The following is a 57,671-nucleotide window of genomic DNA, read 5'->3' as shown; positions in this document are numbered from 1 at the left end:
ACGGAGCCCGGGCCCTGGTGCTGGGCACAGGCGGCGCTGCTAAAGCTGTATGGGCCGCCCTGGATGCGCTGGCTATACCTTATACCTCTGCTTCTCGTAATCCTACTGAAAATCAGTTGCATTACGAGTTCATAACACCAGAAGTACTGCAGGCCTATACCTTGGTAATCAACACAACGCCGCTCGGCATGGCTCCTGACACTGAGAGTGCCCCGGCTATACCTTATAAGGCTCTTACTGCTAGGCATTATCTCTACGACCTGGTCTACAACCCTGCAGAAACCCTATTCCTGCAAAAAGGCCGTCAGGCTGGAGCAAGCATCATCAATGGCCTGCCCATGCTCTATGCACAGGCCGATGCCGCCTGGAAAATCTGGACGAACGAAAATTCTGACTAAAATATTGCGTTTATTTCATGTTATCGTGAAACTTTCAGGTAGGGCTGCTGCGTAAGGAGAACTAAATCACCCCTTACCCTTACACCCATGATGCAGTTGACTTACCTTCGCCAGAAAGCGCACGAGATGAATGCGGAGATATACGCCTTATACCTGTCTGCCCGTCACCCGGAGGTAAGATGGTATGTACCGCTTCTGCTGGCAGTAGTTATTGGCTACGCTGTATCCCCCATCGATCTGATTCCTGACCTTGTGCCTGTGTTTGGTTTTCTGGACGATGTCGTGCTGGTTGTGTTGGGTATGCATACAGCTTACCAGTTAGTGTCGAAGAGCATACTGGGGCAGGCGAGGCTACAAGCTTACGAGGTACTGAGCCAGGAAGGCGAAGGTGTTTCAGCAGCCTATCAAATCATAGGCTATGCCTGGACGCTGATCGCGGCACTGGTATCCATTATCCTGTACAAGCTTTTATTTCTGACAATACTCTAAACTTCTCTCACCTTAAACAAACCTGGCGAAGGCCTTTCCATTTCGGAGAGGCCTTCGCTGTTTATACACAGTTTTTATACTGTTGGAATAATTAATTTCAATATATTTACCATACAATTGTTCTTAGTGCGCTTTGATGCTGCCTCCTTGGGGTAAAAATATTTTTTTGTGCTTGCAACCATTGTCTGTCTATGGGAATCATAGGAGTGAAGCTAAAAGAAGAGGCGTTTGAAGCTTTTTACAAAACCTAAATCAGAAGAGGATAAACTCATAGAGGGGTGCATTGCCGGCAAGCGGGAAATGCAACGACTACTCTATGACCTTTATTCCCGCAAGATGATGGTGGTTTGTTTGCGCTACGCCCCTACTAGCTTTGAGGCAGAGGATATGATGCAGGAAGGGTTTGTGAAGGTATTTGCCAATATTCAGAATTTCAAGCGGGATTGTCCTTTGGAGTTTTGGGTACGCCGCATCATGATCAACACAGCCCTGAAACAGCTGCGTCAGAAATCGCTTATGACCGTTTCACATGAAACGGAAGAAGCAAGCAATATCGCATCAGCGGATGTCAACCTGACGGGTTACTCCATGGATGAATTGCTCAGTATGATCCAAAGCCTCGCTCCACGTTACCGCATGGTGTTCAACCTGTACGCCATTGAGGGTTACAATCACAAAGAGATAGGGGAGATGCTCGGCATTTCCGAAGGTACATCAAAATCACAGTATTCACGTGCACGGGCCATACTGCAAGGTATGCTCGAGCGCCAGGATAAAACATATCAAGAGCATGTCATCAGCCAATAACCAAAAGCGAAACAGACTGGAAGACGAATTCCAGCGCCGCCTGTTCGATGCTGAGGCCAGGCCTGCCCCGGACCTATGGGCCCGTATCGACCATGACCTGACAGTGCAGGAAAACAAGGATTATAAGAAACGGGTGCTATTTTACCGGCAGCTTGCCGCCGCCTGCTTCGTGCTGTTTGCACTAACCGGTGCCCTGCTGGCCTACCACTACAGCGGTAGCCTGAACCAGGGAGGTACGCAGCCAGGTATAGCCGCCCTGCCAGCAACCAAGCCCGCTACTGCACCTGTAACCGTGGAAGAGGCGATGAAAGCCTACGCCATGCAGCAGGAGGAAGCCGCCACTATGGCCTATACCTCAGAAGAGACAACAGTCAATCAGAAAGAGGCCAATACTCCTCAGATGCGTCAGCGCCAAGAACTTGTGGTAGCGAAGGCTTCCGAATCCAACGACGGACCACAGGCAGGAGACTATTTCAATGTGGCGCCGGGCTACAGCCCATACCTGGGTTATACGCCAATGCCGGGCCGTAGCAGAGGCTATGTGTCAGGTGGCTTTCCGGGCAACACTTCGGGCACTGCACAAGGCAATCTTTTTGCACCTGGCAATCGCTATACTCAGATCATTACGTGGGAGAGCGTGACGATCACCTTTGGAAACAACCAGCCGGCTACGGGTCAACAGTTTCCGTTAGGTGGCAACTCAATGGCTGCCAAGCCGCAGTCGTTTGCCGAAATGAGTGAGGCACATCAGGCAAGCCGTAAGCAGGCACAGCAGTCAGCCGAGGCTGCGCAGGGGACATTTGCCGGTCAGTCATCAAAATCTGCAGATGCGGGAGCTAAGACAAATAGTCGCTGGAGCCTGAATCTGGCTTATGCGCCGTCTGTGTTCGAACAGAACATTGGTCTGCCGGACCCGCTTACTTTGCCAAGCTCTAATAGCCGGAACATGTTCAGCATCGCATCATCAGGGCCGAGCGTCAATGCTTCGAAGGAGTCTTTCCAGAATATGACAGCTGCACGCGAAGAGTTTGAGGAGAGCACGCAACCAGCTTATTCCTATGCAGTAGAGGCGAAGGCTGGTTTCAAATTGAAAGAGAAACTAAAACTGCTGACAGGTATAGGGTACAGCGAGAGCCGCTCACGCTCTAAGTCAAACTATATTGTACGGCAGTTCTGGGTAAAGCCGCGCTCGAACGAGCGCTACGAACTTAGCCCTTCTACCTTCTTTGTATCATCCCTGAACGATGGCTTCTCCTCTGACTCTGTGAGTGTGGCCCGTACAGGCGATTCTTTTTCAACGGAGTACAAGTACCGCCACCTGACCGTGCCGGTAGGCTTGCAATACGAGCATGATATCAACAAAGACTGGTTTGTGTATGCAGCCGCTGGTATGGCCGCCAACTTCCTGCTCGAATCCAGCGTGACGGCTTCTAACCAGGAGGTGCAGTCGGTTAGTTATACTGCCAGCGACACGGAGTCTCCGTTCCGCAACGTGCAATTATCCGGCAATGCTTCGGTAGGAGTTGGCAAGCGCATCTCATCTAACCTGACGCTGGCGCTTGGGCCGGAAGTGCGCAACTACTTCAGCACCCTCGTTGCTGACCCTGACAAAGCCGCTGCGCCGCAGGGAAGACCCTATGCGATCGGTATGAACATGAGCCTGAACTACCAGTTGAGCAGCTCCCGAAAATAAATTCTGATTTTTTTTTAAAGGCTTGCAACCCTTTAGCGCCAATCGGAATCATATAAGAGTAAAGTGATTGGTTGATTTTTAGATAAAAGCGCTATGCAAATGATGCTATTCATGAGATCCATTCTTCAGACACTGGTAGCTCTAGTGGCCGCTGGCCGTGAAAATATATCTGGATGGTATGTATTGCTGGCGCTTTTATTCCTTTCGGTGCTGCTCTCGGGCTGCACAATGCAAGACAATTCCTTTTTGGGCAGCTATTAAACCACTGCCTTTCCACGCTATGAAAAAAATGTTGGGGCTCGCGGCCATGGCCACCGTCCTATTGGGGCTGGCAACAGGCTGCGCTAAATCAGATGAAGACATGCAACCGGTTTTAGAAGAGAACGGGCTGCGCCAATCCGTGCAAGGGAAGTGGCGCATAGAGCGGGTAAACAACAAGCTGTGCCGCAGTGGCAGCTGTACTTCTGTGATGTATATAGGCACTGCAGACGATTACTTTGAGTTCAAGGCTGACAGCGCTTTCCTGCAGCGGGCAAGCCGGCAAAGTGACAAGAGCGTGTACCGCGATAGCTTCAAGGCTGACTTCTCGCAGCCAAACACGTTTTTGTTAAGCAATTTTGGGTGGGCGGCCCGGTTTAGGGTCATGCACCGTGACGAGCGCATGCTGGTGTTGGAAGGCATCTACTATGGGTCTGACCCAAGTGCCATTTTTACAGATACTTATTACTTATATAGATAAAGGGGCTCCTAACACAGGGTAGAGGCGACGGAAGATGAAGAAGACTACTGTATAAACATTCCGGAAACCGATGCCGTTTTAGGTAGCCCTGCTCACCAGAAACCATTAGTACAACTTAAAACTATGAAGAGTGTCCTGTCCATTGTTGTTCTATACTTGCTGCTGGCAGTGCTGCTTGTGAGCTGCAACGAGCATGACGAGGCTGTGCCAGCCTGTCTGCAAGTGGAGGTCGTAGGACCAGATTGCGAAGCCGGATGGTATGTGCTGCAGATTATCGATGGCGACGGTACAGGCGAGCAGCGCAGCAATCAGTACATCGGGCAGTTGCAGAGCGGTTTTGTTACCACTGACAACCTGCCCGAGGCATTGAGACAGTCTGGTAAAACGGCATACCTGGCCCTTGAACGCAACACCGAGTACGGACCACGTTGCACCGCCATCTACATGATGTTTCCGCCGGTGCGGGTAAAGCAGGTATGTTCTGATGAGTAGAACAGTTTTTACAGTGCCTAATTTTTATTAATTGTTAGGAATAGTTAAACATGCAAAGGCCTGCTCATTAGAGCAGGTTTTTTGTTTCTGGAGAATTCCAGTCGTTCCCTCTATTATATTGACAAAAGCTAAACTTACAGCCCATTTTTCATGTTATAGTATATCTTTACAAGTTGTAAAACCAACGAATGGATTTTAAGCTAACATCAGAATTTCAACCAACTGGCGACCAGCCGAAAGCGATCGCCCAACTCACGAAGGGTATCAACAACGGAGAGCCTGTACAGGTGCTGTTGGGTGCCACAGGTACAGGTAAGACCTTTACCATGGCCAACGTGATTAAGAACACGGGAAAGCCGACGTTGGTCCTTTGCCATAACAAAACATTAGCTGCCCAGCTCTACGGTGAGTTCAAACAGTTCTTCCCGGATAATGCAGTAGAATACTTCATCTCATACTACGACTACTACCAGCCGGAAGCTTACATCGCTTCCTCGGATGTGTTCATCGAAAAGGACCTGCAAATCAACGAGGAAATTGAAAAGCTGCGTCTGCACACTACTTCAGCGTTGCTCTCTGGACGTCGCGATGTGATTGTGGTAGCGTCAGTATCTTGTATTTATGGTATCGGTAACCCGGAGGAGTTTGGTAAGAATGTAATATACCTGGCTCCAGGGCAGCGCTACAGCCGCAATAACCTGCTTTATACATTTGTACAGATTCTGTATAGCCGCACCGAAGCGGAGTTCACACGTGGAACATTCCGGGTGAAAGGCGATACTGTGGACATCTTTCCGGCTTACGCTGACTTTGCTTATCGCTTGTACTTTTTTGGCGACGAGCTGGAGCAGATCCACCGCATCGATCCTGTGTCTGGTAAGAAGATAGCTGATGAGAAAGCTGTAACGCTTTACCCAGCGAACCTGTTCGTGACGGGCAAGGATACGCTGCAGCAGGCCATCTCAGAGATACAGTACGACATGGTAGCGCAGCATGACTACTTCCTGAAAGAAGACAGGCCCATGGAAGCGAAGCGCATAAAGGAACGTACTGAGTTTGACCTGGAGATGATCCGCGAACTAGGCTACTGCTCAGGTATAGAAAACTATTCACGCTACTTCGACCGTCGTGCTCCAGGGGCGAGGCCTTTCTGTTTGCTCGACTACTTCCCGGATGACTTCCTGATGGTGATTGACGAGAGCCACGTGACCGTGCCGCAGGTACGGGCTATGTGGGGTGGTGACCGCTCCCGTAAGGTGGCCCTGGTAGAGTATGGCTTCCGTTTGCCAGCTGCTATGGATAACCGTCCGCTTACCTTCAACGAGTTTGAGAGCCTGATGCATCAGGTCGTGTTTGTGAGTGCCACACCGGGCGATTATGAGATTCAGAAATCCGAAGGTGTGATCGTTGAGCAGATCATTCGTCCGACTGGTCTGTTGGACCCGGAGATCGAGATACGACCAAGTGCGAACCAGGTCGATGATTTGCTGGATGAGGTAGACGAGCGGATCAAACGCAAGGAGCGTGTGCTGGTGACGACCCTGACCAAACGCATGTCGGAGGAGTTGACCAAGTACATGGACCGCCTCAACATCAAGGTGAAATACCTGCACTCGGAGGTAAAGACCCTGGATCGTGTAGAGATTCTGCGTGAACTGCGCCTCGGTGAGATCGACGTGCTGGTGGGGGTGAACCTCTTGCGTGAAGGTCTTGACTTGCCGGAGGTGAGTCTGGTGGCGATCCTCGACGCTGATAAAGAAGGCTTCCTTCGTGACCAGCGCTCTTTGATTCAGACGATGGGTCGTGCCGCCCGTAACGAGCGAGGCCGAGTGATCATGTATGCTGACCGCATCACGGGCTCTATGCAACGGGCCATCGACGAGACCACCCGTCGCCGTGAAACTCAGATTGCTTACAACTTAGAGCACGGCATTACACCACGCACCATCTTGAAAACGAAGGATGAGATATTTGAGCAGACATCTGTAGCCGATTCTAAGAAGAAGGAAGTGAAGATGTATGCTGGTCCGGATGAGGTGTCGCTGGCAGCAGAACCGGTGATTCAGATGATGAAGCGTGATGAGCTTGAAAAGCTGATCAAGAAGACCGAGAAGCAAATGGAAGCCGCTGCCAAAGATCTGGACTTCCTGCAAGCAGCCAAGTACCGCGACGAACTGGCCGAACTACGACAACTGCTCAAGTCGAAGAGAGACTGATAAGTTAGAAAGTTAAAAAGGCAGAAAGTTAAAAAGTTGAAAGGCACCCATGGCGTACAGTTGTGGGTGCTTTTTTTCTTAGGCAGGATTATGTACTTTAACACTTCTGTGGCTGCTATACCTTGGTAGTTTCAGTTGCATCGACAAATCTAAAACATCATTATGATAAAAAGAATCAAGCCTATTTTGATGCCTGCCCTTATGGCTGGGATGCTTGCCTCCTGCCAATCTTCCAACCCTGAGACAGGAGAGGCCAGTTCCGAAACCGTATCTGCGTTATCAACCGAGAGCTACAGCAACTACCTGACTGCCCTGGCTGCTGATGATATGGAAGGCCGCAAGCCGTTCACCTCCGGAGAGCAGAAAACACTGGATTATCTGGAGCGGGAATTCAAGGCGCTTGGTGTAGAACCCGGAAACGGCAACAGCTATTTCCAGGAGGTGCCGATGGTAGAGGTAAACACGACTGCTAGCCCAACCATGACCATCAAAGGCAAGCAGCAGGAACTGAAACTTGAAGGCCGCAATGACTATGTGATCTGGACCCGACGCACAGACGAGGCCATCAACATCGATCCTACAGAAATGGTGTTTGTGGGTTTTGGCGTTGTAGCACCTGAGTATAACTGGAACGACTATGCAGGTCTGGATGTAAAAGACAAAATTGTCGTGATGCTGGTGAACGATCCAGGTTTCTATACCCAAGACCCGGCTGTGTTCAAAGGCAAAGCCATGACCTACTATGGTCGTTGGACTTATAAATTTGAAGAGGCAGCTCGTCAGGGAGCCAAGGGTGCTTTGATCATCCACGATACGGAGCCAGCTGGCTATGGCTTTCAGGTAGTGCAGAATAACTGGAACACTTCTAAGATGTACCTTGACAGCCGCGGCCGCGAAACCTACAAGTGCGCTATGGAAGGTTGGATCACCACCCCGATAGCTGAGAAACTCTTTGCCGCTGCAGGTATGGATTATAAGTCTGTACTGAGCAAGGCGTCTAAGCTAGGCAATAAACCTTTCCCGCTGAACCTACAAGCGAGTACTTCGCTAAAAGTGAAGACCCGCTACGACAAAACCTCCAACTTCATTGCCAAGATCACCGGCAGCACACGCCCTGACGAGACCATCATCTATACCGGTCACTGGGACCACCTGGGTATAGGAAAAGCTGATGCGGCAGGCGATAGCATCTACAACGGTGCTGTAGATAATGCCAGTGGTGTGGCCGGCCTGTTGGAGATAGCCAAGGCATTTAAAGCCCAGCCAATACAGCCGGAGCGCACAGTTGTATTTCTGGCGGTAACGGCAGAGGAGCAAGGGCTATGGGGCTCGGCTTATTATGCTGAGAATCCGGTGTTCCCGAAAGAGAAGACGGTTGCCAACATCAACATGGATATGATGAACCCTTATGGTAAGACCAAGGATGTGGTGCTATACGGTTCAGGCCAGTCCGAGCTGGAAGATTACATCACCGCGGAGGCTGAAGCGGCAGGCCGTTACATCGCACCTGAGGAGAATCCGGAGGCAGGTCTGTACTATCGTTCCGATCACTTTAACTTTGCCAAAATAGGTATACCGGCGCTGTTCATCGGCCCGGGTGTCGACTTGGTGGACGGCGGTAAAGAGGCCGGGAAGAAGAAACTGGACGAGTACTACGCTAGTTACTACCACAAAGCATCTGACCAGATACATCCTGATTACAAAATGGATGGGGTTGTCGAGGATTTGAAGTTGCTATACCAGGTTGGCAGCCGTTTGGCTGGTTCTTCGGAGTGGCCGCAATGGAAAGCAGGCTCGGAATTTAAAGCTGTGCGAGACAAGTACATGAACAACTAACGCTGAAATTACTTTCATTGGGGAAGCCGCACGATTAGCAGTAGCCAATCGTGCGGATTTTTTGTTACCTGTTGGCCTGATTGAAATTCTTAAGTAGTTGTTGTAGTAGGATAAAGTATTTGATAAGGTATATATATTATAAAATTTGTGTAGCTTAGGTTGATAAACAAACTTGAAAATCTATGAAAACGCTCCTCTTTTATCTGTTGCTGGCTGGCAGCATAAGTACTGTTTCACTGGCACAATCTGCTGCTGAAGCAAATGTAAAATATGAGGCTAAAGACTACAAAGGCTCCGGGCAGTTATATGATCAGGTGTTGAAAGACGGGAAGGGGAGTACGACAGATTATTACAATGCTGCCTGTTCCTGGGCTTTGGCGGGCGATAAGAACAAAGCTTTTACCCATCTTGGCAAAGCCATCGACAAAGGTTATCTCAATATAGGCCACTTGAAGCAGGACACTGATCTCAATAGTCTTCACAGCGACAAACGCTGGGCTAAGCTCGTGCAACAGCTGCAAGCCAATGTGGATAAAGCAGAGGCTAACTACAACAAACCTCTGAAGGCGCAGCTGGAGCAGATCTATGAAAATGATCAGAAGTACAGACGCATGATCGGCAAGGTACAGCAGGAGCATGGTCCGCAGTCGGAGCAGTTTACGGAGTTGATAAAACAAATGCAGGCAGCTGATAAGGAGAATTTGAAGCAGGTTCTAGCCATTATTGAAGAACACGGCTGGCCTGGGAAAAGTATGGTAGGATCAACAGCAAGTGGAGCAGTCTGGTTGGTAATCCAGCATGCAGAACTGGATACTCAGTTGCGTTATCTACCTATAATGCGGGAGGCAGCAGAGAAGGGTGAGTTACCAAAGAGCAGCTTAGCACTTACAGAAGACCGGGTACTGATCGGACAAAATAAGCCACAGCTATACGGGAGTCAGCTGCGACAAAATTACGAGACAAATAAGATGGAGTTTTTCCCTATAGAAGATGAAGTAAATGTGGATAAGCGACGTGCCGAGGTTGGTCTAGAGCCCATGAAAGAGTATGCAAAACGATATGGGCTTGATTACACGCCACTTGTGAAATCTACTATAGTCAATTAATATCCAAGCAGACATAAAGCAGAAAAGGCGCCGATGAGGTGCCTTTTCTGCTTTATTAATCATTATCTCTTATCAAGGATATAAGCGGCAAAAGTCTATAAAGTAGGTATCGCATACCGTGTTTTCCAATTACAACAGCAACAATCCCTTCTCTCTTAATTCAAACCAAACCGGAGAGGCCAGAAACTCTGTGAAGTTCAAATGCGCATCCAACGGATAAGTCTCTTCCAGTTGCTTCAGCGTTGTGGCCGGTGCATCTTCTGCATTTAGCAGCGTAAGTTGCTCCAGCAGCCACTGCCCTATATTCGCGGTAGTTTTAATCTGGAAGTCTTCTGCTTTTTCATAGAAAGTCAGTACACAGCGCTCAATGGTTTGCCCCTTCTTAGCGTACATCATGAAGTCGATTTCAGGCACATTGCCCAGCCAAAACACACGGGCCAGCTTACGCTCACTGTCTGGTTTAGCCGGCTCCTGAATGGCCTTAGCAATCAGGTTGCGGTCAGTGGTGACACGTGGTACTTTAAAGTCGAACCAGAAAGAAAGCGGCTCTTCCAGTGCTACGCCGTGCATATAATTGTAAATGGCTTTCGCTAAGCCTTGGCCGAAAAGTTCGTGGTCAGTGCCCTGCGGGTCTTCGTGCCAGAGGTCATTGTTGGCGAAGTCTCCTTCTGGTGGACCTACTTTCACCACTCCAAATTTCTCAGGGTGTTTGCCTACCGGGCTATGGGCTGTCATACTAAAGCGGTGCCAGTAACCTGATTGGATCACGCCGTTCAGGAACAACTGCCGTACCACTTCCAGCGAGTCAATTGTCTCCTGAGCTGTTTGCGTTGGAAAGCCATACATGAGGTAAGCATGCACCATGATGCCAGCCTGTGTAAAACCATCGGTCACGCGGGCCACTTGCGCGATGCTCACACCTTTCTGCATGAGGCTAAGCAAACGATCGGACGCCACTTCCAATCCACCCGACACGGCTATACAGCCTGAAGCAGCCAGCAAACGGCAGAGGTCGGGCGTAAAAGTCTTTTCGAAGCGGATATTGCCCCACCAGGTAATCTTCACGCCACGGCGGATTAGCTCAATGGCTAGATCACGCAGCGCGGCAGGTGGCGCAGCTTCATCCACAAAATGGAAGCCGGTCTGACCGGTCTGGGCAATGATCTGCTCAATGCGATCCACGAGCAAGGTTGCCGGAGCTGTTTCGTAGCGGGAAATATAATCGAGGGTGATGTCGCAGAAAGAGCAGCGTTTCCAGTAGCAGCCATGTGCTACGGTTAGTTTGTTCCAACGGCCGTCGCTCCAGAGGCGGTGCATCGGGTTGATCACATCGATAACAGACAAATAGTCCTGTAAAGGCAGGTTGCTGTAATCGGGTGTACCTACTTCGGTGTGAGGTATATCTTTATCGAGACAGCCGTTGATGAACTCTACCTTGCCATCTTGCAGCATGAATGTGCGCTGCAGGAAATCCAGCTGACGCTCGCCCTGCAAGTATTCCAGCAGTTTCAGCCAGGGGCCTTCGCCATCATCCAGCGTCACGAAGTCGATGTATTTGAACAGGCGCGGCTCCCGCAGGCTTCGTAGCTCTGTATTCGGGTAGCCGCCGCCCATCAGGGTATGGATATGCGGATACTTCTGCTTAATATACTGTGCCAGCCTCAGGCCGCCATACAGGTTGCCGGGGAAAGGTATAGAGAAACCTACTACATCCGGCTGCACCTCTTGCAAGCGCTCCTCCAGCAATTCCAGTAGCATCTGATCTACCAGGTTCGGCTCTGTCTGCAGGGCTTCTTCCAGTGGGTCAAACGAGGTGGCAGACATGGCCAGTTTATCAGCGTAGCGACTGAAGGCAAAATAAGGGCAAATGGTCTCTTTGATCAGGTCACCCAGGTCTTCCAGGTATAGCGTGGCCAGGTAGCGGGCGCGGTCCGTGATGCCCATGCTTCCGAAAGCCCAGTCAATGTCCTCCACCTGATCAAAACGGGAAGCCTCGGGCAGGTAGCGGCTGTAGCTGATCTGTTGAGCCAAGGTGTTGTCCTTGTTTTGCAGAAAACGGATGATGGGCTCAATAGTGTTGAGGTACTCCCGCTTCAGACGCAGCATGCGCCGGCTGTTGTCCGACAGTTCAAAGTCGCCTGCTTCTACTGCCTCAAAAATGCGCGCTAAACCATCTCTGGAAAACATGCGCAACACCAGCTCAATGCCAAAGTCAGCCTGCGTAACAGAGTAACCCTGACCACCGAGAAAGCCTTTGATGTAAGCCGTGGCGGGATAAGGAGTGTTGAGCTGCGTAAGTGGCGGCGTAATGAGCAGTATGGACGGTTTTTTCAATTCTGATAGCTTAAAATAAGAGGCGCCAATTGCAGGCAGACTGCAAAACTAGTGATTCTGCTGCGCTTTCTAAACAATTACTGCCAGCTTAACACTTCTGGTACAAGCAGGGTTCAGTCTGGAATTGTTGTAAATGAGAGGCTTAAGAAATGGCAGGTATAACATTGATTTATTTATGCATTAAAGCGATATTTAATTATATAAATCAATTTAAATATCTCTATATTTGCATTATTATCATCTATAGTTGAATGCTTCTAGGCGTAAAAGCTAAGGTCTGAATTGTTGAAATTATGTTTCATGATTTGATAACCTGGAGCAATGGCTTGTGATGGTGTAAGTGTTTCAATTGTTCCCCAAAACAAAAGGCCCGTGATACTATCACGGGCTTTTCGTTTATAGTGGATATTCTTTACAGATCACATTTACCGAAGCGTATCTGAGATTTTATTGACAATAAAGTGAGCTCCCGGCACTATGGCGAGCACCATACCTGCCACCATTACAAAGAGGACTACGAACATGCGTAGCCAGTTTATAAAAAAGTTGTCAGCGAATCCGAAGGTATAAAGCTGCAGGGCTGACGCTGTCAGCAGGCATAGCAAGAAGATAACCAACAGCTTGCGCTTCAGGACCGGGTTCATCAGTTTCTTTTTCATGGCAGATCAGGTATAGTCGCAAAGTTAAGGGTTAACCCGATAGCTGCGTTATCAGGCATGCCCTTTTTGTGCTTCGGCGTCAGAGCTGTCATCCTTTGTATGGTCTGGGTTGCTTGCCCCCGTGCCCTGAGGCGGTGGTGTCTGTTTCTGGTCTTCTACTTTATTCTCGTCCGAAGACATTTCCTTTGTGCTCTTTTCCTGGTCAGGTTTATTTTTTTCGATCATGATGCTTTCATGTTTTAGTGCTTTATGTCATACGTCAAACGGAGGGTGTGCGTAGCTTTTTTTAACTCTAATTGTAGGCCGGTCGTACATTAAAGAGCTATACTCTTATGCGGCATGGCACTTTGAAAATCTAAAATGAAATAACTATGAAATCAATAAAAACAACGGCTGCTGCACTGGCTTTGGTTATGGGTGTAGGTATGGCAGCTTGTAACACAGGTACTGAGCCCGGCGAGACAAATGTGGAGCGAAGCGAAATAGAGTATCCGGAGGAAGAAGATCGAATAGGTCCGGAAGAAAAGGGCCAAGCAGGAATTTACGGTGATACAACCCAAAACTACGAGAATATCTACGAAGGCCGTGAGGGCACCGCTATCGGTGACAGCGCCTTCAACCAGGAGGGAGACCGCCAGAAACGCTATGATAAAAATTTAAAGCCTGATCCTAACCAGTAATACCGTATAGGTATAAAAGCACAATGCCCGGCGCTCACTAACTGAGCGCCGGGCATTGTGCTTTCTAATAAATGGATGTATTACCGGAATACGAAGCCATTTGGGGCTATGCCTACCCGGAAGGAGTCTATGGCTGCGCCGTTCTGTGCATTGTAGCGTACCACCCAGCCATTGGAGGTATAGTCTGTCGCTTTACCGGCATAGATAGTGCCACTGGCAGGTTCTACACCTAGTCCGTTGAAGCCATAAGGCACATACTTGCCACGGTCGATAAGGGGTTGAGAAGCCAAAGTCGTAGCGTTGACATCCTGTACCCATACCTTGTTATTGAACACATAATACAGTTTGTCGCCGTTAGGAGTTGGCGTGAGCTTACCTGGTGATGGCGCATTTTTAGTGAAGGTAAGTGTCGTCATCACCGCATTGCTTCCCGTATTGATTTTGGCCAAAGAGCCAGGTGTGCTGTTCTCTTCGCTCACTGACCAATCAGTCGGGTCGTACGCTTTTACGCCACGGCTGCTCACCCATAGCATATTGTTACGATCCAGGGCCAGGCTGTTTGGTCCGGCGTTCACTGTTATGGAAGTTTCTACAGCATCGGTCGCAGTGTTGATCACGGTTACTGTGTTTCCACCGCTGTTGGCTACGTAGAGTTTGCCGCCCTTCAATACCAGTTGTTCTGGCTGCACACCCACCGTGATGGTTTTTGTAACAGTCAGCGTCTTGAGGTCTACCACGGCTACGCGTCCGTTGCCATACACATAGGTTGCCGGATCGTAGCCAAGCCACTCCGTTACGTAACCTTTGTCATCGTTCAGGGCCGCAAAGTAACGTGGCGCCTCCAGGCCAGCGATCTCGCCTTCCGCTTTCAGGGTATTGGCATTGGTGACCACTACCTTGCCGCTGTTGTTCATCACCAGGTATAGCCTGTCGCCCTGTTGAACCATGTGCTGCAGCACATCACCCAGCACAAGCGGAGAATTCACCTTCTTGAAAGATTCGTTTTCCACTGTTTTGCTGTCGTGGCTATAGAAACTAACCGAAGCAGTTGATTTATTAAACGCACCTTCATTGGCGACAAGGACACCATTGCGGGCGTACTCACCGGCGGGGCCATCGTCATTTTTGTCGCAAGAGGTGATAGCGATTGCACCAAAGGCAAAGGCAGCTGACAGGAAGTAGCTGCGGAAGCGGGTAATGTTTTTCATGTTGATGAGGTATGGATATTTAATTAAGGTATAAGAAAGCGTAAGCTGGCTGCCAGACTGCGAGGCGGCATAGGCATATTTTCGAGCACGGTATACTCGAGGTCGGTCACATTATCGCTGCGCACCGAGGCGACAAATTGATACTGGGCGAGGCTGATCTTCTTGTGCACTGCAAGGCTGAGCAAGGTATAGCCGGGTAGGCTACCGGAGTTGCTGTTGTCGGTATAGCGGAGGCCGGTATGCGTCAGGTTGCCAAACAGCGACCAGGAGCGGAAGGTAATATCAGATCCTAACTGTACTTTATGCAACGGCACGTGCGCCAGTTGCCGGTTCAGTTCCTGGTTTCCTTCATAGGCCTTGACCTGCTCTGAAGAGGTATAGGTATAGGCACCCGTAGCGGCCACTTGCCAGTCGCCGAGTGTGGTGCTGGCACGACTGCTAAGCTCTATGCCTTGTGAGCGAACCTTCTGTAAGTTGCGGGGAGACCAATAGCCAGCGGGCATAGGCATCCACTGCACCCAATTGTCCACCAGCATGCGGTAGGCAGATACTTCAGATTCAAGCTGTACTGGGCCGAAAGTGTAGAGGTGGCGTAGCCCGGTTTCATAGCTCCAGCCTTGTTCCGGTTTGATATCCGGATTGCCGCCTGGTTGCCAGAAACGCTCGTTTAGCGTCGGTACCCGGTAGCTGCCCGATACATTGCCTTTGAGGTATAGCCGGTGTTGGTCTTGTTGTAGCATGAGCCAGTTGGCACCCAGGGTAGGGGCCGGTGTTGGGTTATAGCCTTTCACAAAAGCCTGGCGTATGTTGAGGCTCAGGTCAAGTCGCTTGCTCGGGTCGTAGCGAAAGAGCAGGAAAGCGGAGGCGCGGTCCTCTGTTACCTGTCGACCGTAGCCCTGCACATCGGCAGTGAAATGCTGCAGGTTAAGACCGCCGCGTAGGCTCCACCGTTGGGCATAGGTATAGGTCTGCTCAGCCTGCAACTGGTAGGTATTAATGTAGGTAGTGGAGTGGTTGCTGTTGTCCGTGAAGAGGAGGTAGTCATTGAAGACAGCAGCTTTCACGGAAGTCTCTCCCCAGTTGCTGCTATGGGCAAGCTCCGTCATCAGGCGCAGGTTGCGATCGAGCTGCTCAGCGTTGGTATTGGCGGCGCCAAGGGCTGGGGGTACTTCACGGTTGGCATAGGTATACCAGCCATGCAGAGCCAGTCGGGTAGTCGGGGAGAGCCTCCAGGTGAGGTCCTGCGTAAAGCCGTGCTGCGACACCTGGGCCTGGTCCTGCCGACGGGGTGGCGCCCCGATGCGGCCATAATCCCTAAAAGAAAAATTGTTCTCTGCTGCCAAATGATAGCCGCTTACCCCGATTGAAATTTTCTGTCCGCTGTAATGGGCGCTGGCGTTGGAGAAGTACCGGCCAAAACTGCCAACTTCCTGCAATACATCCGCACCGAAGCCCGGCGCTTGCTGGGTTGGAGAATTGAGCAACACAGCCCCTCCGATGGCCCCGCTGCCATATGTGGCGCCTGCCGCCCCATGCTGCACCGCAATGCTTCCGATGCTGCTCAGAGGCAACAGAGACAGATCACTTTGCCCAAGTGCAGGCTGGCTGATGTTGAGTCCGTTCCAGAGTACGGCGGTATGGGTCGCGCTGGTTCCCCGGAAGGAAGGGGTAGCAATACCGCTTGGGCCGTTCGTTTTCAGGAAGAGAGGAGTGCGGGCCTGCAGCGCATCAGCTATGGAGCCGGAGGTATAGGTCTGGATAAAGCTGCTGTCGAGTGTGCTCACGCGGCTGCCGGATGCAAAAACCTCAGCAGGCTTGCCGAATATTTCGACAGTGCGCAAGTGGTACAGCGTCGTGTCCTGCTGCGCCACGGCAGCCGGTGCTATACCTAGCAATAGAGCCAGGCACGATAAAATACGGTAATGAAACTTTGCCACGTATACGCTTGCTTAAATCCCGAAGCATGCAGGCAGGTATAGGCAGGAACAGCGCGCGCAGGTATAGCGAAGGCCGTGCAGCTTTTTACCCGAAAGCATACGACAATATTGGTCGGACTGGCAGGTCTCCTGGCTCTCTTCAGGTCAGCCAGCCTTCCCATGCGTTGTGCGGCACAGTGGCGGTGGTTTTGGCTTACCCTTTTTAAGAAGATTACAGTTGCGGGAACAGCATAGGTTTCACACCTATTTCCCTTTTAAGGCTTTGTATGAGATACAACAAAGCCACCAATCTGAGGGCAAAGGTAATGAATAAAGATGAATGATTGATGGGTAGGGTGATATGAGTACTGATTAATTATAGATGCAGGACGATGAAATGAGCTTCAAAGGCTCAAGAGCACATTCATAAACGGCACAGCCTCCATTTGCTTCACATCTGGTGCATGTTCGTATGAAAACTGACGTACTAATCATTTATTCACCATTCTTGATTCAACAGTGAAACTCAACAAAGACTTTTATACCCGACCAGATGTCGTGCAGGTGGCACAGGACCTACTGGGCAAATACCTCTACACAAAGCAAGATGGCATCCTTACTGGCGGTATGATCGTGGAAACAGAGGCATATTCCGGCACAAACGACAAGGCTTGCCATGCCCACATGAACCGCCGAACGAAGCGCACTGAGATCATGTACCACGAAGGTGGTGTAGCCTATGTATACCTGGTGTATGGCATGTACAACCTGTTCAACATCATTACGAATGTGGAAGGGAGCGCCGATGCCGTACTGGTGCGAGCCATCGAACCGACTGAAGGTATAGCCGAAATGCTGCTGCGTCGCAATATGGCTACACCGAAGCCCAATCTCACAGCAGGACCCGGTGTGATGAGCATTGCGTTAGGTATAGATCGCAGCCACTACGGCGCACCACTCACCGGCGATACCATCTGGATAGAAGACAAAGGCATCGCCGTGCCCGCCGAAGGTATGGCCATCGGCCCCCGCATCGGGATAGACTATGCCGGTGAAGACGCTCTGCTGCCCTGGCGATTTTGGCTGAAAGGCAACAAATGGGTCAGTCGAAAGAAGTAAGCTAGGGTTGTATGCGTGTCTCGCTGCCGAAACGGTAAGTGGTCGTACCCACCATACCTTGCCTGGCCATACCTTCACACACTGCCACAAACTCCGTAATGACATCCGATGTGAAGAACGTAATAGTCGCTTTGCCATTGGTATCGGTGGTGACGTTCGGCTGCCAGTGCAGAGTGCTGCGGTAGTCAGGTAAGTTGTGACGATCCTCTGGTGCATCATAGCGCGGCGAATAAAACTCCGAGGGCCTGTTGTAACCAGCTAGCTTGAAAGTAATCGTCCCGGGTGATTTCTCCTTCGCATAATTGTAGTTGGGGTTTCCTCTTTTAGTAAAAAGGGCAATCACACCGCTGCCTGATGAAGCACCAAAAATGGCTGCATTGGCGCCTTTCAGTATTTCTATTGCCTCAATGTCAGAGGGATCGAGCATGTTAACTGTTTCGAGTTCTACACGCATCCCATCCAGCACAAACAGAGGTGTCCCTCCACCGCGTATACTTACAGATGTTTCGGAGCCGGAGCCTGTTACCTGCACACCTGCTACCCGGCCTGCCAGGTACTGCAGCACATGGGGGTAAACTACGGTGAACTTATCCAACTCAATACGAGCATCAGCGTTTTCCTTAAAATATATGCGGTGATCGTTGCTGAAGTCTTGCTTTTTAGCCGTTATATCTACCTGTTTCAGCTGAATGGCACCTGTTGTGAGGCGGTGCTGGCGGTCTGCTTTTGCCCAGTCGCTCATGCGCCTGCGGTAGTCTGTAATCTGCTCGGGAGAGATAGTTGCTCCTTCCAATGCCTGAAAGTTCGGTGAAGGCTTGGTTAATTGGTCCAGGTGAATGAGTAGATTATTGCTCCCCTTAAGTGTTCTTGCCTGTATAAACACCTTAAGTGTGTCTTCGAAGTTAAGTCCTACAAACCGGAAACTGCCATCAGGATTAGTCTCTGCCATCACCAGACTCGGTAGCGCAGGTGCAGTGTCTTTAGGAGTTGCGTTTGGGGTAAAGATCAGGGTTAGGTTGCTTTTCTGGGGTGTCTTCTTGCCAAGCTCCTTTTCCACTCGTCCCGAAAACGAGAGACTCTGCTCCGGCGAGTATGAGATAGCCGGTAGCTTATCCTGAAGCAGATCGCCCCAGTCGAAGCGTCGCCAGCCTTGGGTAAGCAACAGCAGGTCTAGGTGGCGGCGTGCCTGCGGCTGCTTCTTGTCAAAGTAGTAAGCTGGCTGCTCGATGGTGCCTTTTAACTCACCCTGCAGGTATAGCTGCGTGTAAATGTTGTTTTCGTAAGGCTGCTGGTTCAGGTCAATCAGAGCGTCGCGCACGGCGAGTGAGAAATTGCCTGCCACTGGTTTGCCATTCGTGTCATGGGCTTCCAGTTGCATGGTTACTTTTTGTCTTCTACCATAGGTTGTCTTGTCTGTCGTGATATTGAGCTGGAGTTGCGGTGGTTGGTTCACAAAGACCAGTCGCTCACTGAGTGCTTTGCCTTCAGCGTTGAATAGGGTGAAATGGATAAGCCCTGCCGGAAACCTGGCAGCAGGTATAGCCGACTCCAACACTTTCTTATCGGCATTGGCCCTCACCGCAAACAGCAGGCTGTCGTTTGCGTGTGCAATCAGGTACATAGGGCCAGGCTGAGCTGAGTTCTTGAAATTCTGCTCTATCCGGAAATTAACGGTTTGCTCACTGTGCTTCACCACCTGTAGCACGACACCCTCTGGTTTTGCCTCTGGTAGCTTATACCTGGCCAGGCGTCCGGTAGGGAGTTTTACCTGGGCGGTATAAGTCTTGCCAGGTTCAGGAGTAAATGTGAAGGCGCCCATCCCCAGGTGCTCGCTCTTAAAGTCCATTACCGTGTTGCCCTGCTGGTCGTGCACAGTACCTGTTACATTCATGCCTTTACCGCTTATGCCCACTGCCTTAAAACCTACCCGCGAAGGTATACCGGCCACCAAATGCCCTCCCTCCGGAAAGAATTGCAAATCCATGGCCGGTTGCCCTACCGGTAAGCGATAGCTACGCTGAAACGGGTTGCTTTTGTCATCGGACTGCACCATCAAAAGCGCTTCCTTCACAGTGCCGCTTTGAGCGGCGCTGAAGAAGAGTGGAAGTTTGGCTATACCTTGTGCATCGGTCTCCAGGCTGCTAAGCTTTCCTTTCTTCCCATCCAACACCAGCTGTGCTTTCAGTTTCAGGTTTTTTAGCGGTTCAAACGGATGTTTGTAAAATTGCAAACTCGTCACAATGGAATCGCCGGCGGGAGAAGTGTTTGTCTCAAATGAGATGCTGGCTTTGGCCTCTGTCAGGGAAGGACTGGCAATGCTGAACTCTCTGGTAAAGAAGTACTGCGGATCAGCATTACGCATCCAATTGGTATATGCCCTGATCTGGTAGAGCCCCTCTGAAAGCGTGTCGGGGAGGTAGAAGTCACCATGTGCCATGCCGTTCTTCAGGTTAAGCCTTCTGCTGAGGCGCACCTTGTTATCTGGACCCACTAAATCTGCATAGAGCACCGTGCTCAGGCTATCAGTTGCGTTCTGTGAGGCATAGGCTTTGAACCAGATGGTTTCGCCGAGGCTGTAAAGGGTTTTGTCCTGGTGCAGGTATATGCTCTCCTGTGGATATAAGGTATAGAACTTCTGAAGTTGGAGCGCTATGCGTGAAATCAGGTCATCATTATTGGCCTTTTTGAAACTGAATGCGAGGAGTAATACAACGACAGGAAGCGATAATAGGTGTAGAGGTTTGCGCATAGCTTGGCTTACAGGTGATACTCGATCGGAACAAATATTAAGCCAATAATATATAATAAAAAACTTATTCTGTCTAACTAATCGCTTTAAAAATTTAAACTATTCAAGAAGAATAGAGGCACAAATACAGCGCTGCTTATAACATCCAAAAGCCCCGGCTAAGCTGATTTTGATCAACATAGCCGGGGCTTTTGGATGTATCTTAATTTGAGTGTTTATTTCTTTTTCTGCTCGTTGTCAGTACGGGCCTGTGGTGTTGGGTTGTTTGAACCTGTCTTGCCTACCGCATCCTTGTGCAGGTCATTGCCTATGTCTTTTTTAGAACCAGTCTGGTCCTTGCCCGACTGCATGTTCTTTTTATCCTTCTCGTTTTTCATCGTTTTAAAATTTTAGTTCAATTACAATTGGTGTTTCATACTTCGTTTACGAAGCCTGTTAGCGCTGGTTAGTACTAACAGAGAAGCCCGTAGCATCTGCCACGGGCCTTTCTGTAATATATTCAGCTAAACTATATTAGGAATTGTTGTTACTAGAGCCAGAGTTGTTGTTCCCTGAGTTGTTGTCATTCTTGTTGCTCTGACGACCTGCTTCTGCATGTCCCTCTGAGTCGCCATGCCAGCCACGTCCCTGGTTTTGGCTGCTACTGCCTTGCGACTGGTTGCTGCTTCTTGCCTGGGTCTGGTTGCTTTGCGATGTTCTATTGCTAGTAGATGACGACGAACTGTCGTTCTTATGGCTCTGACGGCCAGCCTGTGCATGTCCTTCTGAATCACCGTGCCAGCCCTGACCTTGGTTGCTGCTGCTTGCTTGCGATCCCTGGCCGCTCTGACTCATTGGGTTGTTCTGAGAACGGGAAGTGCTTTCAAATTCACCAGACTCGTTTCTCGGCTGGTTTTGATTGTTATTCTGATTCTGATTTCTATTCTGGTTCTGATTAAGATCCTGATTCAGGTTATCTTCATTATTACGTTTCATAGCTTATGTGTATTTAAGTTAAACATGATACTTCCGGATTACCCGGAAGCCCTCTTTTTTACGAGGTAAGATTTTAACAGTTAAGGATTTAGGGTGGGTGTTAGGGAAGTTGGTATGGTAATAAAACCGACATTAGAAAGTATGGGTATATAGTGTTATGTAAGTATAACAGAGGGCGTATGTAGCTGTGGAAGAACGTATTGAGAAGGGAAATGTGGATGGATAGCCAAACGTAGGCTTGGATTTTATAAAGAGACCGAAAAATTAATCAGAGCAAAAAAATTTTAAAAATAATTACCTAGAGGAGCTGGATACCTTGCGACAAAAGATCACGATTGGCTTTTGGTGCATGTCAGTCGTAAAGAAAAGATAATCGTCCCCGCCTTCTTTTATACCTGTCTTTTTACGAATGTCAGCTACTGACTCCAGGAAGTTGCGCACCGTGATATTGGCTTTGCGCTGTGGAAGCTTAGAAAGAATCTCTTTTTTGTGATAGCGCCCCACACCCTGGCAGGCAAAAGCCCGACCCGGAAAATCAGGTATAAGCTGATCGGAGGTATAGAGATGGCTGTTGGGATGCAGTTTGTGCAGGCCAAATTGGCTGGCTACGCTCCGGTAAGCACCCGATTTGAGGATAGCTGAATTTGGTTCATACAGGTAAGCTTTTGGGTCGGCGAAGCTGACAACTGTTTGTTCTTCCTGCTCTTTGTAGAAGGAAAGCGACTGCAGGCTCCCGTCTGGCAGCAGGTTAATAGCATGGCGCACAGGGTTGGGGCCAGCCTGGGGCTGAAGCAGGTATAGTACTTCCTTGCACTCGTTGTGCAGCGCAATCACCCACACCGTAGTCACTGCGCCTAACTGCTCCAGAGCCAGCTCAATGTCCAGCATGGGGGAGGTTTTGAGCAGCACAGCATCTGCCTTCTCAAACAGTACCGGAAGCAGCCGCAATACATCTGGTTCGCAGTCTTGCAGTAAATGTACCTTCTCTTGCCTGTCACCGCGTCGTGCCGGATCCAGGTATAGCATATCAGCACGACCCGTGAAGCTTTGCAGAAAATTTTCCGCTGATATGTTGACGGCATCTATATTGGTTGCGCCCAGCAGTTCAAAATTATGAGCTGCTATTTCCGATAGCTCACTGTTCTGCTCTACATGCACTACCTGATCAAACTGCTTTGCAAAAAAGAAACTATCGACTCCAAATCCACCTGTAAGGTCAACAAGCAATCGACCTTTTACCAGCGAAGACTTAAAAGCCGCAGTAGCCTCCGAAGAAGTCTGTTCAACGGATACTGCCATCGGAAACACCACATCAGGGTGCGCTATCCAGGTTGGCAGCTTATGGGCGGCTTTTTGTCGTGCCTGGATTTGCTTGACCAGTTCAGCTACAGGTAAGTTCGGGTAACGGCCCGCCTGCAGCATTAGCTCAGCGAGGTCACGGTGCTGGTGCTGCTGTATAAAATCCTTCTCGTCCGGAGTAAAGTGTCTCATGCTATGCTGCAAAGATAACAATTAAATCAGCCCTGCTTTGCCTATAAAAAACGGACAGTCTCTAAACAATCCTCATATCTGCTGGTTGTATTGACAGCTAAAAGAAATTTTTAATTAATTAATTATTAGACTACTATGAAGAAATGGATGAAAATCATGATGCTGGCCGTGCTGCCAGCCATGGTACTTACAAGCTGCGATGATGACGACGATGATATGACCGTCATCGAAAGTGCCAATGTTCTGGTGGTACACGCTTCGCCTGACGCACCGGGCGTTGATCTGTTGGTAGATAATGAAAAGGTGAACACATCCGCCCTTACTTACCCCAATAACACCGGTTATCTGGAAGTGCCAGCTGGCCGACGCAATGTGAAAGTAAATGCCGCCGGCACTAATACTTCTGTAATCAATGCTGACCTTGATCTGCAGCGTAACATGAATTACTCTGTGTTCGCTATCAACACTTTGAGCAACATCGAACCATTGGTATTGATGGATGACCTGACTGCCCCAGCTTCCGGTAACGCACATGTGCGTTTTGTACACCTTTCACCTGATGCCCCTGCAGTGGATATAGCTGTGACGGGTGGACCTGTGCTGTTCAGCAACAGTGAATTCAAAGATGCTACTCCCTTTACTCCTGTAGCAGCTGGCTCATACAACCTGGAAGTACGATTGGCCGGAACAGAAACTGTTGTGCTCGCCGTGCCTAATGTGCAGCTAACAAGCGGACGCATCTACACCGTATTTGCAAGAGGCTTCGTGTCGCCACCAGCTGGCAATACAAACTCTCTTGGCGCTGAGGTTATTATAAACCGATAATCCCGAAGAAGACTGCTATACCTATAGGAGGCCTGTGCCATTGGCATGGGCCTCTGTATTTTACAAGATTTAAACCTGTTGATTTTCAGTTGTATAGTGCTGTTTTGTTGAAGATGATAGAGAAATTTTGTAATTTTGTGCTTCCAAAAGAAAAAAATAGAATATGATCGATACAACACTCAAGTACAAAGTAAAAGATATTTCGCTGGCCGAGTGGGGCCGCAAAGAGATCAGATTGGCAGAGGCTGAGATGCCAGGTCTGATGGCTATACGTGAAGAGTACGGCCCGAGCAAGCCACTTGCCGGAGCCCGCATCGCTGGCTGCTTGCACATGACTATCCAGACTGCCGTGCTGATCGAGACACTGGTAGAACTGGGTGCTGAAGTAACCTGGTCATCATGCAACATCTTCTCTACACAAGACCACGCTGCTGCTGCGATTGCCGCTGCCGGTATCTCTGTTTATGCCTGGAAAGGGATGACTGCAGAGGAGTTTGACTGGTGCATTGAGCAGACGCTGTTCTTCGGTGACGAGAGCAAGCCACTCAACATGATCCTGGATGATGGTGGCGACTTGACTAACATGGTGCTGGACAAATACCCGGAGCTGGCTCCTGGTATCAAAGGACTTTCTGAAGAAACGACAACCGGTGTTCACCGCCTGTACGAGCGCATGAAGAATGGTACGCTGACCATGCCTGCCATCAACGTGAACGACTCTGTAACAAAGTCTAAGTTTGATAACAAGTATGGCTGTAAGGAGTCATTAGTAGATGCAATCCGTCGTGCCACTGACGTGATGATGGCTGGTAAAGTAGCGGTTGTAGCAGGTTATGGTGACGTAGGCAAGGGTTCTGCTGCTTCACTTCGTGGTGCTGGTGCCCGTGTGATCGTAACTGAGATCGACCCGATCTGTGCTCTTCAGGCAGCTATGGATGGCTTCGCAGTGAAGAAAATGGCAGACGCTATCAAAGAAGCTGATATCGTAGTGACTGCTACCGGTAACAAGGATATCATCACAGAGCAGGAGTTCCGTCTTTTGAAAGACAAGGCGATCGTTTGTAACATCGGTCACTTCGATAACGAGATCGATATGGCCTGGTTAAACAAGAGCTATGGTAACACGAAAGATACCATCAAGCCACAGGTTGACCTCTACAACATCGAAGGTAAAGACATCATCGTGCTGGCGGAAGGCCGCCTGGTAAACCTGGGTTGTGCGACTGGTCACCCTTCGTTTGTAATGTCCAACTCTTTCTCAAACCAAACATTGGCACAGCTGGAGCTTTGGACAAATGCTGAGGCTTACGAGAACAAGGTATACACTTTGCCAAAGCACCTGGACGAGAAAGTAGCCCGTCTGCACCTGAGCAAAATCGGCGTAGAACTGGACGAGCTTCGCCCGGATCAGGCTGCCTATATCGGTGTGGAAGTAGAAGGTCCTTACAAGCCAGAATACTACAGATACTAATCGGTAGTATTTCCTATAAACAGAAAAGCCGGAGCATCAACTCCGGCTTTTCTGTTTATACCTAATTCTTAAACTTCCCCATCTTCAATAGTTTGTACACCGAAGCCTTAGCCTGTTTAAACTTATTGTCAAGTTTAAGGTACTTGTTGGCTCTGTCACGGAAATGAATACGGCGGTGCCAACCCAAATGATTGGTATAAGGCTCCTCTAGTATAAAGGCGTTATAGCCTAAGTTAGTGTAAAGATCAGAAATCTCCCTTTCGAACTGACCGGGCGTATATTGCTCAAAGCTGCCCATCAGGCGGTAATCACTCACTCGCTTTAGGCTGGGGTTAAGTGTGAATATGTCTTTCTTCACTATTCTATACCTAATACCTTGAGTCTCCTGTATCTCGTCTGCAAAGAAGTCAGCAGGGTACTCACTGGCACTGCGCCCCCAAACCGTAACTAGCTTCGGAAAAGCTTCCATCAAGGCGAGCGAGTCTTCTATAAAGCCTTTGCGCAAAAAGTCCCAATCATCCTCGCAGTGGAAGATGTACTCGGTTGTCACCCGGCTATAAGCTTTGTCGATGCTTTTTTGTTGGCCGAGCTGCTCTGGGTTCACAATTGTTTCAAACTTGTCGTAGCTAAATTTCTGCAGCACGTTTTCGAGCCCTTTGCGATCGCCGCTGTCTTCTATGATCAATATCTTCTCAACAGGATAGGTATTGAATTTAAAGAAACTGCGCAGCGTGGCCTCCAGCAGATCGAAGCGGTTGCAACTGGTAATAACGACAGTGATTCCCTTGGGCATGACGAATAAAATCAGGTGAATTTACAAATATAGCGGGCGCTGTAAATTAATTGCCCTGACTCCGCATATATTTCAGAGTCAGGGCAACCGATGATTTTACGTATGGCTTGCCAGGCTGTTATCAGATGATATTGAAGCGTGACATCAGGGCCTTCTTATAAGATTTGCCAATCGGTACATCGCCTTTTGAAAACACGACTGCATTTTCTTCCAGTGCTTCTACCTTATCTAGGTTGGCAATGTAGGAGCGATGCACCCGCACGAAGTTACTCGAAGGCAGCTTGTGCTCCATGTCTTTGAGCGTAGAGCTGACAAGGTACTTCTGATCCATGGTTACTATAAAGGAATAGTTGTCATATGCCTCTACCCACAGGATATCGCTGTACTGCACTTTGATGATGCGATGCTTAACCTTTACAAAAATGTAATCTGTCTGTGCTTCGACTTCTTTTGCAGCCTTTCCAGCACCATTGTCTATCGTTTTGTGACCGGAATCGTGTTTATAAAGTGCCAGCTCAATGGCGGACCGTAGGTTCTTCTCGTCGAAGGGTTTGGCCAGAAAGCCGTCAGGCTCCGTTTTCTTTGCTCTGTCCAGTGTGTCCTTGTCGGCGTAGGCAGTCAGATAGATAAATGGAATGTTAAATTCTTCCCGTATTTTAGAGCCGATCTCTATACCGTCAGCATCGCCTTTCAGGTTCACGTCAAGCAGCACTAGGTCTGGTTGCATGGTTCGAATCATCTCAAGAGTGTTCTCACCGGAATCGATGGCACACGTCTGGTAACCCAACTCCTCCAAACAGGCAGCCAGGTCTTCTGCGATTATAATTTCGTCTTCCGAAATGAGAATTTTTGGTTTTATCATAGCATTAATCACATACGTAAAATTAAAGAGTTACGATGCCAAAACAAAATGTAATATTGATTTTGTACCATTATTGTTTGTGAAATCGATCTTTCCACCTAGTTTTCTAGCTAAAGAGGAGACTAATTGTAAGCCATAAGACTTTTTGCGCCGCTCTTCAAAATCAGTTGGTAATCCGATACCATCATCGTGCACTGTCAAGGTATAAACATCGTTTTCTTCTGACCGCAGGTAGATGGCGATCTGCCCATACCGGTTAGGAAAAGCATACTTAATAGAGTTTGAAACAAGTTCATTCACAATTAGTCCCACGGAAAGCGCAATGTCTGCCTCCACCATGAGCGTAGGAATATCCAGTTTTACCTTAATATGGCGCTCCCCGGTACCATAGGTGGCTCCCAGGCTTTCACAGATATCCTTGATGTAAGCATGTAAGTCAATAGAGGCCAGGTCTTCGTGTTGATAAAGGCGCTCATGCAGAATGGCCATCGATCTGACCCGCCCCCTGACAGACTGCATGACTTCGAGGGCCTTGGGATCCTGCACGTGCCGGGCCTGCAGGTTAAGCATGCTCATAATGATCTGCAGGTTGTTCTTAACGCGATGATGGATTTCCTTCAGCAGGATTTCCTTCTCTCGGTTTTTTTCTTCCAGCAGCTGCGTTCGGTACTGCACTTTATGCTCTAAGAGAGAGTTAAGCTTTACAAGACTTCTTTCACGCAATCGCACCACACTAATGGTCGCGCCAGTAGCAATAAGTACAAGCAACACGATGAACCACTCTCTTCGCCATACCGGAGGCACAATGGTGAAGGTATAGGTAAGCGGGCTAGGGGTCCAGTAGCCATCACTGTTGGCAGCTAGTAATTGGAAGGTATAGGTACCCGGATCGAGGCTCGCGTAAGTGGCAAACGAATGATCCGTGACAGCCGACCAGTGGTCATCATGCCCTTTAAGGCGGTAGCGGTAGCGCACACGATCGGGAGCAGAAAGCGAAATACCATGAAAGTCGAATGTCAGGTGGTTTTGGTGGTGCGGCAGCCGTAGGTTAACAGGCAGTCCGGTAGCGGAGTCCGTGTTATAACCCATGTTGGCCCAATCTGTGGGCTTCAGGAAGAGCATGATGTTAGTCAGGATTGTGTTCGGGTACACCTGGTTACGTCGGTCCATATCCGGCAAATACATCGTCAGGCCTTTGGCTGTGGCAAACCATACGGTGCCGTCCGGTGTTTGCGTGATTCCCTTATTGCTTACTTCCAAGCCTCTGAACCCTTCCTGATTGGCATAACTGCGGATGCTGAGACGACCCCGGTCATGAAGTTGGTCGAGCTGCACTTTTAGAACACCCCTGCTCGTGCCGACCCATAAATGGTTTGTGTTATCAACGAACAGGCTTTTTATACCTTCGTTTGGTAGCCCGTTTCTGGAGTTGTATACCTTAGGGGTTTCCCATTTGTCATGCCAGGCCATGATACCGTAATTAAACCCTCCAAAGTACAGTGTGCCCCATTCGTCTTCTGCAATGGTCAATATTTCCCGAAAACCAGGCTCTTCTAAACCTGCAGCAGCAGTCACGGCGCCATTTTCATATCGGAATACGCCTTTCTCAGCGCCAACCCAGATTCTACCTTTGCTGTCTCGGTGCAGCGCATGTACTTTACCTGTAAGTTGCGGCTTATGCAGTGGTTTAATTAGCTGCTGGTTCGGAAATAGCATGGCCAAGCCGGCCGCTGTGGCAAGCAGAAGCTGGCCGTTTCGCATGGGCATGGCCTGGTACACCTCTGCTGCCGGTAAACCTTGTTCGATGCCAAAATGCGATATTTTGCCTGGTCCCAGGCGGTATACTCCTCTGCTGGTACACACCCATACATCGTCTTCGTGCGCTACCCACATACTGTGTAGCGTAGTACCCTTGGGCCAAATGTCGGTTTGCAGCCAGTTCAGGATGCCCCCTTCCATAAAAGCGGCAAAGCCGTCATCCGTGCCTAGCCATACCCTGCCTTTGGTGTCCTGAGCCAAAGCTGATATGACAGGTTCCTTTACCTGCCCCATGTCAAAGAAGTGCACAAACCAAGGGTTGCGGTACTGCATCAGGCCATGGCCGGTCGTCCCTATCCAGATGTTGCCCTCACGGTCTGTTGTGATACAATTCACCTTGTCCGTGCGCAAACCACTAAAGCGGGTCAGGTGCTGAAAATCCTTTCCATCAAACTTGAGTACGCCATTAAGACGCAGGCTCAACCATTGATGTCCAAAGTTATCGGTTGTGAAATCCCTTACGTTTGGACTTATAATTCCAGCGGGCAACTCAAAGTTCTCAAGCTTATTCAGACGGTAGGTTGCAGCGCCATTGGCAGTGCCTATCCAGACAGTGCCGTCTGGCGACTGGTTTAAGACGTTAATGCTATTATAAGGAAGGGCGCTATTGCTAGAGGTGTAGTGGGTGATACCAGTGGGTCTTACACTGTATACTCCCTGTGAGTCGCTTCCAGCCCACAGCTCATTAGTACTAGTGAACAGGATGTCATTAAAGCGGATCGGAGGTAAATCAGCATGCTGAACAAATTTATTTTTTGCCAGGTAATACACACCACTATCCGTGGCGGCCCATATCGTACCCAGATTATCTTCCGCGATGCTGTATATACCTCCAGGTGGCAAGCCGGCCTCTGTGTCATATACATTGAAGCTACTGCCCTTGAAAAGCATGAGACCTTTATCTGTCGTACCGATCCAGATGCGTTGTCGGCTGTCGAGCAATAGGCAGCTTATACTGTTGCTGCTCATGCCGTCGCGCTTGGTATAGGTATGGAAGGTGGAGCCATCGAAGCGGCTAAGGCCCCCCAGTGTAGCTATCCACAACTGCCCTTTATTATCCTGTAATATGTCATTAACCTGAGACTGCGGCAAGCCCTGCTCCAGCGACCAGTTACGAAAGTTGAACTGTTGCGCCTGCACATGGAAGGAAACTGCCAGCAATATTAAGAAAGCAAAAGGGCGCATCTGAGAGCAAAGTAATTAGGAACAACAATACATGAAGTTGATGTATTTTGTGATAAAAAATAGCCTTAAATTCATATTACTCTAAAGCTATTATTTTGTTGCCTATATACTATACCTGATGTTATAACCTTGTGTCAGGTATGGGCCATATATCCTTGCAAATAGATGCTTGCTATTTCTTTTTAATCGTTTTAGGATGAGATTTAATGCTATAGCACGAGGTTTTATTTTATGCTATGTGCTTGTCAATTCCGTTAGGGCAATAGGTGCTGTGCTCTGCTATTGCCTTCTCAAGTATAGCATCGTTAGCAGCAAGACTCTGTCTGGAGTTTTCCTGATGATACAGGTGATACGCCACGCCACCGAAGGCAAGGTTTTGGCGCTTAGTACCGCTGTTAAGCAATCGGATGGCAAACTCACTGTCTTCTCGGCCCCAGCCTACAAAATCTTCATTAAAGCCATTTACACGCAGAATGTCTTCCATCCAGAAGCCCATGTTGCAGCTTTTGATTGAGGCGATACCCGCTTTGTTCCTGCTGAACAGCTCCGATAGAAAAGGAGAGTTCGTGGCATTCAGCCTGTTCTTTATACCTGATGAAAGGGGCGAAATTGGAGTAGGGCCACGATTAATAAGGTGCTGACTTAACTCCGGGTTTAAAAGCACACGTTTGCCCTGTGTGAAATAGTCTTTGCGGGCGGCCCTTCGATGACTTTTCAAAAAGTCTGGATGTAGCACCATGTCACCGTCAATGATCACTACATATTCGCCTGTAGCCCTAGCAATGGCCCTGTTTCGACTCTCGGCAGCTCTGAAGCCCAGGTCTTCCTGCCAGCTGTGGAGCAATGGCACCGGCGACTCTTTAGCCATACGCTCAACAAGTGCACGTGTGTCGTCACGGGAACCATCGTCGGCCACTATGATCTCACGCGGCAACTCACTTTGCTGAAAAGCGCTGCGTAGCACAGTACCTAGCGCCTCTTTCCAATTGTAAGTTGTCACAATCAGGCTAATGCCAAGGCGCTGGTTCTCTTCGTGCAGTTTCATGTATTTGTAAAAAGTACCGTTAGCGTTTGAGAAAGAAATAGCCATACCCTCATACCCATACAGAAACCCGCGTTGCAAGACATAGTTCCTGAAAAGCGAAAAAGCCCACTTGAAATAGCTTTTGGCTGGAGAAGAGCTTTTACGGAAACGCTTCTCCCTAGCAAAGAGGGTAGTGTACTGGTCCATCTTGGCAATCAGCTGTGATATGCTGTTGAAGGAAAAGTGATCCATAGTACCACGTAACGGCTGCACCTGTAAGCCATCCGTTATAATATGTTCGTGCACGGGTAAGTCGGCAAAACGGGTGGTGCCTTTGTGGTAAAGGCGTAGGACATAGTCATTGTCCCAACCGCATGCTTTGATGTGTTTCTTTCCGTAAAAGTTGTGGCGCAGAAAACTGTATACCTTACCCGTATCTTGCAGGTCGAGCTGCAAGATTTCTTCTGCCAACTGGGGAGAGAGGATTTCGTCGCTGTCAATAGAAAGAACCCACTCATGCGTAGCGTACTGTGCTGCCAGGTTTTTCATGGGTCCAAAGCCGATGAAGGGGTGCTCTACCACCTGCACGTTCGGAAAACCTGTCGCAATAGCCAGTGTATCATCTTCAGATCCGTTATCCAATACAATTATCTGAGCGAACTGCCGTAATGAATGCAGGCAGTCAGCAAGATACTGCTGGCTGTTTTTGGTGAGAATGGTAACCGATATTGGTTGGCTCATGCTTGGGTATGCCCTAAGTGGTTAGGATTGCAAAATTAAGTTTTAGCGGCTAAATCGATGAAAAAAAAGCTCATTAACTGCTGAAAGTTCTGGAATTCCGTATGTTCCTAGTAAAGAAATGAATAAGTGCAGTGAAATAACTGCCCATCCTATACCTGCCGAAGTGGATCGTGTGCAACCCAAAAGCGGCAAGAAAGGTATGTAATTAAAATTTCTATATTTGCGTATAATTACGCGATTACGACTTTATAAATTACAAAATCAAGTCAAATGAGCGAGCAAACAGGTAAACAGTTGAGTAAAGAGGAAAAAGATGCCCGGTTTGAGGCAGAGTTACTGCCTGTGCTGGATCCTCTGTACAATTTTGCCTACAGGCTCACCCTCGACGAAGATGATGCCAATGACCTCGTGCAGGAGACATACCTGAAGGCATACCGCTTTTTCGATTACTTCGAGCAAGGAACTAATGCAAAAGCCTGGCTGTTCCGAATCCTGAAGAACTCTTTTATCAATGAGTTCCGGAAAAAGAGCAAACAGCCTGCCAAGGTAGACTATAGTGAGGTCGAGGGATACTATAATTCGGATGACGTAGAGGGCGAGGGTGGCGTAGCTTCCACTACCGATATGCGCACCGAAAGCGTACAGGATCTGATTGGCGACGAGGTGGCCAGCGCCTTAAACGCACTGCCGGTCGACTTTAGGACTGTGATCATTTTGTGTGATCTCGAGGGCTTCACCTACGAGGAAATGGCTAAAATTCTGGATATACCGATAGGTACCGTGCGCTCCAGGTTGCACCGTGCCCGTAACTCTTTGAAAGAGAAGTTGGAAAAGTATGCGAAGAGCATGGGATATAACAGTTAGATTAACCTAAAAGAGTTTGAGTAAAGATGGAATCGAAATTTACAGAAGCAGCGCACCAGAAAATTTCTGAAGACGGGCATGAGTCGGAATGCGACAAGATTGCCAAATTATTGGACCTGATGATCGACGGGGAAGCATCCTCCGAAGAACAGTCCTACTTTAATACCCACATCGAAGAGTGTCTTCCCTGCTTCGAAAGCCATCAAAAGCAAAAACTCCTCAAAGGGCTTGTAAGTGGTCATCTTAAGCGCGTAATTGTGCCGGAAAGCTTAGCTTTGTCCATTAAAGCCAGAATTCAAGAAACTGTATAACCTCTGATGCAAGGAAAGATTATCATTTTTTCGGCCCCGTCCGGCGCCGGCAAGACTACTATTGTAAAACACCTCTTGCAGGTAAACCCATTACTTGCCTTCTCTATTTCGGCCTGCACACGCGACAAGCGCGGCCGCACCGAAGAAAACGGTAAAGACTACTACTTCATAACACCGGAAGAATTCAAGCAGAAGATCGCGAAAGACGAATTCGTAGAGTGGGAAGAAGTATACGAAGGCGCCTTCTACGGCACTTTGAAATCTGAAATAGAGCGTATCTGGAAAAGTGGCAAGCACGTGATACTGGACGTGGATGTTAAAGGAGGACTAAGTATAAAGCATTTTTACAAAGAAAGAGCATTGGCGGTATTCGTAAAGCCGCCTTCCATAGAGGAACTGGCTAAGCGCCTGCAGGCCCGCAACACTGACTCTGCCTCCAGCATTTCGAGCCGTGTCTTTAAGGCTGAGTTTGAGATGAAGTTTGAGGACCAGTTTGATAAGGTGATTGTGAATGATAACCTGGAAGAGGCTTGCTCCAAGGCCGAGAAACTGGTAAATGAGTTTCTGAACGCTGAACCGGCTATCGTATGAAAGTAGGGCTGCTGTTCGGCTCCTTTAACCCCATCCACATCGGACACCTGATATTGGCTAATTATATGGCCAACAATACAGACCTGGATACGGTATGGCTAGTGGTGTCACCGCAGAACCCTTTTAAACCCAGCAATACACTTTTGCACGAGTTCGATCGGTTGCATATGGTATCGCTAGCTGTAGCAGATAACCCTAATTTGGGCGTATCGAACATTGAGTTCAACATGCCCAAGCCAAGCTACACGATTGACACACTTACTTATCTGCAGGAAAAATACCCAAGTTACGAGTTTGTGCTGATCATGGGAGAGGATAATCTGCCGCTTTTTCCGAAGTGGAAAAACTATGATCGCATATTGGAGTACCATCGGGTATACATATACCCACGTTCCGGCTCCACCACTACTGAACTTCCGCCTATGCCAAATGTGACATTTATCAAAGCTCCAGTGCTGGATATCTCGGCTACATTTATCAGGCAGTGCATCAAAGAAGAAAAATCAATCAAGTACATGGTGCCTGACGAAGTGGCTGAATACATTAAGGTACATAAGCTATACCTGTAATTCATGTACAGACCTTTAAAAAGAGAAGCCCGCTGATATGATCAGCGGGCTTCTCTTTTTAAAGGTATAACGGTGTTGCTTACACGGTCATGATCTCAGCTTCCTTCTTTGCAAGTAGCTCGTCCATTTTCACAATGTAGCTGTCTGTCATCTTCTGAACTTTAGCTTCCGCATCACGCACAGCATCTTCTGAAGTGCCTTCTTTCTGCAGTTTTCGCAGTGAGTCATTCACGTCTTTGCGAATGTTGCGAATCGCAATCTTTCCGTTTTCAGTCTCGTTCTTCACTTGCTTCACCAGGTCACGGCGACGCTCTTCCGTCAGTGGCGGAATGTTCAGACGGATGGAATCTGCTTCGTGCTGAGGGTTCAGGTTTAGGTCACTGTTTTTAATGGCTTTGCCAATTTCAGCAACCATGTTCTTCTCCCATGGCTTAATCAAGAGCGTGCGTGCGTCTGGGGTGGTGATACCAGCAACCTGAGAGATAGGAGTTGGAGCGCCATAGTAATCTACGCGCAGATCCTCTACCATGGCAGGTGAGGCTTTGCCAGCTCTGATTTTAAGCAGCTCAGAGTTTGTATGCTGTACCGATTTTTGCATCGACTCCTCGGCTTCGCTGAGGTAAAACTGAATTTCTTCCGTCATATCAATTTTAGCTTAATAAGGTTCTTCTGTTATCTTATGTATACTGCAATTTATTAATTCTTGTCAGTTGAGCCTGCGCCTTCTGAAGCCTGAATATTATCAACAGCTTCTTCTATTGACTCTGCCAGGTCTTCCATGGTTACAAGTGTACCAATTTTCTCGCCTTGCACCAGTCGTTTCAGATTACCACCGGTGTTCATGTCGAATACAATGATCGGCAGGCCGTTTTCTTTGCAAAGTGTAAAGGCTGTCATATCCATTACATTCAGGCCTTTTTCGAACACATCTTTGAAGGAGATATTAGAGTAGAAGATCGCATTCGGGTCTTTCTCTGGGTCAGCAGAGTAAATACCATCTACGCGGGTGCCCTTCAACACAACGTCCGCTTCTATTTCGATGGCACGAAGACTGGCAGCTGAATCAGTTGTGAAGTATGGATTTCCTGTACCGGCTCCAAAAATAACAACACGTCCTTTTTCAAGGTGACGTACTGCACGGCGCCGTATATAAGGCTCGCATACCTGCTGGATATTAAGGCCCGAAAGCAAGCGGGTATATACGCCTAGTTTTTCAAGCGCACTCTGCAAAGCCATGCTATTGATGACAGTTGCCAGCATGCCCATGTAATCACCCTGTACACGGTCAAGGCCCACCTGCTCCGCTTGCACACCTCTAAAGATGTTGCCTCCGCCGATCACAACTGCTACCTCAACTCCGAGTGCAGCAACCTCCTTAATCTCCTGCGAGTACTGCATCAGCCTGTCAGAGTCGATACCGTACTGCTGTTCTCCCATCAGCGATTCGCCGCTTAACTTCAGCAATATTCTTTTATACTTCACGGTCGTTTTATAGTAATGTTAATAGTTAGAGTTGCTCGTGCCGCGGAAAGGCAGTCGTGCTGCCCATCTGGCAACACAAAAAAATTAAAATAGAATCAATATCTGGTTTTTCTCCACGTTCTGCTTCACAGCCACCTTGATTTCCTTCACCACACCGTCGCCTGGCGACTTCAGGATGTTTTCCATCTTCATGGCCTCCAGAATCATAATTGGGTCACCTTTTTTCACTTCCTGTCCAGGCTGAACTTTTATTTCAAGTATCAATCCTGGCATTGGCGCTTTCACATCATTCACTTTCTGTGCGTTGGCATTGCTCATGCCCAACTTGTCGAGCAACAAATCGAAGCGGTCTTTTGCGCTCACGGTCTGCTTTACGCCATTGATCTTAAAAGTAAACGTTTTGGCTTGATAGTCAGCTTCTACCAACTCTGCGGTATACGACTTATCGTCTTTTATGATGTGATATCGGTTAGGGCCAAGGGAAGAAATATCCCAATTGAAAGGTGATCCATTAAGGAGAATAGCGTCTTTCTGAATATCAACCTGCCATGTATTGTCGTTAGCAGTTTTTATCTGGAGCATCTTTATAAATCAGATTTTGGAAGCTTAAAGATAATTGATTTATCAGAGTATTTTTAGAAATTGAGCTCAAAATTAAAACATTCCATCATGAATCATAGGTTTCTGAGCATAGTTGGCCTTGCCGCTGCTATGGCTTTCACGGGCGGTTGCAGTGTGAATAAACAAACCAAGGCGACTCCCACGGTTGAGCCAGTAGCAGGTAAACCGGCTATGGAGATTGCTGGGCCTCCTGTGTGGGCCCCAAAGAACCATGCCTTTAACCCTTCAAAAACTCGGGTGCATGACTTGTTGCACACCAAACTGCGCGTCAGCTTTGACTGGGATAAGCAATACCTTCATGGCGTCGCAGAACTTACCCTCAAGCCTTATTTTTATCCTCAGAATCAACTAGTGCTCGATGCCAAAGGCTTCGATATACACAGTGTGAACCTGATGAACGGATTTGATGCGACCGCCCTGAAATATACTTACGATGGTCTGAAGCTGACAATCGACCTGGGCAAAGCCTATACACGGAATGACAAATATATCATTGAGATCGATTACACTGCCAAACCCAATGAATTGGCAGTAGGCGGAAGCGATGTGATAACGGAGGACAAGGGACTCTATTTCATCAACCCGACAGGGGAGGAGCCTAATAAACCACGTCAGATTTGGACGCAAGGAGAAACTGAAGCTAACTCAGCCTGGTTCCCAACCATCGATTCGCCAAACGAGCGCATGACACAGGAGCTGTACATTACCGTCGACCAGAAGTTTACCACGCTTTCGAATGGCACTTTTGTTTACTCACGCAAAAACGCCAATGGTACCAAAACTGATTACTGGAAAATGGAGCAACCGCATGCGCCATACCTGACCATGATGGCCATAGGAGAGTATGCCGTGGTGAAAGACAAATGGCGTGAACTGGAGGTCAATTACTATGTAGAGCCAGCTTATGAGAAAACGGCTAAGAAGATATTTGGCAACACGCCTGAAATGCTGGAGTTTTTCTCCAAAAAGCTAGGAGTAGACTATCCATGGTCCAAGTACTCACAGGTAGTGGTACGCGACTTTGTGTCAGGCGCTATGGAGAATACTACGGCATCGACCTTTATGGAAGATCTGCAGTTGAATGAACGCGAGTTACTGGATAAGAACTGGGACGGCATTATTGCCCATGAGCTATTCCACCAGTGGTTTGGTAATTATGTGACCACAGAATCGTGGGCTAATCTGCCATTGAATGAGGCTTTTGCCAATTACTCAGAATATCTGTGGACAGAGCACAAGTATGGCGCTGAAGAAGCCGCGTTACACCACTTGGACGAGCTGGGTCAGTACCTCGATGAGTCCGAGACAAAGCGTGAGCCACTGATTCGCTATCGGTATGCTGATCGGGAAGATATGTTCGACAGTCACTCTTATGCTAAAGGCGGGCGTGTATTACACATGCTGCGCAAATATGTAGGAGATGAAGCTTTTTTTGCCTCGCTTAACCGTTACCTCACTCAGAACAAATTCTCAGACGTGGAGGTGGCGGAGTTGCGGATGGCGTTTGAAGACACGACTGGCGAGGACCTGATGTGGTTCTTCGATCAGTGGTTTATGCGCGCAGGTCATCCAGAGCTCAAAGTTAGCCATACCTATCAGAATGGCGCACTCACCTTACAGGTATGGCAACAACAGGATACGCTATACCAACCAGTGTATAAACTGCCCCTGAAAGTGGCTATCTGGGAGAACGGCCAAAAGAAAGAGCATGCGATTGAGATCACAAAATCAAACCAGGTATTTAATTTACCTGTAGCGACAGAGCCTCAGCTCGTACTCTTTGACAGTGAGCAACAACTGCTCGGGACCGTAGAACACGCGAAGACAGCAGAGGAGTTGGTGTTTCAATTCAAAAATGCGAAAGAACTTGCCCCACGATTAGAAGCCTTGGAAGAGTTGGAAGAGGAGCTGAGTCAACCGGAAATGGTAGCGTTACTGCAAGGTGCGTTGCAAGACAACTTTTGGGCTATTCGTAATTTGGCATTGGATGTGGCTGGTCGCTTGCCAGCCAAGCAAGCCACATCCCTGGAGCCGCTGGTAAAACGAATGGCAGAAAGCGAAAAAAAGGGAGAAGTGAGAGCAGGTACCATCATGTTGCTTTCAGAATGGGGTGATGACGAATATACCGACTTATACAAAAAAGCTATGCAAGATAGCTCATACAAAGTAGCAGCGGCAGGTATACTTGGATATGCTATGACAGAAGCAGCGGATATAAACCAGCGATTAGCCGCTTTTGAAAAAGAAACAAATGAGGAGATTGTACTTGCATTAGCATCCTACTATGCGGTGAAGGGAGGCGCCGGTAAATATGATTGGTTTATGAAGCAGATGAAAAGTGCTAAAGGGGCAGGCTTATATTATCTGCTTCAGAGCTATGGAGCCTTCATGGCTGTAAATTCAGAAGCCTATACACCGGAGGCTATTGCAATGCTTGCTGAATTGGCACAGGAGCATCGCCTATATTATGTGCGCATGGCTGCTTTTCAAACACTTATGGTGCATTCGGAGCGACCGGAAATAGTAGAGTTGCTAAAGGAAATCAGGGAAAATGAGAAAGATAAAAGGCTCTTAGAGCTGTACAATCAGGTTTCCCTGTAGGGTGTCAGGAAAAAAAACTGAATTATTTTTCAGAGAATATTTGACTGGAAAGAAAAAGCGCTTAATTTTGCATCTCCTTAGAACGAAGTAGTGAGCTGAAAAGCAGTTATAGAGTACTAAGGAAAGGCTGAATAAGTCAGCCAGGTTGAATATTAGGGGAGATTCCAGAGCGGCCAAATGGGACGGACTGTAACTCCGTTGTAGTGATACTTCGCAGGTTCGAATCCTGCTCTCCCCACAATTAAGACCACGCTTTTTAATGGTTTGCTGCATTCAAAGCGGGAGTAGCTCAGTTGGTAGAGCGATAGCCTTCCAAGCTATAGGCCGCGAGTTCGACCCTCGTCTCCCGCTCAATAAGCAAATGGCGTGCTGCTTATCAAATATGGGTTAACTTATAAGGAATTTCATGAAGATGGATTTCCTTTTTAGTATAAACTCATTTTTAAGATAAGTGATGGCAAAAGCCGACGTAGCTCAGGGGTAGAGTACTTCCTTGGTAAGGAAGGGGTCGTGGGTTCAATTCCCATCGTTGGCTCAAAGTCCGTTACGTGTATAATTAACGCAACATACTTAAACGTTTTAACCTTAATTTAATTATCATACAATGGCTAAAGAAACATTTGACCGTTCCAAACCGCACGTAAACATCGGTACTATCGGTCACGTTGACCACGGCAAAACAACTTTGACTGCTGCCATTACTACAGTTTTGGCTAAGAAAGGTCTTGCTGCACTTCGCGACTTCTCTTCTATTGATAACGCTCCAGAAGAAAAAGAAAGAGGTATTACTATCAATACTTCTCACGTAGAATACGCAACAGAGAACCGTCACTATGCTCACGTTGACTGCCCAGGTCACGCTGACTACGTGAAGAACATGGTTACTGGTGCTGCCCAGATGGACGGTGCTATCCTTGTGGTTGCTGCAACTGACGGCCCAATGCCGCAGACTCGTGAGCACATCCTTCTTGCTCGTCAGGTAGGTGTACCTCAACTGGTAGTATTCATGAACAAAGTTGACATGGTGGACGATCCAGAGCTTCTTGAGCTTGTTGAGATGGAAATCCGTGAACTTCTTTCTTTCTATGACTTCGACGGTGACAACATTCCAGTTATTCAGGGTTCAGCTCTTGGTGGCTTGAACGGTGATGACAAGTGGGTTAAAACTATCGAGGAATTGATGGCAGCTGTTGATAGCTTCATTCCAATTCCAGCTCGTTTGACTGACCTTCCATTCTTGATGCCAGTTGAGGACGTGTTCTCAATCACTGGTCGTGGTACTGTAGCTACAGGCCGTATCGAGCGTGGTGTAATCAACTCTGGTGAGCAGGTTGAAATCCTGGGTATGGGTGCTGAGAACCTTAAGTCAGTAGTTACTGGTGTTGAGATGTTCCGTAAGATCCTTGACCGTGGTGAAGCTGGTGACAACGTAGGTCTATTGCTGCGTGGTATTGAGAAAACTGATATCCGTCGTGGTATGGTTATCTGTAAGCCAGGTTCAGTTAAGCCTCACATGAAGTTCAAAGCTGAGGTTTACGTTCTTTCTAAAGAAGAAGGTGGCCGTCACACGCCATTCTTCAACAAGTACCGTCCACAGTTCTACTTCAGAACGACAGACGTTACTGGTGAGATCATGCTGCCAGAAGGCGTAGAAATGGTTATGCCTGGTGATAACATCACTATCGAGGTAAACCTGATCAACGCAGTAGCAATGGAGAAAGGTCTGCGTTTCGCTATCCGTGAGGGTGGTAGAACAGTAGGTGCCGGTCAGGTAACTGAAATCCTTGACTAATAATATATAAAACTAGCCCGTTTCTGGAATCTTTTTCAGGAACGGGTTTGTTTTTAATATTCTTTTAAATAAATTTGCACTCCAATTAAAATTGGTGTGCATTTTTTTACGGGTGTAGCTCAATTGGTAGAGTAGTGGTCTCCAAAACCATTGGCTGGGAGTTCGAGTCTCTCCACCCGTGCAATTTAAATCTATTAAAGCGAAGGCAATGAGCAAAGTAAAAGGCTACATAGACGAGACAGTGGAGGAAATGAAAAACAAAGTTTCATGGCCTGCATATTCTGATTTGCAGAATAGCTCTGTATTGGTGTTGATCGGGTCTTTAATATTTGCCCTAGTGGTTGGAGCTATGGATTTCGTTTTTGATTCGTCGCTGTCTTGGTTTTACAACCAGTTTTAATTTAAGTCTATGGCTGATTTAAAATGGTATGTGGTTCGCGCAGTAAGCGGACAGGAGAAAAAGGCAAAGGCTTATCTTGAGAACGAAGTATTAAGACAGAATCTTGGAGAGTACGTGCCTCAGGTTCTCATACCAGCTGAGAAAGTGTATGAGATGCGAGGTGGAAAGAAGAAGATCAGAGAGAGAAATTTCTTTCCAGGATATGTGCTGGTACATGCAGACCTATCACATGGTGAAGCAGAGCACATCATCATTAGTACACCAGGTGTTATCGGCTTCCTTGGTTCAAACGAAGGAGGTCAGAATAAAAAGCCGGTTCCACTTCGTCAGTCAGAGGTAAACAGAATACTGGGTACAGTTGACGAGGCAGAAGAGCAAGCGGAAGTATTGGATACTCCATTCTTAGTTGGAGAAATGGTGAAAGTGATGGACGGTCCTTTCAGTGGATTCTCAGGTACTGTGGAAGAAGTGTTCGAAGAACGTAAGAAGCTTAACGTTATGGTGAAAATATTTGGCCGTAACACTCCGGTTGAGCTGAATTACATGCAGGTAGAAAAAGAATCGTAGTAAATACAAATAATGGCAAAGGAAATAAAAGGTTATCTGAAACTTCAGATAAAGGGAGGTGCCGCGAATCCATCGCCACCGGTTGGACCTGCACTTGGTTCTAAAGGTCTTAACATCATGGAGTTCTGTAAGCAATTCAATGCTAGAACCCAAGATAAGCCAGGTCAAGTGTTACCAGTATTGATTACAATATACGCAGACAAGTCCTTCGACTTCGTAGTTAAGACGCCGCCTGCTCCAGTATTGTTAATGGATGCTGCTAAAATTAAGGGTGGTTCGAAAGAGCCAAACCGTAACAAAGTAGGTTCAGTTACATGGGATCAGGTAAGAGAGATTGCAGAGCTGAAAATGCCTGACTTAAATGCTTTCAAACTGGAGTCTGCCATGAAAATGGTAGCTGGTACAGCAAGAAGCATGGGTATTACAGTATCTGGAAACGCTCCGTGGAACGAATAATTAGAGTTAAAGGATAATGGCGAAGATTTCAAAGAACAGGAAAGCAGCTTTAGAAAAGGCTGACCTGACAAAAGAGTATTCTTTAACAGATGCGGCTTCAGTTGTAAAAGATATTACTTTTACTAAGTTCGATGCCTCTGTTGATATTGATGTACGCTTAGGCGTTGACCCTCGCAAAGCCGACCAAATGGTTCGTGGTATTGTTACCCTTCCTCATGGCACCGGTAAAGACGTAAAAGTACTGGCACTGGTTACACCTGACAAAGAGCAGGAAGCTAAAGATGCAGGCGCTGATTTCGTAGGTCTGGATGACTATATCCAAAAGATTGAAAAAGGCTGGACAGATGTAGACGTGATCATCACGATGCCAGCTGTTATGGCTAAAGTAGGTCGTTTAGGTAGAATCTTAGGTCCACGTAACCTGATGCCAAACCCTAAGTCTGGTACAGTTACACAAGACGTTGCTAAAGCAGTTAAGGAAGTTAAAGCAGGTAAGATTGACTTTAAAGTTGACAAGTATGGTATCATCCATACAAGTGTTGGCAAGGTGTCTTTCTCTCCAGAGCAACTAGCCGCTAACGCTGCAGAAGTAATTGCTACACTTAACCGACTGAAGCCGTCTTCAGCAAAGGGTACTTACATTAAGAGCATAACATTGTCTAGCACAATGAGCCCGGCCGTAATCGTTGACAAGAACGCAACTATCTAAGAACATGACCAGGGAAGAAAAAGAGATAATTGTTAAAGACCTGAGCGAGAAGTTAGCGAACACTAACTATTTCTATATCACAGATGCGTCTACAATGACTGTAGCCAGCATCAATCAGTTCAGGAGAATGGCCTTTGATAGAGGCTTGGAGTACAAAGTTTACAAAAACACTTTCATTAAGAAAGCACTTGATACACTAGAGGCAGACACTGCTAATCTAGAAGGAGTACTGAAAGGTTCATCTGGTATCTTGTTTTCTGCTGAATCAGGCAATGCTCCTGGTAAGCTTCTGAAAGACTTTAGAAAAAAAGGTAATACTCTTCCATTATTGAAGGGAGCCTATATTGATGGCGGTATCTACATTGGTGAAAACCAACTTGACACACTTGCCAGCATCAAGTCTAAAAACGAGCTTATCGGTGATATCATCGGCTTGCTTCAGTCTCCAGCTAAGAATGTTGTTTCTGCTCTACAGAGCAGCGGTGGCAAACTAGCCGGAATCCTGAAAACCCTATCTGAAAAAGAATAATTTTAAAAACGTAATCAATAAGTAACTTTTAATTTCAATAAAATGGCAGATTTGAAAGCATTCGCTGAGCAGTTAGTAAACTTAACTGTGAAAGAGGTTAATGAACTAGCTACAATTCTTAAGGATGAGTATGGTATCGAGCCAGCTGCTGCTGCTCCAGTTATGATGGCTGGTGGTGGTGCTGCTGAAGGAGGAGCTGCTGCAGAAGAGAAAACTTCTTTTGACGTAATCCTTAAGTCAGCTGGTGCATCTAAGCTTGCAGTTGTTAAGCTTGTAAAAGAATTGACTGGTCTTGGCCTGAAAGAAGCTAAAGAACTGGTAGACGGCGCTCCTAAGCCTTTGAAAGAAGGTGTAGCTAAGGACGAAGCAGATTCTTTGAAGAAATCATTGGAAGAAGCTGGTGCTGAAGTAGAGGTTAAATAATCTCACTTACCAACATACCGAGAACAGGTAGACCTGGCAGTTTAGTCAGGTCTTTTCCTGTTTGTACACGGATTCAACTTTTGAATCCTTTTTTTGCCCATGGCTATAGGTGTAGCTGTGTGCTGGAATCATATTGTAAACGTTAAAATTCCATGGCTTTGGCTAAGAATAAAACGACAGAGCGAATCAATTTTGCCTCTATAAACCCGGTTATTGACTACCCTGACTTCCTGGATGTTCAGTTACAGTCATTCCAGGACTTCTTCCAGCTGGAGACTCCTGCTGAAAATAGGGCTCAGGAAGGTTTGTTTAAGGTGTTCGCTGAGAACTTTCCGATTTCCGATTCACGAGAAAACTTTGTACTAGAGTTTATCGACTACCATATCGACCCGCCGAAATACTCAGTAGATGAGTGTATTGACCGCGGTCTCACTTATTCAGTTCCGCTGAAGGCCAAGCTGCGTCTCATCTGTAATGATGAAGACAACGAGGACTTCGAAACAATTGAGCAGGAAGTATTCTTGGGTAATATCCCATACATGACTGAGAAAGGCTCTTTTGTGATCAACGGTGCTGAGCGTGTTATTGTATCTCAACTTCATAGATCTCCGGGTGTGTTCTTTGCACAAAGCAAGCATACAAACGGTACTAAACTTTATTCTGCCAGAATTATTCCTTTCAAAGGATCTTGGGTTGAGTTTGCAACAGACGTTAACAACGTAATGTATGCCTACATTGATCGTAAGAAAAAATTCCCGGTAACAACGCTTCTGCGTGCTATCGGTTATGGTACTGATAAAGATATCCTCGATCTATTCGGTCTATCTGAAGAATTGCCTGCAACTAAGACAAATCTGAAGAATGCGATCGGCAGAAGACTTGCTGCACGTGTGCTACGCACATGGACAGAGGATTTTGTGGATGAAGATACAGGTGAAGTAGTATCTATCGATCGTAACGAGGTACTCCTGGAGCGTGACTCTGAAATCACGCAGGACGATATTGATGTTATCGTTGATTCTGGCACTAAGTCTATCATTCTTCACCGTGAGAACGTGAACATTGCGGACTATGCTATTATCTACAATACACTTCAGAAAGATAACTCAAACTCTGAGAAAGAAGCAGTTGAGCAGATCTATCGTCAGCTTCGTAATACCGAAGCGCCTGATGAAGAAACAGCTCGTGATATTATTCAAAAGTTGTTCTTCTCTGATAAGCGTTACGATCTAGGTGAAGTTGGTCGTTATAGAATCAACAAAAAACTGGGTCTAGATACAAATTGGGACGCTAAGGTTCTTACGAATGAGGACATTGTCCTGATCGTGAAATACCTGATTGGTTTGATCAACTCTAAGGCTGTAGTGGATGATATTGACCACTTGAGCAACCGACGTGTTAGAACGGTAGGAGAGCAGCTTTATGCGCAATTTGGTGTAGGTCTCGCACGTATGGCAAGAACGATCAAGGAGCGTATGAACGTACGTGACAATGAAGACTTCAAGCCTGTTGACTTGATCAACGCGAGAACGCTGTCTTCTGTGATCAACTCGTTCTTCGGTACAAACCAGCTTTCTCAGTTCATGGACCAGACTAACCCACTGGCAGAGGTGACGCACAAGCGTCGTGTATCTGCTCTTGGACCAGGTGGTCTTTCAAGAGAGCGTGCAGGTTTCGAGGTTCGTGACGTTCACTACACGCACTACGGTCGTCTGTGTACTATTGAAACACCGGAAGGTCCGAACATCGGTCTGATATCATCGCTATGCGTACATGCTCGCGTGAACCACATGGGCTTCATTGAAACACCATACCGTAAGGTGAACGAAGGTATAGTGGAGATGGATGGCTCAGTGGAGTACCTGACTGCTGAAGAGGAAGATACCCACCACATCGCACAGGCTAACGCCATCATTGACGATAAAGGAAACTTTATTAACGATAGAGTAAAAGGTCGTTTTGAAGGTGACTTCCCAGTAGAGGAGCCTAACACCTATACTTACATGGACGTTGCACCTAACCAGATCGTATCGGTAGCTGCTTCATTGATTCCATTCCTGGAGCATGATGATGCTAACCGTGCCCTGATGGGTTCAAACATGCAGCGCCAGGCTGTACCACTGTTGAAAGCGGAAGCTCCAATTGTAGGTACTGGTCTTGAAAGAAGAGCAGCTATTGACTCAAGAGCACTTGTAATTGCTGAGGGCGATGGTGTTATCGATTTTGTAGATGCGAATAAGATTGTAGTTAAGTACGATCTGACAGATGAAGAAAAGCTGGTTGCTTTTGATGCTGAGTATGTAACATATAACCTGATCAAGTTCAGAAGAACTAACCAGGATACATGTATCAACCTGACACCTATTGTGTATACAGGTCAGCGTGTAACAAAAGGTCAACCGCTTTGCGAAGGTTACGCTACGAACAATGGCGAACTGGCAATCGGTCGTAACATGCAGGTGGCTTTCATGCCTTGGCAAGGTTATAACTTCGAGGATGCTATTGTTATCTCTGAGAAAGTTGTTAGAGATGACATCTTCACTTCGATCCACATTGAGGAGTTTGAACTGGAAGTTCGTGAGACGAAGCGCGGAGAAGAAGAATTAACTTCTGAAATCCCGAACGTAAGCGAAGAAGCAGTGAAGAACCTAGACGAGAACGGTATTATCCGTATCGGTGCTGAGGTCCGTGAAGGAGATATCCTGATCGGTAAGATCACTCCAAAAGGTGAGACTGACCCGACTCCAGAAGAGAAACTTCTACGTGCGATCTTCGGTGATAAAGCCGGTGATGTGAAGGATGCCTCGCTTAAGGCACCGCCATCACTTAATGGTGTAGTTATTGAAACTAAGCTTTTCTCAAGACCTAAGAAAGACAAAAACCTACGTGCTAAGTCTAAGAAAGAGGTTGAAGAGCTTAAAGTAAAATACTCAAAAGATCTGACAGCTATCAAAAATGTGATGGTTGATAAACTGGTGTCATTGCTGGAAGGCAAAACATCACAAGGTATCAAGCACAAATTTGGTGACGAGATTCTGACGAAAGGTTCTAAGTTCACTAGAAAGAATATCATCGAAGCATTGTTCCCTGAAAAGAACCCTTATAAGGACGAAAGTAATTATGCGGTTCCAGAGGAGGTGAACATGTTCAAAGATCTTATTCTAGAGAACTGGACTACTGATGAGAAAGCGAACAGCATGTTGGTGGAACTTGTTAAGAACTATAACAAGCGCCGTAACATCACATCTGCACACTTTAAGCGTGAGCGTTTCACATTAGAGGTAGGGGATGAGCTGCCAGCTGGAATCGTGCAGTTAGCCAAAGTATACATCGCTAAAAAGCGTAAGCTGAAAGTGGGTGATAAGATGGCCGGCCGTCACGGTAACAAAGGTGTGGTTGCACGTATCGTGCGTGAAGAGGATATGCCATTCCTGGAAACAGGTGAACCAATGGATATCGTGCTTAACCCACTTGGTGTACCTTCAAGGATGAACATTGGGCAGATCTACGAAACCGTTCTCGGATGGGCTGGAAAGAAACTGGGTAGAACTTATGCTACTCCAATCTTCGACGGTGCTACGGAAGAACAGGTGCAGTCTGAACTGAGAGAAGCTGGTTTGCCAAGCTTCGGCCGAACATACCTTTATGATGGTCTGTCTGGCGATCGTTTCGACCAGCCAGTTACAGTAGGTGTTATCTACATGTTGAAACTGGGTCACTTGGTTGACGATAAGATGCACGCCCGTTCAATCGGACCATACTCACTCATCACACAGCAGCCATTGGGTGGTAAAGCCCAGTTCGGTGGTCAGCGTTTCGGTGAGATGGAGGTGTGGGCGCTTGAGGCATTCGGTGCTTCAAACGTATTGCAGGAAATACTTACAGTGAAATCTGACGACGTGATTGGCCGTGCGAAAGCCTACGAGGCAATCGTGAAAGGCGATGTATTGCCAAAACCAAATATCCCGGAATCATTCAACGTATTGATTCACGAGTTAAGAGGTCTGGCACTCGAAATCACCTTAGAGTAATAAAGTAAAAGCTAAGCGCACTGACAAATGTCGGGGCGCTTAGCGCACTTTAGACAGATCAGCTGTAAGGCATATTCATTGTATCGACATTATTGTAATAATATGGCATTTGCAAAAAACAAAAAGCTAACTCAGGACTTCTCCAAAGTAACGATAAGCCTGGCTTCTCCAGAGTCGATTCTGGAGAGATCAAATGGCGAGGTTACAAAGCCTGAGACAATTAATTATAGAACCTATAAGCCTGAGATGGGTGGTTTATTCTGCGAAAGAATATTCGGACCTGTTAAGGACTGGGAATGCCACTGCGGAAAGTATAAGAGAATCAGATATAAGGGTATCATCTGCGACCGTTGCGGTGTAGAAGTTACTGAGAAAAAAGTGCGCCGCGAGCGCATGGGCCACATCGAACTGGTAGTTCCTGTAGCTCACATCTGGTACTTCAAGTCTCTTCCGAATAAAATAGGTTATCTGTTAGGCCTACCTACAAAGAAGCTTGACCAGATTATCTACTACGAAAGATATGTAGTAATCCAACCAGGTATTTTGGCAGAAGACGGTGTCAACACACTGGACTTCCTGACAGAAGATGAATACCTGGATATGATTGACAAGCTCCCGCGCGAGAACCAGATGTTGGACAATAATGATCCAAACAAGTTCATCGCGAAAATGGGTGCTGAGTCATTGCAGATGCTATTAGAGCGTACGAACTTGGACGACCTGTCTTACGAGCTTCGTCACGCGGCCGCTCACGAGACTTCGCAGCAGCGTAAAGCTGAGGCTTTGAAGCGTCTTCGTGTAGTGGAGGCATTCCGTGATGCGACAACAAGAATCGAGAACAGACCCGAGTGGATGATCATCCGCATGGTGCCTGTAATTCCGCCAGAGCTTCGTCCACTTGTTCCGTTGGATGGTGGCCGTTTTGCTACTTCTGACTTGAACGACCTTTACCGTCGTGTTATTATCCGTAATAACCGTCTGAAGCGTCTGATCGAGATCAAAGCTCCTGAAGTAATCCTTCGTAACGAGAAGCGTATGCTGCAGGAAGCGGTTGACTCCCTGTTCGACAACTCACGTAAAGTGAATGCTGTTCGTGCAGAGGGTAACCGTGCGCTGAAGTCACTTTCTGACATGCTGAAAGGTAAGCAGGGACGTTTCCGTCAGAACTTGCTTGGTAAGCGTGTTGACTACTCTGGCCGTTCGGTAATTGTGGTTGGTCCTGAGCTGAAGCTGCATGAGTGCGGTCTGCCTAAAAACATGGCAGCTGAGCTTTTCAAGCCGTTCATCATCCGCAAGCTGATCGAAAGAGGCATCGTAAAGACGGTAAAGTCAGCTAAGAAAATAGTTGACCGTAAGGACCCTGTTGTTTGGGATATCTTGGAAAATGTGCTGAAAGGCCACCCGGTACTCCTTAACCGTGCTCCTACACTCCACAGATTAGGTATACAGGCGTTCCAGCCGAAACTGATTGAAGGAAAGGCTATACAGCTGCACCCATTGGTGTGTACGGCATTCAACGCCGACTTTGACGGTGACCAGATGGCGGTGCACGTTCCACTCGGACCTGCGGCTGTACTGGAAGCCTCCATGCTAATGCTTGCTTCGCACAACATCCTGAACCCTGCTAACGGTGCTCCTATTGCGGTACCTTCTCAGGACATGGTACTTGGTCTATACTATGTATCAAAAGGAAAGCGTAGCACAGAAAATGAACATATACCTGGTGAAGGCATGAGCTTCTACTCTGCGGAGGAAGTAATCATCGCTATCAATGAAGGCCGTCTTTCTAAGCAGGCTTATATTAAGGTAAGAACCAAAATAAAGAATGAAAACAACGAGCTGGAGACAAAGTCAATTGAGACAGTTGCCGGACGCGTAATTTTCAATCAGTTTGTGCCGGAAGAGGTTGGATATATTGATGAGCTGTTGACGAAGAAGAAACTTCAGCAGATCATATCAAGAGTATTCAAAGAGACGGGTATGGCTCGTACTGCCCACTTCCTGGATGATATCAAAACTCTAGGATTCCAGTCTGCTTATAAAGGCGGTCTGTCAATGGGTCTGGGTGATATCCAGATTCCTGCAGAGAAAGATATTCTAGTAGCTCAGGCCAAAAAGGATGTGGATGCTGTATGGCAAAACTATTCAATGGGTCTGATCACGGACAACGAGCGTTACAACCAGGTAATCGATATCTGGACTCGTATCAACAACCAGATTACTGAAACGTTGATGCGCCGTCTGGAGAATGATGATCAGGGTTTCAACTCGATCTTCATGATGATGCACTCCGGTGCTCGTGGATCGAGAGAGCAGATTCGTCAGCTGGGCGGTATGCGTGGTCTGATGGCTAAGCCTCAGAAATCATTGCAAGGCTCAGTAGGTGAGATCATCGAGAACCCGATCCTTTCTAACTTTAAGGAAGGTCTGGATGTAATCGAGTACTTTATCTCTACACACGGTGCTCGTAAAGGTCTTGCCGATACGGCCCTTAAGACTGCAGATGCTGGTTACCTGACGCGTCGTCTGGTAGATGTATCGCAGGACGTAATTGTGAACGAAGAAGACTGCGGTACGCTGAGAGGTCTGGAAGTGAGCGCACTGAAAGACAACGAAGATATTGTGGAATCTCTGTCAGAGCGTATCCTGGGTCGTGTGACAGTACATGATGTATATGATCCGATCACAAACGAATTGATCGTGGAGTCTGGCGATGAAGTGACTGAAGAAGTTGCTCGTGCCATTGAAAACACAGCAATTGAAACAGTAGAAATCCGCTCAGTACTTACTTGTGAATCTAAGCGAGGTATCTGCGCTAAGTGCTACGGCCGTAACCTGGCAACAGGGTTTATGGTGCAGAAAGGTGAGGCTGTTGGTGTAATCGCTGCACAGTCCATCGGTGAGCCTGGTACACAGCTGACACTCCGTACTTTCCACGTGGGTGGTACTGCATCAAACATTGCAGTAGACGCTATGATCAGAGCCAAATTCGCTGGTAAAGTTGAGTTTGAAGATGTTCGTACGATCGACACTATCAACAATGAAGGAGAGCCTGTTAAAGTAGTAATGGGTCGTTCAGGAGAAGTGAAGATTGTAGATCCTGCGACAGGCAAAATGCTGATCAGTAACCACGTGCCATATGGTTCATTCATTACAGTGAACGAAGGCCAGGAAGTGGAAAAAGGTGATCAGCTATGTATGTGGGATCCGTACAACGCGGTTATTCTATCTGAGTTTGATGGCGAAATTGCTTACGAATCGATTATCGAAGGTATAACATACCGTGAAGAATCAGATGAGCAGACAGGTTACCGTGAAAAGGTGATTATCGATACAAAAGATAAGACTCAAAACCCTGCTATCCTTGTGAATCCGAAAAATGGTGAGCCAAAAGGTTACAACATTCCGGTAGGAGCTCACTTGACAGTAGAGAACGGTGAAAAAATCAAAGCTGGTCAGATTCTGGTTAAGATTCCTCGTGCGATCGGTAAAACACGTGACATTACTGGTGGTCTGCCACGTGTGACGGAACTGTTCGAAGCCCGTAACCCATCTAACCCGGCAGTAGTGTCAGAGATTGATGGTGTGGTAACATATGGTAGCGTGAAGCGTGGTAACCGTGAGATCTTCATCGAGTCGAAAGATGGCGTGAAGAAGAAATACATGGTGCCGCTTTCTAAGCACATCCTGGTACAGGACAATGACTTTGTTCGTGCAGGTATGCCATTATCAGATGGAGCTATTACGCCAAACGATATCCTGAACATTCAGGGACCAGGTGCGGTGCAGGAATATCTGGTTAACGAGATTCAGGAAGTATACCGTCTGCAGGGTGTGAAAATCAACGATAAGCACATTGAGGTGGTGGTTCGCCAGATGATGCAGAAAGTTGTGATCATTGATGCAGGTGATACCAGCTTCCTGGAGCATCAGGTAGTTGATAAGATTAACTTCATGGAAGAGAACGACCGAATCATCGACATGAAAGTTGTTGAAGAAGCTGGTGACTCTACTAACCTGAAACCAGGTCAGATTGTAACAGCAAGAAGACTTCGTGATGAGAACTCCAGCCTGAAGCGTCGTGACTTGAAATTGGTAACGGTGCGTGATGCATCTCCAGCAGTATCGAGACCGACACTACAAGGTATAACACAAGCATCACTTGGTACACAAAGCTTTATCTCGGCAGCATCATTCCAGGAAACTACAAAAGTACTGAGTGAAGCAGCTATCAAAGGTAAAGCGGATGAATTGCTAGGTCTGAAGGAAAATGTGATTGTAGGTCACCTAATTCCGGCAGGTACAGGATTGCGAGACTATCAGAACCTGATCGTAGGAAGCCAGGAGGAGTACGACTCACTTGTGGAATCTAAAAAGACAGGAGTTGGAAGCCGCGCAAAACAGCAGGAACTACAAAATAACAGATAAGTAGAAATGGCAGAAGAATTGAAAAATCAGAACCAAATCAACATTGAGCTATCAGAAGAGATAGCGGAAGGGGAATATGCCAACTTGGCCATGATTGCTCATTCCAGTGGAGAATTTGTGATTGATTTTATAAGACTAATGCCTGGCTTACCTAAAGCGAAAGTTAAATCAAGAATAGTTATCACGCCGGAGCATGCTAAAAGATTATTGGCTGCTCTGGCCGATAACATTCAAAAATTTGAAAGCAGCTTTGGGGAAATCAAACCGGCTAATGAGGCGCCTTCCTTTCCAATGAACTTCGGAGGAACAGTAGGAGAAGCCTAATGTGCTAATAATTAATGAATTAAAATTTTGAATTTGCAAAGTGAATTTCCTACCTTTGCAGACCAAATTTTAGAGTGAAAAATATCTATAATTAACAAATTATAAATGCCTACTATACAGCAATTAGTAAGAAAGGGAAGAGAGAAACTAACTTCGAAGTCGAAGTCTCCTGCCCTAGATTCATGCCCACAACGTCGTGGTGTATGTACAAGAGTGTATACAACCACTCCTAAGAAGCCAAACTCAGCTATGCGTAAAGTAGCTAGGGTAAGACTTACAAACGGTAAAGAAGTTAACGCTTATATCCCTGGTGAAGGACACAACCTTCAGGAGCACTCTATTGTGCTTATCAGAGGTGGTAGAGTTAAAGACCTTCCAGGAGTACGTTATCACATCGTACGTGGTGCACTAGATACAGCCGGCGTAAGCGGCCGTTTACAGTCACGTTCTAAGTACGGTGCTAAGAGACCTAAGCCAGGCCAGCCAGCAGCTGCAGCAGGTAAAGGTGGTAAGAAAAAATAATTGATAGAATTATATTACAATGAGAAAAGCAAAGCCTAAAAGTAGAGTTCTCCTTCCTGATCCAAAATTCAAAGAGACCTTAGTAACACGTTTCGTGAACTATCTGATGGAAGATGGTAAGAAAAGTATTGCTTATGGTATCTTCTATGATGCTGTAGAATTAGTAGAGCAAAGAACGAAAGAGAACGGCCTTGAAACTTGGAAAAAAGCATTGAACAATGTGATGCCAAGCGTAGAGGTGAAGAGCCGCCGTGTAGGTGGTGCTACTTTCCAAGTGCCGACTGAGGTTCGTCCGGACCGCAGAGTATCTCTTGGTATCAAGTGGATGATTTCTTACGCTCGCAAGAGAGGTGAGAAGACAATGAAAGACAAATTGGCTGGCGAGATTATCGCAGCTGCAAAAGGTGAAGGTGCTGCCGTTAAGAAAAAAGACGATACGCACAGAATGGCCGAGGCAAACAAAGCATTCTCACACTTTAGATTCTAATTATTAATGGCACGCGATTTAAGATTAACAAGAAATATCGGTATTGCTGCGCACATTGATGCTGGTAAAACAACAACAACTGAGCGTATCCTTTACTATGCTGGTGTAAGCCACAAGATAGGTGAGGTTCATGATGGTGCTGCCACTATGGACTGGATGGAGCAGGAGCAGGAGCGTGGTATCACGATCACATCTGCTGCGACAACTGTTAACTGGAACTACAGAGGCGAGCAGTATCATATCAACATTATTGATACTCCGGGTCACGTGGACTTTACTGTAGAGGTAAACCGTTCCCTGCGTGTACTTGATGGACTGGTATTCCTATTCAGCGCAGTAGATGGTGTTGAGCCACAGTCAGAAACTAACTGGCGCCTTGCGGACAACTACAACGTAGCCCGCATCGGTTTCGTGAATAAAATGGACCGTTCAGGAGCGGACTTCCTTGCTGTTTGTAAGCAGGTGAAGGAAATGCTGGGAAGTAACGCTGTAGCGCTTCAGTTACCAATCGGTTCCGAAGATAACTTCAGAGGTGTAGTTGACCTGGTTAACTTCCGTGGTATAGAGTGGAATGAAGAGGATAAAGGGATGACCTTTACTGAAGTTCCAATTCCAGATGATATGCTGGAAGAAGCTGAAGAGTACAGAGAGAAACTTCTGGAAGCTGTGGCTGATTATGATGAGCGTCTGATGGAGAAATACTTCGACGATCCAGCATCAATCACGGAAGACGAGATCATCGCTGCTCTTCGTGCTGCCACTATTGACATGGCTATCGTACCAATGCTTTGTGGTTCTTCATTTAAGAACAAAGGCGTACAGACAATGCTTGACTACGTGATGGCACTTTGCCCATCACCGATGGATAAAGAAAGCATTATCGGTACTAACCCGGATACAGGAGCAGAAGTAGCCAGAAAACCAAGTGAGAAAGAGCCGTTTGCCGGTCTTGCCTTTAAGATCGCAACTGACCCATATGTAGGTCGCCTTTGCTTCGTACGTGCTTACTCTGGTGTATTGGAGTCAGGCTCTTACATATTCAACTCTCGTTCAGGCAACAAAGAGCGTATTTCTCGTATCTTCCAGATGCACGCCAACAAGCAGAACCAGATTGACAAACTGCAGGCAGGTGACATTGCAGCGGTAGTAGGTTTCAAGGACATCAAGACAGGAGATACCCTGTGTGCACAAGATGCTAAGATCGTTCTGGAGTCCATGGACTTCCCTGAACCAGTAATTGGTTATGCTATCGAGCCTAAAACACAGGCTGACTCTGACAAAATGGGTATGGCTATTGCCAAGCTTGTTGAAGAAGATCCAACACTGCAGGTTAATACAGACGAGGAGACAGGTCAGACCATCCTCAGAGGTATGGGTGAACTTCACCTGGAGATCATCATCGACCGTATGAAGCGTGAGTTCAAGGTTGAACTGAATCAGGGTGCTCCACAGGTAGCTTACAAAGAAACGATCACAAAAACTGTAGAGCACAGAGAAGTGTTCAAGAAGCAGTCAGGTGGACGTGGTAAGTTTGCCGATATCGTGTTCACAATGGGACCACGTGAAGATGGAAAGCAAGGACTGGAGTTCGAAAACGCAATTGTAGGTGGTGTAATTCCAAGAGAATTCATTCCAGCGGTACAAAAAGGTTTCGAGGAAGCGATGAAGAATGGTATTCTGGCAGGCTTCCCTATCGACTCTATGAAGGTGCGTTTGTTCCATGGTTCATTCCACGACGTTGACTCTGACTCACTTTCTTTTGAACTGGCAGCACGTCAGGGCTTCAAAGAAGCAGGTAAGCAGTGTGCTCCAAAGCTACTCGAGCCAATCATGGCGGTAGACGTAGTTACTCCGGATGAATATACTGGTCCTGTAACTGGTGACTTGAACAGAAGAAGAGGTATCATGAAAGGTATGGATACGAAAGGAACCTCAACAGTTGTAAAAGCAGATGTTCCGCTTTCTGAGCTGTTCGGTTATGTAACTGATCTTCGTACCATCACTTCAGGTAGAGCTACGGCTTCACTTACTTTCTCTCACTATGAGCAAGTACCACAAAACCTGGCCGATGGCATCATTGCTAAATTAAAAGGAACTGCAGCTAAATAGTAGTAAAAGATAATGAATCAGAAAATTAGAATTAAACTTAAGTCTTACGACCATAACCTGGTAGACAAGTCTTCTGAGAAGATTGTTAAAGCTGTAAAGGCTACTGGAGCTATCGTAAGCGGTCCTATTCCTCTTCCAACAGAGAAGGATAAATTTACAGTTCTTCGTTCACCACACGTGAACAAGAAATCAAGAGAGCAGTTTCAGCTTTGCACTTATAAGCGTCTGGTTGATATCTACTCTACAAGCTCTAAAACAGTTGATGCCCTAATGAAGTTAGAACTTCCTAGTGGTGTGGATGTTGAGATCAAAGTTTGATAAAAACAGATCAATTAAAAAAAAAGAGAACCTTCGGGTTCTCTTTTTTTATGTGCTGATTAATAATATTTTAGACAAAACTTGTTAAAGCATTTTAAATTTTATTAACTTTGCACTCCCTTAGCGAGAGCTGTGGGATAAAATCATTATATCCATCTTTTAAAAAACAAGTTGAATGCCTGGAATTATCGGTAAAAAAATCGGAATGACAAGCCTCTTCACAACAGATGGTAAATACACACCAGTTACGCTTATTCAAGCAGGCCCATGTGTAGTTACTCAAGTGAAGACGGTTGAGACTGATGGCTACGCAGCTGTGCAGCTTGGCTACGGCGACAAAAAGCTTAAAAGAGTAACGAAAGCAGAAGCTGGACATTACAAGAAAGCTAATACGGAAGCCAAGAAAAAAGTTGCTGAATTCGATGTAGAAGGTGTGTCTCTGAATCTTGGTGATACAGTAGACGTGAATCTATTCGAAGAAGGAGAATACGTGGATGTGGTTGGCACATCTAAAGGTAAAGGTTTTCAAGGCGTTGTGAAACGTCACAACTTTGCCGGTGTTGGTGGGCAGACTCACGGTCAGCACAACAGAGCGAGACACCCTGGTTCAATCGGTGCATGCTCTTGGCCTTCAAGAGTATTCAAAGGTATGCGCATGGCCGGTCGTATGGGCGGTAACCGTGTTAAGATACAGAACTTAACAGTGATTCGTGTAATCGCAGACAAAAATCTGTTAGTAGTTAGTGGCTCTATTCCTGGTGCCAAAAATTCTTACGTGTTAATTGAGAAATAAAATGGAGCTTTCTGTATTGAATATCAAAGGTGAGGATACAGGTAGAAAGGTGACACTTTCTGATGCTGTGTTTGGTGCTACACCAAACGAGCATGCGATGTATCTTGACGTGAAGCAGTACCTGGCAAATCAAAGACAGGGTACGCACAAGTCCAAAGAAAGAAACGAAGTAGCTGGATCAACAAAGAAGATCAAAAAGCAAAAAGGAACTGGTGGAGCTCGTGCAGGTAGCTTGAAAGCTCCTCTTTTTGTAGGTGGTGGTAGAGTATTTGGTCCTAGACCAAGAAACTACAGCTTTAAACTGAACAAAAAGCTTAAAGAAGTAGCACGTGTTTCGGCTCTTTCCTTATTGGCTAAGGATAATAAAGTTTCTCTTGTTGAGTCATTTACATTTGAGGCTCCTAAGACAAAAGAATTCATAAACATGCTAAGCAACCTAAAGGTGGAGGGTAAGACATTACTGGTACTTCCTGCGGTTGATAAGAATGTCGTTCTTTCTGGAAGAAACCTGAATAAAATAAAGATTTCTACTGCTAGCGATTTGAATACATATGATCTGTTGAATACAGACCGTGTATTGCTGGTTGAAGACTCTGTAAACATTATTGAAAACCTCCTAAGCGCATAATATTATGATTCTGAAAAAACCGCTTCTGACGGAAAAATTCGCTGCCATGAACGAGGTTGGAAAGTATGCTTTCGAGGTAAACATCAAAGCCAACAAAGTAGAAATCAAGAAGGCAGTTGAGAAGCTTTATGGTGTTACTGTTGAGAAAGTAGCCACCATGAAAACGCAAGGTAAAGTGAAAAGCAAATACACTAAGTCTGGCGCTGTATCAGGCCGTACAGCTTCTAAGAAAAAGGCAATCGTTACCTTGAAAGAGGGCGAAGTAATCGACTTTTACAGCAGCATATAATTAAATAACAATGGCTTTAAAGAAGTTAAGACCAACAACACCAGGTCAAAGATTCCGTGTAGCGCCAGCGTTCGAAGAGATCACGACAGCTACTCCAGAGAAATCTTTGTTGGCACCGAGTAAAAAATCTGGTGGACGCAACAACTCAGGTAAAATGACCATGCGCTATATGGGCGGTGGTCATAAGCAGAAGTACCGAGT

The 57,671-nt window shown here is 47.1% G+C and carries 52 protein-coding genes, 4 tRNA genes and 1 riboswitch (2 of these 57 running past the window's edge); of the genes, 40 read left to right on the top strand and 16 right to left on the bottom strand.

Going from position 1 to position 57,671, the window contains the following annotated elements; all coding sequences use genetic code 11:
• From AC5FX6_RS16635 to AC5FX6_RS16595, 9 genes are all read left to right on the top strand, one after another.
• Nucleotides 1–398, top strand: the 3' portion of a protein-coding gene (locus tag AC5FX6_RS16635) for a shikimate dehydrogenase family protein (RefSeq protein WP_493598085.1). Its footprint begins 349 nt before the window's first position; 398 of the gene's 747 nt are visible here — the last part of the coding sequence; the start codon falls outside the window, past its left edge; it ends in the stop codon at nt 396–398.
• 87 nt (nt 399–485) lie between these two features.
• Nucleotides 486–887 carry a YkvA family protein gene (locus AC5FX6_RS16630; RefSeq protein ID WP_493598084.1) on the top strand — a complete coding sequence of 134 codons (402 nt, stop codon included), beginning with the start codon at nt 486–488 and terminating at the stop codon, nt 885–887.
• 228 nt (nt 888–1,115) lie between these two features.
• A complete protein-coding gene (locus AC5FX6_RS16625; RefSeq protein ID WP_493598083.1) occupies nt 1,116–1,694 on the top strand; it encodes an RNA polymerase sigma factor in 579 nt (192 codons plus the stop codon).
• Nucleotides 1,678–3,387, top strand: coding sequence for an outer membrane beta-barrel protein (locus tag AC5FX6_RS16620; RefSeq protein WP_493598082.1), 1,710 nt, complete (start codon nt 1,678–1,680; stop codon nt 3,385–3,387). Before AC5FX6_RS16625 ends, AC5FX6_RS16620 begins: the two co-directional genes overlap by 17 nt.
• Before the next feature lie 280 nt (nt 3,388–3,667).
• Entirely contained in the window at nt 3,668–4,126 is a 459-nt protein-coding gene (locus tag AC5FX6_RS16615; RefSeq protein WP_493598081.1) for a hypothetical protein, read from the top strand.
• A gap of 123 nt (nt 4,127–4,249) precedes the next feature.
• On the top strand, nt 4,250–4,618 hold the full coding sequence (locus tag AC5FX6_RS16610; protein WP_493598080.1) for a hypothetical protein: 369 nt from the start codon (nt 4,250–4,252) through the stop codon (nt 4,616–4,618).
• Between the two features lie 188 nt (nt 4,619–4,806).
• Nucleotides 4,807–6,834, top strand: a complete 2,028-nt coding sequence (gene uvrB / locus AC5FX6_RS16605) for an excinuclease ABC subunit UvrB (protein ID WP_493598079.1) — start codon at nt 4,807–4,809, stop codon at nt 6,832–6,834.
• Between the two features lie 162 nt (nt 6,835–6,996).
• Complete coding sequence (locus AC5FX6_RS16600; RefSeq protein ID WP_493598078.1) at nt 6,997–8,670, top strand: M28 family metallopeptidase; 1,674 nt, start codon at nt 6,997–6,999, stop codon at nt 8,668–8,670.
• A 182-nt stretch (nt 8,671–8,852) separates the two neighbouring features.
• Nucleotides 8,853–9,776, top strand: a complete 924-nt coding sequence (locus AC5FX6_RS16595) for a DUF6624 domain-containing protein (protein WP_493598077.1) — start codon at nt 8,853–8,855, stop codon at nt 9,774–9,776.
• A 129-nt stretch (nt 9,777–9,905) separates the two neighbouring features.
• On the opposite strand, the gene AC5FX6_RS16590 is transcribed toward AC5FX6_RS16595, so the two are convergent.
• The 3 genes from AC5FX6_RS16590 to AC5FX6_RS16580 all read right to left on the bottom strand — a co-directional run bounded on the left by AC5FX6_RS16590 (nt 9,906) and on the right by AC5FX6_RS16580 (nt 12,994).
• The gene (locus AC5FX6_RS16590; protein WP_493598076.1) at nt 9,906–12,110 is read right to left on the bottom strand and encodes a B12-binding domain-containing radical SAM protein; all 2,205 of its coding nucleotides are present in this window, start codon (nt 12,108–12,110) and stop codon (nt 9,906–9,908) included.
• A 425-nt stretch (nt 12,111–12,535) separates the two neighbouring features.
• Nucleotides 12,536–12,769, bottom strand: a complete 234-nt coding sequence (locus tag AC5FX6_RS16585; protein ID WP_493598075.1) for a DUF2798 domain-containing protein — start codon at nt 12,767–12,769, stop codon at nt 12,536–12,538.
• Nucleotides 12,770–12,820: 51 nt separating this feature from the next.
• Complete coding sequence (locus AC5FX6_RS16580) at nt 12,821–12,994, bottom strand: hypothetical protein (protein WP_493598074.1); 174 nt, start codon at nt 12,992–12,994, stop codon at nt 12,821–12,823.
• 146 nt (nt 12,995–13,140) lie between these two features.
• On the opposite strand from AC5FX6_RS16580, the gene AC5FX6_RS16575 reads away from it, so the two are divergent.
• Nucleotides 13,141–13,449 (top strand): hypothetical protein, encoded by a 309-nt coding sequence (locus tag AC5FX6_RS16575; protein WP_493598073.1) that lies wholly within the window; start codon nt 13,141–13,143, stop codon nt 13,447–13,449.
• A gap of 80 nt (nt 13,450–13,529) precedes the next feature.
• Here the strand turns inward: AC5FX6_RS16575 and AC5FX6_RS16570 are convergent, their stop codons facing one another.
• On the bottom strand, nt 13,530–14,657 hold the full coding sequence (locus AC5FX6_RS16570) for a DUF5074 domain-containing protein (RefSeq protein WP_493598072.1): 1,128 nt from the start codon (nt 14,655–14,657) through the stop codon (nt 13,530–13,532).
• Between the two features lie 23 nt (nt 14,658–14,680).
• Nucleotides 14,681–16,594 carry a TonB-dependent receptor plug domain-containing protein gene (locus AC5FX6_RS16565; RefSeq protein ID WP_493598071.1) on the bottom strand — a complete coding sequence of 638 codons (1,914 nt, stop codon included), beginning with the start codon at nt 16,592–16,594 and terminating at the stop codon, nt 14,681–14,683.
• A 102-nt stretch (nt 16,595–16,696) separates the two neighbouring features.
• A riboswitch (cobalamin riboswitch) is annotated at nt 16,697–16,899 on the bottom strand.
• A 193-nt stretch (nt 16,900–17,092) separates the two neighbouring features.
• Here AC5FX6_RS16565 and AC5FX6_RS16560 point away from each other — a divergent pair.
• Nucleotides 17,093–17,692, top strand: coding sequence for a DNA-3-methyladenine glycosylase (locus AC5FX6_RS16560; protein WP_493598070.1), 600 nt, complete (start codon nt 17,093–17,095; stop codon nt 17,690–17,692).
• 1 nt (nt 17,693) lies between these two features.
• On the opposite strand, the gene AC5FX6_RS16555 is transcribed toward AC5FX6_RS16560, so the two are convergent.
• The 4 genes from AC5FX6_RS16555 to AC5FX6_RS16540 form a co-directional block, all read right to left on the bottom strand.
• On the bottom strand, nt 17,694–20,441 hold the full coding sequence (locus AC5FX6_RS16555) for a TonB-dependent receptor plug domain-containing protein (RefSeq protein WP_493598069.1): 2,748 nt from the start codon (nt 20,439–20,441) through the stop codon (nt 17,694–17,696).
• Between the two features lie 215 nt (nt 20,442–20,656).
• Entirely contained in the window at nt 20,657–20,818 is a 162-nt protein-coding gene (locus AC5FX6_RS16550; RefSeq protein WP_493598068.1) for a hypothetical protein, read from the bottom strand.
• 136 nt (nt 20,819–20,954) lie between these two features.
• Complete coding sequence (locus tag AC5FX6_RS16545; protein WP_493598067.1) at nt 20,955–21,416, bottom strand: hypothetical protein; 462 nt, start codon at nt 21,414–21,416, stop codon at nt 20,955–20,957.
• A 294-nt stretch (nt 21,417–21,710) separates the two neighbouring features.
• Entirely contained in the window at nt 21,711–22,907 is a 1,197-nt protein-coding gene (locus AC5FX6_RS16540) for a THUMP-like domain-containing protein (protein WP_493598066.1), read from the bottom strand.
• 135 nt (nt 22,908–23,042) lie between these two features.
• Between AC5FX6_RS16540 and AC5FX6_RS16535 the strand changes: the two genes are divergently transcribed.
• Together AC5FX6_RS16535 and ahcY are read left to right on the top strand one after the other, a co-directional pair.
• On the top strand, nt 23,043–23,732 hold the full coding sequence (locus AC5FX6_RS16535) for a DUF4397 domain-containing protein (RefSeq protein WP_493598065.1): 690 nt from the start codon (nt 23,043–23,045) through the stop codon (nt 23,730–23,732).
• A 163-nt stretch (nt 23,733–23,895) separates the two neighbouring features.
• Nucleotides 23,896–25,203, top strand: coding sequence for an adenosylhomocysteinase (gene ahcY / locus AC5FX6_RS16530; RefSeq protein ID WP_493598064.1), 1,308 nt, complete (start codon nt 23,896–23,898; stop codon nt 25,201–25,203).
• Between the two features lie 61 nt (nt 25,204–25,264).
• On the opposite strand, the gene AC5FX6_RS16525 is transcribed toward ahcY, so the two are convergent.
• From AC5FX6_RS16525 to AC5FX6_RS16510, 4 genes are all read right to left on the bottom strand, one after another.
• Nucleotides 25,265–25,996, bottom strand: coding sequence for a glycosyltransferase family 2 protein (locus AC5FX6_RS16525; RefSeq protein WP_493598063.1), 732 nt, complete (start codon nt 25,994–25,996; stop codon nt 25,265–25,267).
• Nucleotides 25,997–26,117: 121 nt separating this feature from the next.
• Nucleotides 26,118–26,858, bottom strand: coding sequence for a LytR/AlgR family response regulator transcription factor (locus AC5FX6_RS16520; RefSeq protein WP_493598062.1), 741 nt, complete (start codon nt 26,856–26,858; stop codon nt 26,118–26,120).
• A 30-nt stretch (nt 26,859–26,888) separates the two neighbouring features.
• On the bottom strand, nt 26,889–29,837 hold the full coding sequence (locus AC5FX6_RS16515) for a two-component regulator propeller domain-containing protein (RefSeq protein WP_493598061.1): 2,949 nt from the start codon (nt 29,835–29,837) through the stop codon (nt 26,889–26,891).
• A gap of 253 nt (nt 29,838–30,090) precedes the next feature.
• On the bottom strand, nt 30,091–31,626 hold the full coding sequence (locus tag AC5FX6_RS16510; RefSeq protein ID WP_493598060.1) for a glycosyltransferase family 2 protein: 1,536 nt from the start codon (nt 31,624–31,626) through the stop codon (nt 30,091–30,093).
• Nucleotides 31,627–31,896: 270 nt separating this feature from the next.
• On the opposite strand from AC5FX6_RS16510, the gene AC5FX6_RS16505 reads away from it, so the two are divergent.
• From AC5FX6_RS16505 to nadD, 4 genes are read left to right on the top strand one after another with little or no spacing between them, the layout of a single operon-like run.
• Nucleotides 31,897–32,490, top strand: a complete 594-nt coding sequence (locus tag AC5FX6_RS16505) for a sigma-70 family RNA polymerase sigma factor (protein WP_007653448.1) — start codon at nt 31,897–31,899, stop codon at nt 32,488–32,490.
• Between the two features lie 26 nt (nt 32,491–32,516).
• Complete coding sequence (locus AC5FX6_RS16500; RefSeq protein ID WP_493598059.1) at nt 32,517–32,801, top strand: zf-HC2 domain-containing protein; 285 nt, start codon at nt 32,517–32,519, stop codon at nt 32,799–32,801.
• A gap of 6 nt (nt 32,802–32,807) precedes the next feature.
• Nucleotides 32,808–33,392: a guanylate kinase gene (gene gmk, locus AC5FX6_RS16495; protein ID WP_493598058.1), complete on the top strand. Its 585-nt coding sequence runs from the start codon at nt 32,808–32,810 to the stop codon at nt 33,390–33,392.
• The gene (gene nadD / locus AC5FX6_RS16490) at nt 33,389–33,961 is read left to right on the top strand and encodes a nicotinate (nicotinamide) nucleotide adenylyltransferase (RefSeq protein ID WP_493598057.1); all 573 of its coding nucleotides are present in this window, start codon (nt 33,389–33,391) and stop codon (nt 33,959–33,961) included. The genes gmk and nadD overlap by 4 nt, the downstream gene beginning before the upstream one ends.
• A gap of 79 nt (nt 33,962–34,040) precedes the next feature.
• Here nadD and frr read toward each other — a convergent pair whose 3' ends face one another.
• The 3 genes from frr to AC5FX6_RS16475 all read right to left on the bottom strand — a co-directional run bounded on the left by frr (nt 34,041) and on the right by AC5FX6_RS16475 (nt 36,025).
• Nucleotides 34,041–34,604, bottom strand: coding sequence for a ribosome recycling factor (gene frr, locus AC5FX6_RS16485; RefSeq protein ID WP_196119994.1), 564 nt, complete (start codon nt 34,602–34,604; stop codon nt 34,041–34,043).
• 53 nt (nt 34,605–34,657) lie between these two features.
• Nucleotides 34,658–35,443 (bottom strand): UMP kinase, encoded by a 786-nt coding sequence (pyrH, locus tag AC5FX6_RS16480; RefSeq protein ID WP_493598056.1) that lies wholly within the window; start codon nt 35,441–35,443, stop codon nt 34,658–34,660.
• A gap of 84 nt (nt 35,444–35,527) precedes the next feature.
• The gene (locus AC5FX6_RS16475) at nt 35,528–36,025 is read right to left on the bottom strand and encodes an acyl-CoA carboxylase biotin carboxyl carrier protein subunit (protein ID WP_493598055.1); all 498 of its coding nucleotides are present in this window, start codon (nt 36,023–36,025) and stop codon (nt 35,528–35,530) included.
• 87 nt (nt 36,026–36,112) lie between these two features.
• On the opposite strand from AC5FX6_RS16475, the gene AC5FX6_RS16470 reads away from it, so the two are divergent.
• The 23 genes from AC5FX6_RS16470 to rplB all read left to right on the top strand — a co-directional run.
• On the top strand, nt 36,113–38,665 hold the full coding sequence (locus tag AC5FX6_RS16470; protein WP_493598054.1) for a M1 family aminopeptidase: 2,553 nt from the start codon (nt 36,113–36,115) through the stop codon (nt 38,663–38,665).
• Between the two features lie 155 nt (nt 38,666–38,820).
• Nucleotides 38,821–38,903 (top strand) — tRNA-Tyr (locus AC5FX6_RS16465).
• Between the two features lie 40 nt (nt 38,904–38,943).
• A tRNA-Gly gene (locus tag AC5FX6_RS16460) sits at nt 38,944–39,016 on the top strand.
• A gap of 112 nt (nt 39,017–39,128) precedes the next feature.
• Nucleotides 39,129–39,200 (top strand) — tRNA-Thr (locus tag AC5FX6_RS16455).
• Between the two features lie 69 nt (nt 39,201–39,269).
• Nucleotides 39,270–40,457: an elongation factor Tu gene (gene tuf / locus AC5FX6_RS16450; RefSeq protein WP_493598053.1), complete on the top strand. Its 1,188-nt coding sequence runs from the start codon at nt 39,270–39,272 to the stop codon at nt 40,455–40,457.
• Between the two features lie 108 nt (nt 40,458–40,565).
• Nucleotides 40,566–40,638 (top strand) — tRNA-Trp (locus tag AC5FX6_RS16445).
• 27 nt (nt 40,639–40,665) lie between these two features.
• Entirely contained in the window at nt 40,666–40,857 is a 192-nt protein-coding gene (secE, locus tag AC5FX6_RS16440) for a preprotein translocase subunit SecE (RefSeq protein WP_007654324.1), read from the top strand.
• 9 nt (nt 40,858–40,866) lie between these two features.
• Nucleotides 40,867–41,424, top strand: coding sequence for a transcription termination/antitermination protein NusG (gene nusG / locus AC5FX6_RS16435; protein ID WP_493598052.1), 558 nt, complete (start codon nt 40,867–40,869; stop codon nt 41,422–41,424).
• Between the two features lie 12 nt (nt 41,425–41,436).
• The gene (rplK, locus tag AC5FX6_RS16430) at nt 41,437–41,880 is read left to right on the top strand and encodes a 50S ribosomal protein L11 (RefSeq protein ID WP_185196846.1); all 444 of its coding nucleotides are present in this window, start codon (nt 41,437–41,439) and stop codon (nt 41,878–41,880) included.
• A gap of 16 nt (nt 41,881–41,896) precedes the next feature.
• Nucleotides 41,897–42,589, top strand: coding sequence for a 50S ribosomal protein L1 (rplA, locus tag AC5FX6_RS16425; protein ID WP_007654321.1), 693 nt, complete (start codon nt 41,897–41,899; stop codon nt 42,587–42,589).
• Nucleotides 42,590–42,593: 4 nt separating this feature from the next.
• Nucleotides 42,594–43,118, top strand: a complete 525-nt coding sequence (gene rplJ, locus AC5FX6_RS16420; protein WP_493598051.1) for a 50S ribosomal protein L10 — start codon at nt 42,594–42,596, stop codon at nt 43,116–43,118.
• Between the two features lie 42 nt (nt 43,119–43,160).
• Nucleotides 43,161–43,541, top strand: coding sequence for a 50S ribosomal protein L7/L12 (rplL, locus tag AC5FX6_RS16415; protein ID WP_493598050.1), 381 nt, complete (start codon nt 43,161–43,163; stop codon nt 43,539–43,541).
• 152 nt (nt 43,542–43,693) lie between these two features.
• Complete coding sequence (rpoB, locus tag AC5FX6_RS16410; protein WP_493598049.1) at nt 43,694–47,572, top strand: DNA-directed RNA polymerase subunit beta; 3,879 nt, start codon at nt 43,694–43,696, stop codon at nt 47,570–47,572.
• Nucleotides 47,573–47,674: 102 nt separating this feature from the next.
• Complete coding sequence (gene rpoC, locus AC5FX6_RS16405) at nt 47,675–52,000, top strand: DNA-directed RNA polymerase subunit beta' (protein ID WP_493598048.1); 4,326 nt, start codon at nt 47,675–47,677, stop codon at nt 51,998–52,000.
• Between the two features lie 6 nt (nt 52,001–52,006).
• Nucleotides 52,007–52,324 (top strand): DUF3467 domain-containing protein, encoded by a 318-nt coding sequence (locus tag AC5FX6_RS16400; protein ID WP_076420884.1) that lies wholly within the window; start codon nt 52,007–52,009, stop codon nt 52,322–52,324.
• Between the two features lie 105 nt (nt 52,325–52,429).
• Nucleotides 52,430–52,846, top strand: coding sequence for a 30S ribosomal protein S12 (gene rpsL / locus AC5FX6_RS16395; protein ID WP_115565639.1), 417 nt, complete (start codon nt 52,430–52,432; stop codon nt 52,844–52,846).
• A gap of 19 nt (nt 52,847–52,865) precedes the next feature.
• Entirely contained in the window at nt 52,866–53,333 is a 468-nt protein-coding gene (gene rpsG, locus AC5FX6_RS16390) for a 30S ribosomal protein S7 (RefSeq protein WP_007654316.1), read from the top strand.
• 6 nt (nt 53,334–53,339) lie between these two features.
• The gene (fusA, locus tag AC5FX6_RS16385) at nt 53,340–55,442 is read left to right on the top strand and encodes an elongation factor G (protein WP_493598047.1); all 2,103 of its coding nucleotides are present in this window, start codon (nt 53,340–53,342) and stop codon (nt 55,440–55,442) included.
• A 12-nt stretch (nt 55,443–55,454) separates the two neighbouring features.
• Complete coding sequence (gene rpsJ / locus AC5FX6_RS16380; RefSeq protein ID WP_007654312.1) at nt 55,455–55,760, top strand: 30S ribosomal protein S10; 306 nt, start codon at nt 55,455–55,457, stop codon at nt 55,758–55,760.
• A 175-nt stretch (nt 55,761–55,935) separates the two neighbouring features.
• A complete protein-coding gene (gene rplC / locus AC5FX6_RS16375; RefSeq protein ID WP_493598046.1) occupies nt 55,936–56,553 on the top strand; it encodes a 50S ribosomal protein L3 in 618 nt (205 codons plus the stop codon).
• Between the two features lies 1 nt (nt 56,554).
• On the top strand, nt 56,555–57,181 hold the full coding sequence (gene rplD, locus AC5FX6_RS16370; RefSeq protein ID WP_493598045.1) for a 50S ribosomal protein L4: 627 nt from the start codon (nt 56,555–56,557) through the stop codon (nt 57,179–57,181).
• Between the two features lies 1 nt (nt 57,182).
• Nucleotides 57,183–57,470 carry a 50S ribosomal protein L23 gene (rplW, locus tag AC5FX6_RS16365; RefSeq protein ID WP_493598332.1) on the top strand — a complete coding sequence of 96 codons (288 nt, stop codon included), beginning with the start codon at nt 57,183–57,185 and terminating at the stop codon, nt 57,468–57,470.
• 10 nt (nt 57,471–57,480) lie between these two features.
• On the top strand, nt 57,481–57,671 hold the beginning of the coding sequence (rplB, locus tag AC5FX6_RS16360) for a 50S ribosomal protein L2 (protein WP_493598044.1). 634 nt of this gene lie beyond the right edge of the window; 191 of the gene's 825 nt are visible here — the first part of the coding sequence; its start codon is at nt 57,481–57,483; the stop codon falls past the right edge of the window.

It is taken from the genome of Pontibacter sp. LHS2, assembly GCF_058932845.1.
The sequence above is the reverse complement of the archived record's forward strand: the minus strand, read 5'-3'. Positions and strand labels throughout refer to the sequence as shown.

What these genes read in the sequence shown, in the direction of transcription:
- AC5FX6_RS16630 (WP_493598084.1), top strand. Translation starts at nt 486, where the DNA reads ATGATGCAGTTGACTTACCTTCGCCAGAAAGCGCACGAGATGAATGCG.
- AC5FX6_RS16620 (WP_493598082.1), top strand. Translation starts at nt 1,678, where the DNA reads ATGTCATCAGCCAATAACCAAAAGCGAAACAGACTGGAAGACGAATTC.
- AC5FX6_RS16615 (WP_493598081.1), top strand. Translation starts at nt 3,668, where the DNA reads ATGAAAAAAATGTTGGGGCTCGCGGCCATGGCCACCGTCCTATTGGGG.
- AC5FX6_RS16610 (WP_493598080.1), top strand. Translation starts at nt 4,250, where the DNA reads ATGAAGAGTGTCCTGTCCATTGTTGTTCTATACTTGCTGCTGGCAGTG.
- uvrB (WP_493598079.1), top strand. Translation starts at nt 4,807, where the DNA reads ATGGATTTTAAGCTAACATCAGAATTTCAACCAACTGGCGACCAGCCG.
- AC5FX6_RS16600 (WP_493598078.1), top strand. Translation starts at nt 6,997, where the DNA reads ATGATAAAAAGAATCAAGCCTATTTTGATGCCTGCCCTTATGGCTGGG.
- AC5FX6_RS16595 (WP_493598077.1), top strand. Translation starts at nt 8,853, where the DNA reads ATGAAAACGCTCCTCTTTTATCTGTTGCTGGCTGGCAGCATAAGTACT.
- AC5FX6_RS16585 (WP_493598075.1), bottom strand. Translation starts at nt 12,769, where the DNA reads ATGAAAAAGAAACTGATGAACCCGGTCCTGAAGCGCAAGCTGTTGGTT.
- AC5FX6_RS16580 (WP_493598074.1), bottom strand. Translation starts at nt 12,994, where the DNA reads ATGATCGAAAAAAATAAACCTGACCAGGAAAAGAGCACAAAGGAAATG.
- AC5FX6_RS16575 (WP_493598073.1), top strand. Translation starts at nt 13,141, where the DNA reads ATGAAATCAATAAAAACAACGGCTGCTGCACTGGCTTTGGTTATGGGT.
- AC5FX6_RS16570 (WP_493598072.1), bottom strand. Translation starts at nt 14,657, where the DNA reads ATGAAAAACATTACCCGCTTCCGCAGCTACTTCCTGTCAGCTGCCTTT.
- AC5FX6_RS16555 (WP_493598069.1), bottom strand. Translation starts at nt 20,441, where the DNA reads ATGCGCAAACCTCTACACCTATTATCGCTTCCTGTCGTTGTATTACTC.
- AC5FX6_RS16550 (WP_493598068.1), bottom strand. Translation starts at nt 20,818, where the DNA reads ATGAAAAACGAGAAGGATAAAAAGAACATGCAGTCGGGCAAGGACCAG.
- AC5FX6_RS16545 (WP_493598067.1), bottom strand. Translation starts at nt 21,416, where the DNA reads ATGAAACGTAATAATGAAGATAACCTGAATCAGGATCTTAATCAGAAC.
- AC5FX6_RS16540 (WP_493598066.1), bottom strand. Translation starts at nt 22,907, where the DNA reads ATGAGACACTTTACTCCGGACGAGAAGGATTTTATACAGCAGCACCAG.
- AC5FX6_RS16535 (WP_493598065.1), top strand. Translation starts at nt 23,043, where the DNA reads ATGAAGAAATGGATGAAAATCATGATGCTGGCCGTGCTGCCAGCCATG.
- ahcY (WP_493598064.1), top strand. Translation starts at nt 23,896, where the DNA reads ATGATCGATACAACACTCAAGTACAAAGTAAAAGATATTTCGCTGGCC.
- AC5FX6_RS16525 (WP_493598063.1), bottom strand. Translation starts at nt 25,996, where the DNA reads ATGCCCAAGGGAATCACTGTCGTTATTACCAGTTGCAACCGCTTCGAT.
- AC5FX6_RS16520 (WP_493598062.1), bottom strand. Translation starts at nt 26,858, where the DNA reads ATGATAAAACCAAAAATTCTCATTTCGGAAGACGAAATTATAATCGCA.
- AC5FX6_RS16510 (WP_493598060.1), bottom strand. Translation starts at nt 31,626, where the DNA reads ATGAGCCAACCAATATCGGTTACCATTCTCACCAAAAACAGCCAGCAG.
- AC5FX6_RS16505 (WP_007653448.1), top strand. Translation starts at nt 31,897, where the DNA reads ATGAGCGAGCAAACAGGTAAACAGTTGAGTAAAGAGGAAAAAGATGCC.
- AC5FX6_RS16500 (WP_493598059.1), top strand. Translation starts at nt 32,517, where the DNA reads ATGGAATCGAAATTTACAGAAGCAGCGCACCAGAAAATTTCTGAAGAC.
- gmk (WP_493598058.1), top strand. Translation starts at nt 32,808, where the DNA reads ATGCAAGGAAAGATTATCATTTTTTCGGCCCCGTCCGGCGCCGGCAAG.
- nadD (WP_493598057.1), top strand. Translation starts at nt 33,389, where the DNA reads ATGAAAGTAGGGCTGCTGTTCGGCTCCTTTAACCCCATCCACATCGGA.
- frr (WP_196119994.1), bottom strand. Translation starts at nt 34,604, where the DNA reads ATGACGGAAGAAATTCAGTTTTACCTCAGCGAAGCCGAGGAGTCGATG.
- AC5FX6_RS16475 (WP_493598055.1), bottom strand. Translation starts at nt 36,025, where the DNA reads ATGCTCCAGATAAAAACTGCTAACGACAATACATGGCAGGTTGATATT.
- AC5FX6_RS16470 (WP_493598054.1), top strand. Translation starts at nt 36,113, where the DNA reads ATGAATCATAGGTTTCTGAGCATAGTTGGCCTTGCCGCTGCTATGGCT.
- tuf (WP_493598053.1), top strand. Translation starts at nt 39,270, where the DNA reads ATGGCTAAAGAAACATTTGACCGTTCCAAACCGCACGTAAACATCGGT.
- secE (WP_007654324.1), top strand. Translation starts at nt 40,666, where the DNA reads ATGAGCAAAGTAAAAGGCTACATAGACGAGACAGTGGAGGAAATGAAA.
- nusG (WP_493598052.1), top strand. Translation starts at nt 40,867, where the DNA reads ATGGCTGATTTAAAATGGTATGTGGTTCGCGCAGTAAGCGGACAGGAG.
- rplK (WP_185196846.1), top strand. Translation starts at nt 41,437, where the DNA reads ATGGCAAAGGAAATAAAAGGTTATCTGAAACTTCAGATAAAGGGAGGT.
- rplA (WP_007654321.1), top strand. Translation starts at nt 41,897, where the DNA reads ATGGCGAAGATTTCAAAGAACAGGAAAGCAGCTTTAGAAAAGGCTGAC.
- rplJ (WP_493598051.1), top strand. Translation starts at nt 42,594, where the DNA reads ATGACCAGGGAAGAAAAAGAGATAATTGTTAAAGACCTGAGCGAGAAG.
- rplL (WP_493598050.1), top strand. Translation starts at nt 43,161, where the DNA reads ATGGCAGATTTGAAAGCATTCGCTGAGCAGTTAGTAAACTTAACTGTG.
- rpoB (WP_493598049.1), top strand. Translation starts at nt 43,694, where the DNA reads ATGGCTTTGGCTAAGAATAAAACGACAGAGCGAATCAATTTTGCCTCT.
- rpoC (WP_493598048.1), top strand. Translation starts at nt 47,675, where the DNA reads ATGGCATTTGCAAAAAACAAAAAGCTAACTCAGGACTTCTCCAAAGTA.
- AC5FX6_RS16400 (WP_076420884.1), top strand. Translation starts at nt 52,007, where the DNA reads ATGGCAGAAGAATTGAAAAATCAGAACCAAATCAACATTGAGCTATCA.
- rpsL (WP_115565639.1), top strand. Translation starts at nt 52,430, where the DNA reads ATGCCTACTATACAGCAATTAGTAAGAAAGGGAAGAGAGAAACTAACT.
- rpsG (WP_007654316.1), top strand. Translation starts at nt 52,866, where the DNA reads ATGAGAAAAGCAAAGCCTAAAAGTAGAGTTCTCCTTCCTGATCCAAAA.
- fusA (WP_493598047.1), top strand. Translation starts at nt 53,340, where the DNA reads ATGGCACGCGATTTAAGATTAACAAGAAATATCGGTATTGCTGCGCAC.
- rpsJ (WP_007654312.1), top strand. Translation starts at nt 55,455, where the DNA reads ATGAATCAGAAAATTAGAATTAAACTTAAGTCTTACGACCATAACCTG.
- rplC (WP_493598046.1), top strand. Translation starts at nt 55,936, where the DNA reads ATGCCTGGAATTATCGGTAAAAAAATCGGAATGACAAGCCTCTTCACA.
- rplD (WP_493598045.1), top strand. Translation starts at nt 56,555, where the DNA reads ATGGAGCTTTCTGTATTGAATATCAAAGGTGAGGATACAGGTAGAAAG.